Here is a 55,580-nt window from a genome sequence, read left to right as displayed (position 1 = left end):
CGCCTCGTACCTGGCGCTGGGCGAGGACGTCCCCGGCGCGGTCGGCAAGGCCAAGGAGTACGTCACGGGCGCCATCGCCGCCGGCTTCCCCCTCGGGACCGGAATCGGCCCCGTCGACCACGGCTGGCGCACCCGTACCTGATCCGGAACGCGAAAGTCGGCTCACCGGAATCCGGTGAGCCGACCGAGGCTGTCGCGCCGGGAGCGTCCCGCGCGGTCCGGCCGTGCGGTCAGACCGTCGGCTTGACGACCTTGCCGGCCTTGATGCACGAGGTGCAGGCGTTGATCCGCTTGGTGCTGCCGTTCACGACGGCGCGCACGCGCTGGATGTTGGGGTTCCAGCGGCGCGGGGTGCGGCGGTGCGAGTGGGAGACGCGCATGCCGAAACCGGGTCCCTTGCCGCAGACGTCGCAGACGGAAGCCACGGGAAACTCCAAGTGGGTGTCGGTGCTGTGAAGCGTTCGATGAAGCGGAGCGACCCGCGATGCCGTGCCGGGCACTTTGGGGGCGCTCAGAAAGCGCCCCGGACGAGGCGCACGAATCAGATTAGCCCACGGCCGGCCCCCTAGGCGAATCGGCCCGGCCGCGCAAGCCTCGTTCCGGGACCGGACGCGAGCACCGGATTCCGCCGGATTCCCACGGGAACGGTCCGCACGATATGAGGTATCCGTGGCGGTCGGCCACGATCGAGGGAAGCAGAGGAGCGAGGGTGGGCGAGGTCCTCGACGGGGCGGCGGTACGGCGATGGAGCGGGCTGGCGGCCGAGGCGCTGGGCCGCACCCGGGGGGAGATCGACGCGCTCAACGTGTTCCCCGTACCGGACGGGGACACCGGGACGAACCTGCACCTCACCATGCTGGCGGCGGCGGACGCGGTGGCCGCCCTGCCCGCCGGGACCGGCACGGGGGAGGCGTGGCAGGCGCTGACCAGGGGCGCGCTGCTGGGCGCGCGCGGCAACTCCGGGGTGATCCTCAGCCAGGTGCTCCGCGGGCTGGCGGAGATCGTCGGGCGGCCGGAGACGGCCGCGGACGGCGCGGCGCTGGCCGAGGCGCTCGGGTACGCGTCGGTGCTGGCCCGTGGCGCGGTCGAGCATCCGGTCGAGGGGACGATCCTCAGCGTCCTGGAGGCGGCCGCGTCCGCGGGCCTGGACGAGCCGGGGCCGGGCCTGGCCGGGGTCGCGCGGGCGGCGGTGACCGGCGCCCGGCAGGCGCTGCGCCGCACCACCGGGCAGCTGGACGTGCTGGAGCGCAGCGGCGTGGTGGACGCGGGCGGCGCGGGCCTGTGCGTGGTCCTGGAGGCCCTGGCCGCCGTGATCACCGAGGAGTATCCGGAGCGGTACGAGGTGCCCGGCCGCGTCCCCGGCGAGGGACCCGCGCGGGACGGCCGCGCCGGGCGCGCCGAGCCCGCCGGCCCCGGCTACGAGGTCATGTACCTGCTGGACGCCGCCGACGACCGGGTCCCGCGGCTGCGCGCCGTCCTCGACGCGCTCGGCGACTCCCTCGTCGTGGTCGGCGGCGACGGGCTGTGGAACGTCCACGTGCACGTCGACGACGCCGGCGCGGCGATCGAGGCGGGCCTGTCGGCGGGCCGCCCGCACCGCGTCCGGGTGACGTACCTGCACGCCGAGGACCGGTCCCAGGCGCCCTGCACGGGCCGCGCGGTCGTCGCGGTGACCGCCGCCGACGGGCTCGCCGCCCTGTTCGAGAGCACCGGTGCCCATGTGGTGCGCCGCGAGCCGGGCGCGCTGCCGCCGCTGGCGCTGCTGGCCGAGGCGATCCTGGCGGCCGGCGACGAGGTGGCGGTGCTGCCGAACGAGCCCGAGGTGGCGGCGCTCGCCGAGGCCGCCGCCGAGCGCGCCCGGGAGAGCGGCGCGCGGATCGCGGTCGTCCCGACCAAGGCGTCCGTCCAGGGGCTGGCCGCGCTGGCCGTCCACGACCCGCTCCGCCGGTTCGCCGACGACGTGATCGCGATGACCCGGGCGGCCGGCGCGACCCGCTTCGGCAACCTGGAGGTCGCCGCGGAGGAGGCGTTCACCAGCGTGGGCCTGTGCCAGCCGGGCGACGTCCTCGGGCTGATCGAGGGCGATGTGGCCATGATCGGTGAGGATCTCGCCGCGGTGGCCCGGCACGTCCTGGACCGGCTGCTGTCGGGCGGCGGCGAGTTGGTCACGCTGATTTCGGGCACGTACGCGCCGGAGGGGCTGACCGGCCTGCTGGAGGCGCACCTGCGCGACCGGCATCCCGACGTGGAGGTCGGCGTCTACGACGGCGGGCAGGTGCTCTACCCCCTCCTGATCGGCGTCGAGTGACCCGGCGCGTGCCGGGAGCCGGCGCGAGTGACGGACCGGCGCGGTAGAAAGGGCGACGTGGCGAAACTCGACGAGCCGTTGCGCAAGGTGCTGGGGGACAAGACCGCCAGGGTGCTGGCCAAGGGGCTCGACCTGCACACGGTCGGCGACCTGCTGCACCACTACCCGCGCCGGTACGCGCACCGCGGCGAGCTGACCCCGCTGAACGAGCTGGCCGACGGCGAGCACGTCACCGTGATGGCCGAGGTGGTGAAGGTCCAGGGCCGGACGCTGTCCCGCAGCCCCGGCTACGTGCTGGAGATCACCGTCACCGACGGCACCGGCGAGCTGAAGCTGAGCTTCTTCGGCCGCAAGGGCTCGTACAAGCCCGAGAAGGAGCTGTCGCCGGGCACCCGCGGGCTGTTCGCCGGCAAGATCAGCACGTACCGGCCGCGCTCCGGCCGCGCCCAGCGCCAGCTCGCCCACCCGCAGTACAAGGTGGTCGCCGAGCGCGCCGGCCACGAGGCGGCGCAGGAGTGGGCGGACGAGATCATCCCGATCTACCCGTCCACCAAGGGCCTGGACATCGAGACGATCTCGATCTCGGTCGGCACCGTGCTGGACAACCTGGACCTCGGCCCCGACCCGATGCCCGAGCTGACCCTCAAGCGGCACCACTACATCGGGCTGCGGGAGGCGTACGAGGGCATCCACCGGCCCAAGGACTGGCAGGAGCTGGGCCGCGCGCGGCACCGGCTGAAGTGGGACGAGGCGTTCGTCCTCCAGATCGCCCTGGCGCGGCGCCGGCTGGCGGCCGCCGCGCTCCCGGCCAAGTCGCGTCCCGCGATCGAGGGCGGCCTGCTGGACGCGTTCGACGCGCGCCTGCCGTTCGCGCTGACCGAGGGGCAGCGCGAGGTCGGCCGCGAGATCGCCGAGGACCTCTCGCTGGAGCACCCCATGCACCGCCTCCTCCAGGGCGATGTGGGCGCCGGCAAGACCGTGGTCGCGCTGCGGGCGATGCTCCAGGTGGTGGACGGCGGCGGGCAGGCGGTGCTGCTGGCGCCCACCGAGGTGCTGGCGCAGCAGCACTTCCGGTCGATCAGCGGGATGCTGGGCGAGCTGGGGCAGGCCGGGCAGATCGGCGGCGCCGACGTCGCCACGCGGGTGGTGCTGCTCACCGGGTCGCAGGGCGCCAAGGCGCGCAAGGCGACGCTGCTGGACGCGGCGTCGGGCGCGGCCGGGATCGTCGTCGGGACGCACGCGCTGCTGGAGGAGCACGTCCAGTTCGCCGACCTGGGGCTGGTCGTGGTGGACGAGCAGCACCGGTTCGGCGTCGAGCAGCGGGACGCGCTGCGCGAGAAGGTGGCGGGCGGGCGGCCGCACGTGCTGGTCATGACGGCCACGCCGATCCCGCGGACGGTGGCGATGACGGTGTTCGGCGACCTGGAGACCTCGGTGCTGGGGCAGCTCCCGGCCGGGCGTTCCGAGATCAGGACGCACGTGGTGCCGCCGGAGAAGCCGGCGTTCCTGGCGCGCACCTGGGAGCGGATCCGGGAGGAGGCGTCCGGCGGGCGGCAGATCTACATCGTGTGCCCGCGGATCGGCGAGCGGGAGGGCGACGAGGGCGACGCGCCGCCGCCCCCGGACGAGGGCGAGCGCCGCTCCCCGCTGGGGATCATGGAGCTGCTGCCGCGCCTGGAGGAGCTGCTGGCCGGGCTGCGGATCGGCGTGCTGCACGGCAAGCTGCACCCGGACGAGAAGGATGCGGTGATGCGCCGCTTCACGGCCGGCGAGCTGGACGTGCTGCTGGCCACCACGGTGATCGAGGTCGGGGTGGACGTGCCCAACGCCACCGCGATGATCATCATGGACGCCGACCGGTTCGGGGTGTCGCAGCTGCACCAGCTGCGCGGCCGGGTCGGCCGCGGCACGCTGCCGGGCCTGTGCCTGCTGGTCACCGACGCCGAGCCGGGCAGCAAGGCCCGGGAGCGGCTGGACGCGGTCGCGTCCACGACCGACGGGTTCGCGCTGTCGCGGCTCGACCTGGAGCAGCGCCGCGAGGGCGACGTGCTGGGCGCCGCGCAGGCCGGCCGCGCCTCCAGCCTGCGGCTGCTCACGCTGCAGAAGGACGAGGACGTGATCCGCAAGGCGCGGGACGAGGCCACGCTGCTGGTCGAGGCCGATCCCGACCTGTCCGAGCACCCCGGCCTGGCCGCCGAGCTGGCGGTGCTGCTGGACGAGGACCGCACCGACTACCTGGAGAAGGCGTAGCCGTCGGCGGGGACGTATATTCCCATTAAGCCGATTGACTTTGCATGAAATTCTCCCCAGCATGGAGAGCGTGAATCCGAGCGAGGACCTCACCGTGCGGCATCACGTCGACCTGCGGCGGCAAGCGAGCATGCTCTGTCCGCGTCGCTGATGCCCGTTCACCGGATCCGACGCTTCCTGGAGGCACATCCATGCCCATCACCCATGACCCCGTTCACGACGGCGACCTGATAGCGCGCGCCGGCGACCTCTACACCCAGGGCCTGAACGACGGCGAGCCCCAGATACGGCTCCAGGCCGTCATCGGCCTCATCGCCCTGGAGGCCGTCACCGAGGTCGCCGAGGCCGCCGACGACCCCGCCCGGGAGGTCCGGGTCGCGGTGGCCGGCGGCCTGGCCCGGCTGGCCGATCCCGCCGGCCTGCCCGCCCTGGAGGACCTGCTCGCCGACCACGACCCGGTCGTCCGGATGGCGGCCCTCGACGCCGCCGCCGAACTCGGCGTCCCCGAACCGCTCGCCGGCCGCGTCGTGACCGGCGTCGTCCACGCCGGCTGGCAGGTCCGGCGGCGGGCCGTGCTCGCGCTCGCCGAGGCCGCCCCCGAGGTCGCCGTGCGGCCGCTGGTCCGCGCGCTCCGGGACGAGATCGTCGACGTGCGGCGCGCCGCCGTCCAGTCCCTGGAGCGGTGGGCCGCGGACCGTCCCGAGGTCGTCACCGCCCTCACCGAGGCGCTCTCCGACCCCGACCCCGGCGTCCGCACCCAGGCCCGGTGGGCCCTGGCCTGACGCCGGCCGCCGGAACGCGGGCGGGGCGCTTCGGGGTGGGAGCGCCCCGCCCGCTCCGTTCTCCTCTCTCCTCCGTCACCGAGAACGCACGATCGATCACAGACGTCTAACGACCTACGGGAAGGATGCGCCTCCCGGCCCGGCCCCGGGTAGAGCTTCCGTGGCGGGTCCGCACCTGACGGAGGAGACCGATGACGGCCGTTCGCCCCCTGCTGCCCGAAGACCCGGTGCGGCTGGGCCCCTACGAGGTACGCGGACGCCTCGGCGAAGGCGGCCAGAGCATCGTCTTCCTCGGCCGCGGCGAGAGCGGGCGGGACGTGGCGATCAAGCTGCTGCGCGCCCAGTTGAGCCGGAACCCCGAGTGGCGGGCGCGGTTCCAGCGCGAGATGGAGATGATCGGCCGGGTCGCCGGATTCTGCACCGCCCAGGTCCTGGACGCCGACATCACCGGCGAGCTGCCCTACGTCGTCAGCGAGTACGTGCCCGGCCCGTCCCTCACCGAGGCCGTCACCGGCACCGGCCCGCGGATCGGCACCGACCTGGACCGGCTGGCGATCGGCACGGTCACCGCGCTCGCCGCCATCCACCGGGCCGGGATCCTGCACCGCGACTTCAAGCCGGCGAACGTGCTGATGGGCCCGGACGGCCCGCGCGTGATCGACTTCGGCATCTCCCGGGTGCTGGGCAGCGAGGCCGCCAAGGGGAGCGGCGTGGTCGGCACGCCCTCGTACATGGCCCCAGAGCAGGTCACCGACACCGAGCTGGGCACGCCCGTCGACATGTTCGCGTGGGCGGCGACCATGCTGTTCGCGGCCACCGGGCGGCACCCGTTCGGGAACGACACGATCTCGGCGGTCTTCCACCGGGTCCTCAACTACCAGCCCGACCTGTCGCCGCTGCCCGACTCGCTGCGCGCGACCGTCACCGCGTGCCTGGACAAGGACCCGGCGCGGCGCCCCGAGGCGCAGCAGGTGCTGCTCGACCTCCTGGGACGCGACACCGTGACCAGCGACCCCGAGGGCGCCCTGACGACCGGCACCTCCTTCGCGGGCGGCGCCGTACCGCCGGCGGCCCCGGTGCCGCCGCCGCAGCCCCCGCACCCCCCGCAGCCCGCCACCCACCCGCCCGCCGCCACCGGCCCGCAACCGCTCCGGCGCGGCCGCCGGCGTGCCGCCGCCATCGCCGCGGCGGCCGTGCTGCTGCTCGCCGGCGGCACCGCGTGGGCGCTGATGGCGAACGGCGAGGACCCGCCGCCGCCCCGCGCCGCCGCGGCGGCGGCCGACACTCCCGTGCCGCCCGCGGAGGCGGCGGGCGCCGCCCGCGTCGCGGCCGAGTCGGTCAAGGCGGTCCTCAGCTTCGACTACCGGCGGATCGAGCAGGACGTCGCGGGGGCGCACGCCCGCTCCACCGAGCGCTACCGGGCCGAGTACGACCGGCAGCTGGCCGCCGAGAACTGGCGCGTCCGGCTCCGCGACAACCGCAGCACGATCGTCACCGACGTCCCGGAGTCCGCCGTCGTGGCGGCCGCGCCGGGCACGGTGACCGTGCTCTCCCAGGTCAAGCGGACCATCGGCTCCGCCAACGCGGAGCCGCGGCTGCGGAACGAGCCGATGCGGGCCACCCTCGTCCGCCGCGGCGGCGGCTGGCTCCTGGACACCCTGTACGTCCTGAACGCCGTCTCCGTCCCGGCCGTGACGTCCGGCGGCACCGGCTGGCCGGGCGCCCGGGCCCGCGCCGTGACCGACGCCGTCCGCGGCGCGAAGGAGGTGGCGGCGGGCACCCTCGTGGAGGCCGCGCTCCGCGCCGGCGACACCCCGCGGAGGACGGCCGCCCTGGTCGCGGTGGCCGAATGCGCCAAGGGCGCCTGCAAGGCCGACGACAAGGTCGCCCTCTACCGCATGGCGGTCGACCCGCAGCCGAACGGCACCTGGAAGGTCACCGAGACCGACCGCCTCTGACGTACGGACGCGAACGGGGCGCTCTCCGCCGGGATTGTCGGAGAGCGCCCCGTTCCGCCGTGCGTGCCGTGCTCAGCCCTCTTCGGCCTCGCGGCGGCGGGTCGCGGCGACGGCCGCGCCGCCGGCCAGGATCGCGGCCAGGCCGAGGGCCGCCATGGGCAGGCTGCCGGCGCCCGTGAACGGCAGGCCGTCCGGCAGGGTGCCCGGCGCCATCGAGGCGGCCGCCGCCTCCGGGCCCGCGCCGGCCTCGGGCAGGTCGGGCAGCAGCGGCGAGGACGGCGGGAGGTCCGGCAGGCCGGGCGACGGGCTCGGCGAGCCGGGCGGCGGGGTGCCCGGAGGCGTCGGCGGCGTCGGGGCGGGCGGGCCGGGCGGGCTCGGCGGGCCGGGCGCGTCCAGGCAGCCCGCGCCCGCGCAGACGTTCAGCGCCCCGGCGGCCGTGACGCCCGCGGGCGTGGCGGTCACCTCGCCGCCGGTGGCGACGCCGAGCCCGGCGTCGCCGAGATGCGCGGCGAGCCCGATGCCGCCCCCGGCCTCCGGGTCGCCGATGGAGATGTCCTCGGCCGACAGCCGGCCGTCGGCCTCCAGCCTGAGGCCCGCCGGACCGAGCAGCGTCCGGAGCCCGGCGTCGACGAGCAGGCTCCCGGCGACGGTCTTCCTCTTCGGATCGAGATCGGGAGAGATCTCGACGCGGAGGTGGCCCGGCGGCTCCTTCTTCTGAGCCTTCTGGGCTTTCTGGGCCTTTCGCGTCTCCGGCGCCTTGCCCGCGCCGGCCTTCGCCTTGGCGCGGGACGTGCCGCCGCTCCCGGACGAGCGGGTGGCGGTCTCCGGCCTGGCGGGGGTACGGGTGGCGGAGGGCTTCTTCCTGGGGGCCGTGCTCTGCTTGGAACCGGTGGCCGGCGAGCCCCCGCCGCCGCTGAGGGCGCCGGTCAGGCCGTCGATCGTTCCGGTCAGGGTGGAGGTGAGGTCGGCCAGCGGGCCGGACCTGGGAGCCGCGGTGTCGGCATGGCCGACGCCGCTCATCGCCGCCAGGCCCAGCACCGTCGCGCCCGCCGTCACCGCCAGTCTTCTGCCGTGGTGCACGAGGTACTCCTGGGGGGTGTCGTGAAGACAACTCGCGTTTACGACTATCCGCGTTCACAGTGGCACGCCGGGTAGCGGTTGTGAACAGTGATCCATGAATTGGGGCGCGGACCTGCGCGGCTCCCGGGGGACGGCGGCTCCCCGGGGACCACCCGCGCGTCCGCGCCCCCGATAATCGACGGATGACAAGGGTCATCGCGGGAAGCGCGGGAGGGCGGCGGCTGGCCGTGCCGGCGGGCCGGGACACCCGCCCCACCAGCGACCGCGCCAGGGAGGGGCTGTTCTCGACGGTGCTGGCGCTGCTCGGCCCGCTCGACGGGCTGCGCGTCGCCGACCTGTACGCCGGATCGGGCGCGGTCGGGCTGGAGGCGCTGTCGCGCGGCGCCGCGCACGCGCTGCTCGTGGAGTCCCACCCCCGGGCGCTGAAGGTCGTCCGGCAGAACGCGGCGGCCCTCGGCCTGCCCGGCGCGGTGCCGCGCGGCGACAAGGTGGAGCGCCTCGTCCAGCGGGAACCGGACGCGCCGTACGACCTGGTCTTCGCCGACCCGCCGTACGCGCTGGCCGACGCCGCCGTGACGGGCGTCCTGGAGGCGCTGCGCGACCACGGCTGGTGCGCCCCCGACGCGCTGGTGGTGGTCGAGCGCGCGGCGCGGGGGGCGGCGCTGCGCTGGCCCGAGGGGTACGAGGCCGAGCGCGACCGCCGCTACGGCGAGGCGGTGTTCTGGTACGGCCGCGCCGCCCGCTGACCCGCGTGCGGCCCGCGCGTGACCCGCCCGCCGGTTCCCGAAACCCGGTGTGAGTTCGTTCTCGTCCGGTTTGGTACGGTCGCGCCGCAGGGCCCCACCTGCACAGGAAGACCCAGACGCAAGGATGGAGCCACCTCGTGCGACGTGTCGTTTGTCCCGGCTCGTTCGACCCCGTCACCAACGGCCACCTCGACATCATCAGCCGGGCCTCCCGCCTCTACGACGAGGTCGTCGTCGCCGTGCTGATCAACAAGACGAAGCAGGGACTCTTCAGCATCGAGGAGCGGATCGAGATGCTGGACGAGGTCACCAAGGAGTACGGCAACGTCAAGATCGACAAGTGGCACGGGCTGCTGGTGGACTTCTGCCGGCAGAACGACATCCCGATGATCGTCAAGGGGCTGCGGGCGGTCAGCGACTACGAGTACGAGCTGCAGATGGCCCAGATGAACCACCGCATGGCCGGGGTCGAGACGATGTTCATGTCGACCAACCCGCTGTACTCGTACCTGTCCTCCAGCCTCATGAAGGAGGTCGTGAAGTACGGCGGGGACGTGTCCGGGCTGATCCCCGACGTCGTCCACGCGCGCCTCACGGAGCGGTTCAAGGAGCTGTAACCTGCCGGGGCCGGGCGCGAGTTGGGGACGCGCCGCCGCGTTGGGTACCCTGGGACACCGGCCTGACCGATGGCCGCAGTTCCCTGTGCCTGAAAACGCAGCCTTATGAAAGCAGGTTTCCGCTGACTCGCCTCGATCCGAACGCGCCGCTCGTGCTCGACACCCGAGCCCTCAGCAGGCAACCCGGGTCGTCGCGCGAGGAGGTGGTGCGCGTTCCGGCGCCGGAGAACTTCGGCGTCGAGATGGTGGGCGTTCCCGAAGGCGAGAGCATCGAACTGGACCTCCGGTTCGAGGCGGTGCTGGAGGGCGTGCTCGTCACGGGCACGGCGCGGGTGCCCCTCAAGGGGGAGTGCGCGCGCTGCCTGGACCCGATCGCCTCGACCTTCGAGGCGGACTTCCAGGAGCTCTTCGTCTATCCTGACACCCGCTCCGGCGGGAACGCGGACGACGACGAGCTCTACCTCGAGGACGATCTGATCGACCTCGAGCCGGTGCTCCGGGACGCGGTGGTGCTCGCGCTGCCGCTGTCCCCGCTCTGCCGGGAGGACTGTCCCGGCCTGTGCGCGGAGTGCGGCGTCCGCCTGGCGGACGCCGAGCCGGGTCACGGCCACGCCGTGGCCGACGCCCGGTGGGCGGCACTGCAGGGCCTGGCCCCCTCCGACGGAGGGGACGGGGAGAACTCTTCCCACCAGGCATTCGACCAACGAGAAGGAAAGCAGGAGGGCTGACGTGGCCGTCCCGAAGCGGAAGAAGTCCCGCAGCAACACGCGGCACCGGCGTGCGCAGTGGAAGGCCAGCGCGCCGACCCTGGTCGAGTGCCCCACGTGCCGCGACAAGAAGCTGCCCCACACCGCGTGCGCGACGTGCGGCACCTACGACCGGCGGCAGGTCATCTCCCCGTCGGCTTGATCCCAGGCGTTCCGGGGGGCGGTACCGCGCGCGGCGCGGCCGCCCTCCGAAGTGCCCGGGCGAACGTGACCACCCCGGCGGGTGACGCCGGCGTGGTGAGCGGCGGAGGGCGGGCGCCCGAGGCCGTGGTGCGTGCCGGGGATGTCGATCGACCGGCCCGCACCTCGTCTTCGTGGAACCTCTCCCGAGCCGTGCGTCCGCGCCGTACCGGGACCGCCGGCCGCGAGGCCGCGCGGTGGCCCTCCGAGCTCCCCTCGGGGGCCGTTCCGGACGTCACGCGCCGCCAGCGGCACCGCCTCAGGCGGTGCGAGGCCTGCGAGGAGGGCCTGTGAGCGGCAAGAAGAGCGAATCCGCGCCCGAGCGCGCGGAACTGACCCGGGCGCTCGGCGTCGAGGTGGGCGACGAGCTGCTGGAACGGGCGCTGACGCACCGTTCGTACGCGTACGAGAACGGCGGCCTGCCGACCAACGAGCGGCTGGAGTTCCTCGGCGACTCGGTGCTGGGCCTGGTCGTCACCGACACCCTGTACCGGGGCCATCCGGACCTGCCCGAGGGGCAGCTGGCCAAGCTGCGCGCGGCGGTCGTCAACATGCGCGCGCTCGCGGGCGTGGCCCGCGCGCTGGGCGTGGGCGCCCACATCAGGCTCGGCCGCGGCGAGGAGGGCACCGGGGGCCGCGACAAGGCGTCGATCCTCGCCGACACCCTGGAGGCGCTGATCGGCGCGGTGTACCTGGACCGCGGCCTGGACGAGGCGTCCGCGCTGGTGCACCGGCTGTTCGACGCGCTGATCACCCGGTCGGCCGGGCTCGGCGCCGGGCTGGACTGGAAGACCTCGCTGCAGGAGCTGACGGCGGTGGAGGAGCTGGGCGTCCCCGAGTACCACGTCGCCGAGAGCGGCCCCGACCACCAGAAGACGTTCCGCGCCGCGGTACGGGTCGGCGGCGACACCTACGGCACGGGCGAGGGCCGCAGCAAGAAGGAGGCCGAGCAGCACGCCGCCGAGGCCGCCTGGAACCGCATCCGCGAGATGGTCGTCAAGCGCGAGAGCGCCGAGCAGGGGACCTGAGCCGTGCCGGAGCTGCCCGAGGTCGAGGTCGTCCGGCGCGGCCTGGACACGTGGGTGACGGGCCGGACGGTCGCCGCCGCCGAGGTGCTGCACCCGCGCGCGGTGCGGCGCCATGCCGAGGGGCCCGCCGACTTCGCCGGGCGGCTGGCCGGCCGCGTGATGGCGGCCCCGGAGCGGCGCGGCAAGTACATGTGGATCCCGCTCGACTCGGGCGAGGCGCTGCTGTCCCACCTGGGCATGAGCGGCCAGCTGCTGGTGGGCGAGCCGGACCGCGAGCGCGAGAAGCACCTGCGGGTGCGGCTGACGTTCGCCGACGCCGCCGAGGGCGGGTTCGACCTGCGGTTCGTCGACCAGCGCACGTTCGGGCACCTGATGGTGACCGAGATGACCGAGGCGTCCGGGAAGCCGGTGCCGGAGCCGATCGCGCACATCGCCGCCGACCCGCTCGAAGAGGCGTTCGACGACGAGGCGTTCTCCAGGGCGCTGCGCCGCCGCCGCACGGGGGTGAAGCGGGCGCTGCTGGACCAGTCGCTCATCAGCGGCGTGGGCAACATCTACGCCGACGAGGCTCTCTGGCGCGCCAGGCTGCACTACGCGCGCCCCACGGAGACGCTGACGCGCGCGGAGGTCGCGAGGGTCCTCCAGGGCGTCCGGGAGGTCATGGAGGCCGCTCTGGCCGTCGGAGGGACGTCGTTCGACAGCCTCTACGTGAACGTCGACGGCGAGAGCGGCTACTTCGACCGTTCCCTGGACGCCTACGGCCGCCGGGACGAGCCGTGCCGGCGCTGCGGGACGCCCATCCGCCGCGACGTCTTCATGAACCGGTCGTCGTTCAGCTGCCCCACCTGCCAGCCGAAACCCCGAAGGGCGCGATACTGAGCACCATGGCCGAAACCGATGCGACCGAGGAGACGGTGCGGCTGACGGCGTGGGCCCGCGGGCGGGTCCAGGGCGTCGGCTTCCGCTGGTGGGTGCGGTCGCGGTCGCTGGAGCTCGGGCTGGCCGGCAGCGCGACCAACCTGCGCGACGGCCGGGTCGAGATCGTCGCCGAGGGGCCGCGGGCGTCCTGCGAGCGGCTGCTGGAACTGCTGCGCGGCGGCGGCACCCCGGGCCGGGTCACCGGAGTCGCCGAGCGCTGGGGCGAGCCGCGCGGCGAAGGGCCCGGTTTCCACGAACGCTAGCCCGGGTAGGGCTTTCCGGTTCGTACCTGCTAAACTAGGTGCCGACAGGTTGTTACCGGCCTGTGATGTGCGTCTTGACCAGGAGACAGGCCGGTGCGACTCTAGACGATACGCGCACTCTCTGGATTCGAATCGTGCGCGATCCCTGCTGGTTACTCAGCGTGGAGGACCCTTAGTCATGGCGAAGGCTCTACTCGGCCACGTCGGCGGTCCCGACCCCCGGATGGTCGCGGAGATGCGGCGCCTTCAGCAGCGCGTACGTGATCTGGAAGCCGAGCTCGTACGGCTTCAGGCGGAGAACGACGCGCTCGCGACGGCGGCGGACGACGACGTAATGTCGCTCGGAGTGAAGGACCGCGAACCGGCGCTGACCTGATCGGCGCCTTTATACCGGGGAGAACCCGGGATCCCGGGGAAAGATAGGGCTCCGGAGAAACACACAGGGACGTCGATCGCGGCGTCCCTTCGTTTTGCCCTCTCGCGGTGATCGCCCTACGGCGTCCCGCGCGCCCGCCCCTATGATCGGGCGGATGGCGGGGCCGCCCCGGCCTCCGGGCTACCCGTTGTTCCGGGCCACTGTTTTGTAGCGCCCCGGCGATTGCGCGGTTCCCGTCAGGTCCGGCCGGTATCGTTCGACGCGTTCCCGGAAGTGGTGCCGGGGCGTCGCGGCACGGCCGTGACCGGGGGAGCCGGGAGGACGGACGCCCCCGCGCGATCTCCGGAGGAGGACAGCGAGCGCGTGTACCTGAAGAGCCTGACGCTCCGCGGCTTCAAGTCCTTCGCGTCCTCCACCACACTGAAGTTCGAGCCCGGCATCACCTGCGTCGTCGGCCCCAACGGGTCCGGCAAGTCCAACGTCGTGGACGCGCTGTCCTGGGTGATGGGCGAGCAGGGCGCCAAGTCGCTGCGCGGCGGCAAGATGGAGGACGTCATCTTCGCCGGCACCGCCAACCGGCCGCCGCTGGGCCGCGCCGAGGTCGTGCTCACCATCGACAACGCCGACGGCGCCCTGCCGATCGACTACACCGAGGTGACGATCAGCCGGCTGATGTTCCGGTCCGGGCAGAGCGAGTACGCCATCAACGGCGACAACTGCCGGCTGCTGGACATCCAGGAGCTGCTGTCGGACTCGGGCATCGGCCGCGAGATGCACGTCATCATCGGGCAGGGCCAGCTCGACCGGGTGCTGCACTCCGGTCCCGAGGGCCGCCGGGCGGTGATCGAGGAGGCGGCCGGCGTCCTCAAGCACCGCAAGCGCAAGGAGAAGGCGCTGCGCAAGCTGGACGCGATGCAGGCCAACCTCACCCGCGTCCAGGACCTCACCGGCGAGCTGCGCCGCCAGCTCAAGCCGCTCGGCCGGCAGGCCGAGATCGCCCGCCGCGCCGCCGTCATCCAGGCCGACCTGCGCGACGCCCGGCTGCGGCTGCTGGCCGACGACCTGGTCACCCTGCGGACCAGGCTCGACCAGGAGGCCGCCGACGAGGCCGCCGTGCGGGAGCGCCGGGCCGAGACCGAGCGCGCCCTGGCCGAGGCGCAGGAGCGCGAGGCCGCCCTGGAGGCGGAGGAGGCCGAGCAGGCCCCCCGGCTGGCGCAGGTGCAGGACACCTGGTTCCGGTTGTCGGCGCTCAAGGAGCGCCTGCGCGGCGTCGCCGACCTCGCCGCCGAGCGGCACCGCAACGCGGCCGAGGCGCGCGACGAGGAGCGGCGCGGCCGCGATCCCGAGGACATGGAGCGCGAGGCCGCCGAGGTCCGCGAGCAGGAGGAGATGCTCCGCGCCGCGCTGGAGGAGGCCCAGGACGGCCTGTCGGGCGCGGTCGACGAGCGGTCCGCGGCCGAGGAGGCGCTCGCCGCCGAGGAGCGCCGCCTCCAGGCCGCCGCCCGCGCCGCCGCCGACCGCCGCGAGGAACTGGCGCGGCTGCGCGGCCGGGTCGAGGCGCTGCGCAGCAAGGCGCAGGCGGGCCGCTCGGAGATCGGCCGGCTCGGCGAGGCCCGTACCGAGGCCGAGCAGCGGGTCCAGACGGCGCGCGCCGAGTACGAGGCGTTCGAGTCCGAGGTCGTCGAGGACCCGGAGCTGGCCGCCGAGCACGAGCTGGCCCAGGAGACGCTCGCCACCGCCAAGGAGGCCGTCGAGGCCGCCCGCGCCGCCGTGGACGGCCCCCGGCAGGCGCTCAAGGACGCGCGCGCGGCGGTGGGCGCGGCCCGTTCCGCCGACCAGGCCGCGCAGAAGCAGGTCGCCGCGCTCCAGGCCCGGATCGAGGCCCTCGACCTGGCGCTGGCCAGCGCCGCCGAGGGCGGGGAGGCGCTGCTGGCGGCGAGCGAGGACGGCTCCCTGGAGGGCGTGCTCGGCACGGTCGCCTCGCTGCTGACCGTACGGCCCGGTTACGAGACGGCGGTCGCGGCGGCGCTCGCGAGCGCCGCCGAGGCGATCGCGGTGGGTTCGCTGGACACGGCCGAGGCCGCCCTGGAGCTCCTGCGCGCGCGTGACGCGGGCCGCGCGGGCATGCTGGTCGGCTCCGCCGGCGCGCCCCCCTCGCAGCAGGACAGGCTTCCCGGTGTCGACTACGCCGTCGACGCCGTGACCGTTCCCGACGCCCTGCGCCCCGCGATGAGCGCGCTGCTGGACGGCGTGGCCGTCGTCGCCGACGTGCCGGCCGCCGCCGCCCTCGTCCGGCGCGAGCCCCGCCTGCGGGCCGTGACCCGCGACGGCGACCTGGTGGGGGCCCACTGGGCCCAGGGCGGCGGCGCCGGCGGCGCGCAGAGCCTCCTCCAGATGCGCGCCACCCTCGACCAGGCCACCGCCGACCTCGCCGCCGCCGAGACCGAGGCCGAGCGCTGCGCCGCCGCCCTGGAGGCGGCCACCGAGGCCGAGCAGTCCGCGCAGTCCGCGCTCGACGCCGCCCAGGCCGCCGTCAACCAGGCGCAGGGCGGCGTCAACCAGGCGCAGACCGACCTCGACCGGGTCCGGGCGCGGCTCCGCGAGCACGACGCCCAGGCCGCCAAGGAGGCCCAGCGCGCCGCCCGCCTGGAGGCCGGCGTCCGGGCCGCGCGCGGCGAGGTCGAGCGGCTCACCAAGGCCCTCGACGCCGCCACCGAGTCCCTCGAACGCGACACCCAGGCCGCCGAGGAGCTGGCCGAGCGGCTCGCCGAGTCCGAGGAGGCCGCCGAGGTCGCCGACGACGCCGGGCACGACACCGAGGCCCGCGACGAGCTGGCCGCCCGCTGCCAGGAGCTGCGCGCGGCCGAGATGGAGGCGCGGCTGACCGTCCGCACCGCCGAGGAGCGCGTCCAGGCGATCTCCGGCCGCGCCGACGCGCTGGAGCGCGGCGCCCGCCGGGAGCGCGAGGAGCGCGCCCGCGCCGCGCACCGCCGCGCCCGCCGCGAGCAGCAGGCCAGGGTCGCCGACGCCGTCCACAAGGGCGCGCGGACGGCGCTGCGGCACATCGAGGCGTCCCTGTCGACGGCCGTCGAGCAGCGCGAGGAGGCCGAGCGCGCCCGCGCCGCCCGCGAGGCCGAGCTGAAGGTCGTCCGGACGCAGGTGCGCGAGCTGTCGGGCACCCTGGAGCGGCTGGTCAACGTCGTGCACGGCAGCGAGGTCGCGCGCGCCGAGCAGCGGCTGCGCCTGGAGCAGTACGAGCAGCGCGCCATGGACGAGTTCGGCCTGGAGGTCGAGGCGCTCGTCTCCGAGTACGGCCCCGACCAGGCCATCCCGCCCGGCCCGGAGGCGGGGGAGGACGCGCGGCCCGTCCCGTACGACCGCAGGGAGCAGGAGAAGCGCGCCAAGGCCGCCGAACGGCAGCTCAACCAGCTCGGCAAGGTCAACCCCCTCGCCCTGGAGGAGTTCGCGGCGCTGGAGGAGCGGCACGCGTTCCTGAACTCCCAGCTGGAGGACCTCAAGAAGACCCGCCGCGACCTGCTCACCGTCGTCAAGGAGGTCGACGACCGGGTGCAGCAGGTGTTCGGCTCGGCGTACGAGGACACCGCCCGCGAGTTCGAGCGCGTCTTCGCCCGGCTGTTCCCCGGCGGCGAGGGCAGCCTGTCGCTCACCGAGCCCGACGACATGCTCACCACCGGCGTCGAGGTCGCGGCCCGCCCGCCCGGCAAGAAGGTCAAGCGGCTGTCGCTGCTGTCGGGCGGCGAGCGCTCGCTGGTCGCGATCGCGTTCCTGGTCGCGGTCTTCAAGGCCCGCCCGTCGCCGTTCTACGTGCTGGACGAGGTCGAGGCGGCCCTGGACGACACCAACACCCAGCGCCTGCTGCGGGTGTTCGAGGAGTTGCGCGAGTCGTCCCAGCTGATCATCATCACCCACCAGAAGCGCACGATGGAGGGCGCCGACGCCCTCTACGGCGTCAGCATGCGCGGCGACGGCGTCACCCAGGTCGTGAGCCAGCGCCTGGAGCGCGAGCCGGCCTAGCCGTTCACGTCAGTCGCCGATGATGCCGTCGCGGCGGGCCTCGCGGTAGAGGTCGACGCGCGTGGGGGCTTCACGGCCGGCCCTGGCGTACTTCTCCCTGGCCCGGCCCAGGTACTGCTTGACGGTGTGCTCGCTGATGCCGAGCTGCCGCGCCACCCCGGCGCGGGTCAGGCCGCCCAGCCACAGCCGCATCGTGCGCAGCTCCTGCTCGGAGAACCGCGGCCGGCGCTCGCCCGTGGCCGCCAGCATCGCGCCCGCCTGCGACGGCGTCGTGTACGTCTCCCCGCCCGCGACCGTCAGCACCGCCTCGATGAGGTGCCGCCGCCCCTCGCCGGTCTCCTTGGAGATGTACGCCAGCGCGCCCGCCTGCTCGGCCCGGTGCACGATCTCCGGCTCGGCGTGCTGGGAGAACACCACGATCCGGCGGCCCGCCGCGGCCAGCTCCGCGATCCGGTCGAACACCAGCTCCCCGGCGATGCGCAGGTCCACGACCAGCACGTCGGCGCGCGCCGCGGGCCCCTCGCGGACGCCGTCCAGGTCGGCGGCCGTGTGGACGATCTCCACCCGGCGGTCCGGATCCTCGGCGACCCAGGTCCGCACGCCGGACAGGACGACGTCCTGGTCGTCGATGACGGCGATGGTCACGGGCTCGTCCATCGGGCCTCCACCCACAGCATGTCCCCGTCCCGGTCGGCCGTCACGGTAACGCCGTCGCGCCCGGACCGCCCGGCGAACGTCGCGGCGGCCTCCCCGCCGGCCAGCACCGACACGCTGACCTGGCCCGGCCCGGTCGAGACCACGGTCACCCGGGCGCGGGTCCGGGTGGCCGCCAGCACCGCCAGCGGGACGTCCGCCAGCGCCAGCCCGGCCTCCTCCGGCATCACCGGGATCCCGCCCACCGGCGCGACCTCGACGATCGCGCCGCGCCGTACCGCCTCGTCGATGCCCGGCTGGAGCGCCCGCAGCAGCGGATGCGGGACGTCCTCGCGCTCGGCCAGCAGCCGCCGCAGCATCGCCTCGGCGGCCGCGCAGCGGTTCTGCACGGCCGGGTCGGCGGGGTCGACGGTGCCGTCCGCGAGCCCGCGCAGGATCGGCGCGACCAGCGTGCGGGCCTCCCGGTAGCGCGCCTGCCGCGCCGCCGTCACCTCGGCGATCACGGCCTCGCGGGCGGCGATCTCGTACTGCTCGGCCGCGGCGCCGGCGGCGAGCCCGCCGCTGTACCGGAACACCCGGGCCGCCGTCATCATCGCCAGCTGGATGCTCGCCGAGGCGTACAGCAGCGTGACGAGGCCCGCGGCCCGGTGCCGGTCGATCCCGCCGGCGAGGAGCAGCGCGGCCAGCACGATCCCCGCGTTCACCAGCAGCAGCGCGATCAGCTCGCGCATCCGCCGGTGCAGCAGGAGCAGCACGCCGATCAGCCCGGACGTCGCCCAGGCCCAGTTGATCATCAGCTGCTCGCCGCCGGGGCAGTTGGCCGCCATCGCGGCCCCGGCGGCGAGATCGGCCGCCACCAGGCCCCAGGTCGCGGCGGCGCTGGTGACGCCGCGCAGCAGCAGGACCGAGCCGGCCACGATGATCAGCAGCTGGACGGCCCAGACCAGCACCGCGACCGCGGGCACGTGGTAGCGGCCGAGGTAGACCAGCAGCGCCGCCCCCGCCGCGGCCACCTGCCACCCGGCGACCGTGATGACCGTCGCCACGTCGAACGCCCGGGTGAACCGCGCCGCGAACAGCCCGGCTCCGGGCGCCGTGTCGGGGGACGCGTCCGAGGGCGCGGCCGAGGGTGCGTGCGGAGCGTCAGCCACCGGGCCACCGCAGGACGATCCGCGTCCCCTCGCCGGGGCGGGAGCGTACCGTGACGCCGCCGCCGGCCGCCGCCATCCGCTGCCTGATCGAACGGTCGATGCCGTGCCGCCCCGCCGGGACCCGGCCGGGGTCGAACCCGCGCCCGGTGTCGGCGATCTCGACGGTCACGGTCCCGTCCCGGGCCGCCGTCCGCAGCTCCGCGCGGCCGGTGCCGGCGTGGCGGGCCACGTTGCGCAGCGCCTCGCCGGCCGCGCCCGCGAGCGCCTGCGCGACCGGCTCGGGGACCATGACCGGGGTACGGTCCGGCCCGGACACCGTGACCGCGACGTCCGCGCCGGGCTCGGCGGCCAGCGTGCGCAGCCGGGCGGCGACGTCCACCGGCGGGCCGTCGCCCGACGCGGGGGCGGCGAACTCCTCCAGGACCTCCAGCGCCTGCCGGGCGCCGCGTTCGAGCCCCGGCGAGCCGGGCCGCAGCGCGCCCGAGGCCACCATCGTCAGCGTCGCCAGCACCGAGTCGTGCATCTGCGCCCGGTGGTGCCGCTCGTCGGCGCGGCGGGCGGCCTCCACCCGGGCCCGGCGGCGGTCGCGGTCGCGGTCGGCCACGATCGCGTCGGCGCGGCGGCCGCCGCGCCGCAGCAGCTCCATGATCGCGGCGACCGCGACCGTCTGCACGATCAGCACCCGGACCTGGCTGGTCACGGCCGGGGCGCCCGCGACGTACGCGGCGATCACCAGCGCCACCGGGAGCAGCGCGGCGGGCGGCCGCAGGGCGAGCAGCGCCACGTACACGGCGGTGCTCGCCAGCATGATCGCCCACGTGGTCTCGTCCACGGCCGCGGCCACCGGGATGTACCGGTCCTGGGCCAGCAGCACCAGCGCGACCACGGCCGAGTCGCCCGCGACCAGCGGGAACGACAGCCCCCGCCGGAGGGCCACCGCGGTGAAGAGGCCCGACCAGGCCGCCAGGACGACGAGCACGGCCAGCTGCCAGGTCCGGGAGATCCCCGCACCGCCGCCGACGGCCGCCGCGATGGACGCCGCCACGACGCCGCCGCAGCGCAGCGCGATCGTGAACCGCCGGACCGTACGGGCGAGGGCGTGATCGGAAGGACCCCGTTCGAGGCGTGCGCGAGCCTCGCTCCTCGCCCGGCGCGCCCGGGGCGAGCGCTGCGCGGCTTCGCGATCGGCCAAGATCCCGCCTCCGGTCCTGATCTTGTCTGGCCTTCCCGCGCGGGCGCAACGGGCGCCGTTCCGATAGTCCGAATCGGCCGGATCCGGCCGTGCGGGGCCCGCCGGTCGCCGTCCATGACCCCCGAACGGCCGTCATGACACGAGCTGACCGCTCGCCTCAGACTGGGGGACCACTCCTCGATCACGGCCCCGCGGTCCGGCCTGCTGAAACGGAGGCTCGATGTCCGAGACGGAGCGGTACCGGATCATGGTCGTGGCGGGCGACCCGGTCCTGCGGGCGGGGCTCGTGCTCCTCCTGGCGGACCGCCCCGACCTGGAGGTGGTCGCCGAGACCGGGGACGGCCGGCGGGCCGTGGAGACCGCCTGGGAGCTCGTCCCCGACGTGGTGCTGCTGGACGGCGGGCCGCGCGGCGCCACCGGGGTCGGCGAGCTCAGCCGGCTCAGCCGCGTGATCATGCTCGCGCCGCGCGCCGACCCCGGCCTGGTGCTGGCGGCCATCCGCGACGGCGCCGTCGGCTACCTCCTGCACGGCACCCTCACCGGCGAGGAACTGGCCGCCGCCATCCGCGACACCATGCGCAACAACGCCCATCCGCTCGCGCCGGCCGCGACCGCCGCCCTCGTGGCCGCCGCCCGGGGCACCGGGCCCGCGCCGATCCCGGAATGCGCCCGGGCGGGATTCGGCCTCTCCGCCCGCGAGACCGACGTCATGCGCCTCATCGCGCAGGGCCGCACCAATTCCGATATCGCCGCGGAACTCGTGCTCGCCGAGAAAAGCGTCAAGAACTACATCAACCGCATCTACGCCAAACTCGGGGCCCGCAACCGCGCCACCGCCATCATCATCTGGCTCGGCGCCGGGCCGCCCGTGGCGCCGCCCGCCGTGCCGCCGCCGCGGGCCGCGTCCCCGGCCCGCCGCCCGGCCGCCCGCTGACCCGCGGGACCCCGGACGGCTCGCCCGCCACGGGACGGGGTTCGGCGCATCGGCGCCGGTCTGGAAAACTGGTTGCGCTATGGACTATCTGATCCTCATCGCAGGGCTCGCCGTGGTGGCGCTGGTCATCGGCGGCGCGCTGCTGCTGCGCCCCGGCCGCCGCAGGCCCAAGCCGCCCGTGGAGCCCGCGGAGCGGCCCGCCGACCTCGCGCCGGGCGGTGCGACCACCGTCGAGGAGCTGGAACGGGAGGCGCCGCCGGCCGAGCGGGCGCCCCCGGCCGAGAAGGTCCCGCCCAAGCCCGAGATCGAGATGCCGCCGCCGTCCGCGGGACGGCTGGTACGGCTGCGGGCCCGGCTGGCCCGGTCGCAGAACGCCTTCGGCACCACCCTGCTGGGGCTGCTGTCCCGCGAGACCCTCGACGACGACGCGTGGGAGGAGATCGAGGACACCCTGATCGGCGCCGACATCGGCGTCGCGGTGGCCCGGCAGATCACCGAGGACCTGCGCACCCGCGTCCAGGTGCTGGGCACCCGCACCGCCGAGGAGGTGCGGGCGCTGCTGAAGGAGGAGCTGGTCAAGCAGATCGGCGCCGACCTCGACCGGTCGCTGCACACCGAGCCGCACGGCACCCGGCCCGCCGTCATGATGGTCGTGGGCGTCAACGGCACCGGCAAGACCACCACCTGCGGCAAGCTCGGCCGCGTCCTGGTCGGCGACGGCCGCACCGTGCTGCTCGGCGCCGCCGACACCTTCCGCGCCGCCGCCGCCGACCAGCTGGAGACCTGGGGCGCCCGGGTGGGCGCGCAGGTCGTCCGCAAGGACGAGGGGACCGACCCGGCCAGCGTCGCGTTCGACGCGGTCAAGCAGGGCATCGACTCGGGCGTCGACACCGTGATCATCGACACCGCGGGCCGGCTGCACACCAAGGTCGGGCTGATGGACGAGCTCGGCAAGGTCAAGCGGGTGGTCGAGAAGCAGGCCACGGTCGACGAGGTGCTGCTGGTGCTGGACGCCACCACCGGCCAGAACGGCATGCAGCAGGCCCGCGTCTTCGCCGAGGTCGTCAACATCACCGGTATCGCGCTGACCAAGCTGGACGGCACCGCCAAGGGCGGCATCGTCGTCCAGGTGCAGCGCGAGCTGGGCGTCCCGGTCAAGCTGGTCGGGCTCGGGGAGGGGCCCGACGACCTGGCCCCGTTCGAGCCCGAGGCGTTCGTGGACGCGATCCTCGGCGACTGATCCCCGGCGGCCGGTCCTCGCGGCCGGACCGCCCCGTCCTTCACGGCTCTCCCACGGGCCCCTCGCGTATCAATGGATGCGCGAGGGGCCCGCTGCATTTCTCGTCCGGGACGTTCCGGCGGAAGCGAAATGGCCGCGAGGAACGCCGCGCCGCCCCAAAGGAACGGGCTGTGAGGTTTCGGAAACACTGCCGAAACAAGTCGGAATGGGGTTTCACACTCTAGAAACACAAGGGCATCCCAGGTGAAACGGCCGCGCCAGAGTCTCTGAGCAGTCCGAGTTCCCTGTCGAGGAGGGGCTTTCCCTGAGATGAACGTCGATAGCGGTAGTACCGCATGGATGCTGACGAGCACCGCGCTCGTCCTGCTCATGACACCGGGCCTGGCCTTCTTCTACGGAGGGATGAGCCGGGCGAAGAGCGTGCTCAACATGATGATGATGAGTTTCGTCAGCATCGCCGTGGTGGGCATGGTCTGGGTCGTCTACGGCTACTCCCTCGCCTTCACCGAGGCCGGCGGGCTGAGCTCGTTCATCGGCGGGCTCGGCGACTGGGGACTCGTCGGGCTGGAGACGGCCGCCACGGCCGACGACGGCTCCGGCATCCCGCAGCTGGTGTTCGTGGCGTTCCAGGCCACCTTCGCGATCATCACGGTGGCGCTCATCAGCGGCGCCGTGGCGGACCGTGCCAAGTTCGGGGCCTGGGTGCTGTTCACCCTGGTCTGGGTGACGCTGGTCTACCTGCCGATCGCGCACTGGGTGTGGTGGTCCGACGGCGAGGAGAACGGCAAGGCCGGCTGGATCTTCGAGCTGGGCGCGCTGGACTTCGCCGGCGGCACGGTCGTGCACATCAACGCGGGCGTCGCGGCGCTGGCGCTCGCCCTGGTCCTCGGCCGGCGCAAGGGCTGGCCGAAGGACCCGATGCGCCCGCACAACCTGCCGTTCGTGCTGCTCGGCGCCGCGCTGCTGTGGTTCGGCTGGTTCGGCTTCAACGCCGGCTCGGCCCTGGCGGCCGGCGAGACCGCGGCCGTCGCGTTCGTCAACACGCTGGTCGCCACCTGCGCCGCGGCGTTCGCCTGGATCGTGGTGGAGAAGCTGCGCGACGGCAGCTCCACGACGCTCGGCATCGCCTCCGGCATCGTGGCCGGCCTGGTCGCGATCACCCCGGCGGCGGCGTTCGTCACCCCGCTCGGCGCCATCGCCCTCGGCCTGGTCGCCGGCGCGGTCTGCGCCTTCGCGGTCAGCCTCAAGTACAAGCTCGGGTACGACGACTCGCTCGACGTCGTCGGCGTCCACATGGTCGGCGGCATCGTCGGCGCGCTGCTGATCGGCATCCTGGCCACCACCGCGGTGAACGACGCGGGCGCCGACGGGCTGCTGGCGGGCGGCGGGCTCGGGCTGCTCGGCAAGCAGGCGGTCGCGGTCCTGGCGACGCTGGTCTACTCGTTCGTGGTGACGTGGGTCATCGCCAAGGTCATCGACCTGGTGATGGGCTTCCGGATCAGCGAGGAGGACGAGGTCTCCGGCATCGACAGCAGCGCCCACGCCGAGACGGCGTACGACTTCGGCAGCGTGCACGCCGGCGTCGGCGCGTCCCTGCCCTCGTCCTCCAGCGTCAGCGGCGGTACCCAGAAGAAGGTCGAGGCGGACGCATGAAGCTGATCACCGCGGTCATCAAGCCGTTCAAGCTGGACGAGGTCAAGGCCGCCCTGGAGGCGTTCGGGGTCAAGGGCCTGACCGTGAGCGAGGCCAGCGGGTACGGCCGCCAGAAGGGCCACACCGAGGTCTACCGGGGCGCCGAGTACAAGGTCGACCTGGTGCCCAAGCTGCGGGTGGAGGTCCTGGTCGAGGACGAGGACGCCGACGACATCATCGACGTGATCGTCAAGGCCGCCCGCACCGACAAGATCGGCGACGGGAAGGTCTGGGCCGTCCCGGTCGAGACCGTCATCCGGGTCCGTACCGGCGAGACCGGTGCGGAGGCCCTGTAGGGACGGCGCCAGGTGACGACGGCGCACGGCCACGTCCCCGGCCGCGACCAGGCCCGCGGCACGGCCGGGGACGGGACCGGCGCGGCCCGCACCGCCCTCGCGGCGGCGCGGGCCGCGCGCACCGCGGACCTCGACCGCTGGCTCGCCTCCCTCCTCGGCGGCCGCCCGGCGCCCGGCCCGTCCGCGCCGCCTGGGCCGCTCCCGCCGCCCGGGCCGCCCGTACCGGACGGGGTCGCGCTGGTCGCGGTCGGCAGCCACGCGCGGCGCGAGCTGACGCCCGGCGGGGACCTGGACCTGGTGCTGCTGCACCGCGGCCGGGCGGACGTGGCGGAGGTCGCCGACCGGGTCTGGTACCCGGTCTGGGACTCCGGCGTCCGGCTCGACCACTCCGTCCGCACCGTGGCCGAGGCCCGCGAGGTGGCCCGCGCCGACATGAAGGCGGCGCTCGGGCTGCTCTCGGCCCGCCGCGTCGCCGGGGAGCACGCCCTGGTGGACGAGCTGCGCGCCGCCGTCCTCGCCGACTGGCGCGCCGGCGCCCGCCGCCGGCTCGCCGAGCTGGGCGAGATGTGCCGGGCGCGCTGGGAGTCCAAGGGCGAGCTGGCGTTCCTCCTGGAGCCCGACCTCAAGGAGGCCCGCGGCGGGCTGCGGGACGTCGACGTGATGCGGGCCGTCGCCGCGTCCTGGGTGGCCTCCGCGCCGGACGCGCGCGTCCAGGCCGCCCACGGCCTCCTCCTGGACGTGCGGCACGCCCTGCACGAGGCGACGGGACGGTCCGCCGACCGCCTCGTCCTCCAGGAGCAGGAGGCCGTCGCGGCGGCGCTGGGGATGCTGGACGGCAACGTGCTCCTGCGCACGATCGCCGAGGCGGCCCGTACCGTCACCTACGCGAGCGACCACCTGTGGCGGCGCGTCGAGCGGTTCTGCGCGCCGCGCCGTACCGGCCCCGCCTCACCGGCCCGGCGCGCCGCGGGCGCCCGGGGCGTGGAACGTCATCCGGTCGGCGACGGCGCCGTGGAGCAGGAGGGCGAGGTCGTCCTCGCCCGCGACGCGGACCTGAAGGACCCGGCACTGGTGCTGCGCGTGGCCGCCGCCGCCGCGCAGGCGGGCCTCCCGCTGGCGCCCGCGACGGTCGCCCGGCTGGCCGAGGACGCGGTGCTGCCGCCCGTTCCGTGGCCCGCCGGGGCCAGGGACGCGCTGGTGTCCCTCCTGGGAGCCGGCCCGGCCGCCATCGGCGTGTGGGAGGCGCTCGACCAGGCGGGCCTGGTCGTCCGGCTGCTGCCCGACTGGGAGCGCGTCCGCAACCGCCCGCAGCGCAACCCCGTGCACCGCTACACCGTGGACCGTCACCTGGTGGAGGCCGCCGCCGGCGCCGCCGCCCTCACCAGGGAGGTGTCGCGTCCCGACCTGCTGCTCGTGGGCGCGCTGCTGCACGACATCGGCAAGGGGTGGCCGGGGGACCACTCCGTCGGCGGCGCCGTCGTCGCCCGCGACATGGGCGCCGCGCTGGGCTTCGCCGACGAGGACGTCCGGGTACTGGAGACCCTCGTACGGCACCACCTGCTGCTGCCCGAGACGGCGACCAGGCGCGACATCGACGACCCCCGGACCGTGCAGGCCGTCACGTCCGCCGTGTCCGCCGTCCCCGGCCGCGAACGCGAGCTGATCGACCTGCTGGCCGCGCTCGCGATCGCCGACGGCCAGGCCACCGGCCCGGCCGCGTGGGGCGCGTGGAAGGCCGGGCTGATCGCCGAGCTCGCCCGCCGCGCCGCCGCGGCGCTGGCCGGCGGCACCCCGCCCCCGCCGCCCGCCCTGAACGGCGCCGGCCTCGCCCTCGCCCGCCACGACGGCGGCGCGGTACGGGTCGCCGGGGCCCAGATCACCGTCGCCGCTCCCGACCGTCCCGGGCTGCTGTGGAAGGCCGCGGGCGTCCTGGCCCTGCACCGGCTGCTGGTCCGGAGGGCCCGCACGTCCTCCCCGGCGGTCGCGGGGAACGGCCGTCCCGGGACGGCGGTGCTGGAGTTCACGGCCGTGCCCGAATACGGCGACCCGCCCGACCCGGCCGCGCTGGAGGCCGACCTGCGCCGCATGCTCGCCGACCGCCTCGACGTCGCCGGCCGGCTGGAGCGCCGCGCCCGGAGCGCCCGCGCGCGGCCCGCCATCGGCGTCCCGCCGCCGCGGGTGACGATCGTGGACGACGCGTCCAGCACGGCCACCGTCGTGGAGGTGCGCGCCCACGACCGGCCGGGGCTGCTGTGGCGCATCGGCCAGGCGCTGGGGGAGTGCGGGCTCCAGGTCCGCGCGGCCCAGGTGGACACGCTGGGCGCCGACGCCGTCGACGTCTTCTACGTCGTGGACGCCCGGGGGAAGCCGCTGACGGACTCCGAGCGGCTCGACGAGGTGCGCCACCACGTCCTGGCCGCGCTGGTCGATTCCCGGCCCGCCGCGGCCACCTAGCGAGGGCCCTACCCGGGCGGGGCCTCCGGCCTCCGCCGGGCGGCGTCCCGGTCGCCGGTCCCGCCGGTCTCCGGTGACCTGGCGGCCTCACCGGTCCTGCTCGTCCCGCCGGTGCCGCCGGACGGGGCGGCCGCGTGCGGGCGGGTCTGGCTCCCGGTCCGCGGAGTGCTCCCGGAACCGCCGTTGCCGGGGTTCGAGGTGCCGTTCTCGCCCTCGGGCCTGCCGGTCTTCGTGGGCTTTCCGGGGTTCTCAGGCTTCCCGTTCGGCGGGTCGGGCCTGGCGGGGTTCGGACTGCCGTTGCCGTTGTTGTTCCCCGGACCCGTGGGCCGCGGCTTCCCGGTCGCGGGCTCCTCGGAGGGCGCCTCGCTCTCGCCGGGCCGGGGCGACTGCCGCCCCTGCGAAGGCGGCCGCAGGCCGGCGCAGTAGGACGGGACCCGCTCCGTGCCGCCCGCCGCCCGGACGAGGGCGCTCAGCGCGGGCTTGCCCAGCTCGGCGGCGCGGTCGGCGGGCTCGACGGCCTCGTACGAACGGCACAGGCCCGCCATGGCCTCCAGGGACGGGGACACGGCGGGATTCCCCGGAACGCCCTGCGGCAGGCCCGGTACCTGGGAGGTGTGCGAGCGCTCCGGCGTGATCGTCGGGTTGGGGCCCGGGGCCAGCGGGCCCAGCGGCAGCTTGCCGAGATGCGCCGCGTAGGTCAGCCCGCCGGCCGCCGTGGCGCCGACCAGCGCGAGTGCCGCGATCTTCACCGGCAGCAGCCGGGTGAGGGGGAACCAGGCCCTCCCGGCGACCCGAGGTGACGAGGTCTCCGGTGAGAGCGCGGCGGCGTGGAAGGCGGCCACGGCGGCCTCCTCACCGGCCAGCTCGGCCTCCGTGCCACGGGCGGAGGCGGCGGCGAGCAGGCCCGCGAGGGGCTGGGGGACGGCCCGTGGATCGCCCGGGGCGCCGGCGAGCAGGCGCTCGGCGGCGTCATGGTCCAATCCCTGGCTGTCGGTGTTCATCTCACCCTCTTCAGCGCTGAGGCCCGCGTACGTGTCACACTCGCCCGCGCCGCCCGTCCCTCTCCTGCCCGACCCCTTGCCGGGACTCGCGTCCGGGCTCATCGGGCGGCGTCCGGCGGCGGGGCGCCGTGCGCCCCCGACGGCTGCCGTTCGATCGCCGCGGCGGCCTCGCCGGCCTCGCGAGCCTCCCCGGGCCGCGCCGCCTGCCCGGGCTGCCCGGACTGTTGGGATTGCTCGGGATGCTCGGGTTGCTCGGCGAGGCGTTCGGCCAGGCGGCGCAGGCCCCGGTACGCGGCGGTGCGCACCGCGCCCGAGCGCTTGCCCAGCACCCGTCCCGCCTCCTTGGCGTCCAGGCCGACGACCACGCGCAACAGCACGGCCTCCGCCTGGTCGCGGGGCAGCCCGCAGATCAGGGCGACGGCCGCGCCGGTCGACAGCCGCTCCAGCGCGTCCCGCTCGGTGTCGTCACCGCCCGTCAGATCGGTCACGTCGTCGATGTGCACGCTGGCGTCCGGACGCCGGCCGAGGCGGCGCAGGTGGTCCAGCGCGCGGTGCCGCGCGATGGTGGTGGCCCAGCCGCGGAACCGGTCGTAGTCGCCCTCGAACGAGCCGAGATCCCGGGCGATCTGCAGCCACGCGTCGGCGGCGACGTCCTCCGCCTCGCCGCCCACCAGCGCGCGCAGGTAGCGGAGCAGGCGGGGCTGCAGGTCCCGGTAGAGCGTCCGGAAGGCCGCCTCGTCCCCGGCCTGCGCGCCGCGCAGGGCCGCCTCGAGGTCCCGGTCGGGAGCGGCGCGTTCCTTCATGTGCCCCTGTCGTACGGCCGGTGGTTCACGTATCGGTCCTGTTGGTCCTCGGTGGGGTGGGGGGTCGGACGCGGTCGCAGGGCCATGGCGCACCGCCGCAGAGAGCCCCTGGAGCGTTCAGCGTACGTTCAGTATCGGGTGTCACACGTTGAAACGGCGTAACCGCTCACCGCCTCTCCGGGCGGGAACCGCCCGGTGACCCGATACGCTGGGGCTGATCCCAGAAGCTTCCAAGGACGGGTCCAGACACGTGTTCGAGACGCTCTCCGACCGGTTGACGACGGTCTTCTCGTCGCTGCGCAGCAAGGGCCGGCTCTCCGAGGCCGACATCAACGCGACGGCCCGCGAGATCCGTGTCGCGCTGCTCGAGGCCGACGTGGCGCTGCCCGTGGTCAAGGACTTCATCGCGCAGGTCAAGGAGCGCGCCCGCGGCTCGGAGGTCTCCCAGGCGCTCAACCCGGCCCAGCAGGTCGTGAAGATCGTCAACGAGGAGCTCATCAACATCCTCGGCGGCGAGACGCGCCGGATCCGGTTCGCCAAGAATCCGCCCACGGTGATCATGCTGGCGGGTCTCCAGGGCGCGGGCAAGACCACCCTGGCGGGCAAGCTCGCCCGCTGGCTCAAGGCCGACGGCCACGCGCCCCTGCTGGTGGCCGCCGACCTCCAGCGGCCCAACGCCGTGCAGCAGCTCCAGGTGGTCGGCGAGCGCGCCGGCGTGCCCGTCTTCGCCCCCGAGCCCGGCAGCGGCGTCGGCGACCCGGTCGACGTGGCCCGCCGGTCCATCGACCAGGCCAGGCACGCCCAGCACGACATCGTCGTCATCGACACCGCCGGCCGCCTCGGCGTCGACGCGGAGATGATGCAGCAGGCCGCCGACATCCGCGACGCCGTCCGGCCGGACGAGATCCTCTTCGTGGTCGACGCGATGATCGGCCAGGACGCGGTCACCACCGCCCAGGCGTTCCTGGACGGCGTGGGCTTCGACGGCGTCGTCCTGACCAAGCTCGACGGCGACGCCCGCGGCGGCGCCGCGCTGTCGGTCCGGCACATCACCGGCCGGCCGATCATGTTCGCCTCCGACGGCGAGAAGCTCGAGGACTTCAACGTCTTCCACCCGGACCGGATGGCCGGCCGGATCCTCGACATGGGCGACATCCTCACCCTGATCGAGCAGGCCGAGCGGGCGTTCGACACCGAGCAGGCCGAGCGGATGACCACGAAGTTCGCGTCGGGTGAGGACTTCACCCTCGAGGACTTCCTCGAGCAGATGATGATGATCCGCAAGCTCGGCCCGATCGGCAACCTGCTCGGCATGATGCCGGGCATGGGGCAGGTCCGCGACCAGGTCAGCCAGATCGACGACAAGGACCTGGACCGGGTCGCCGCGATCATCCGCTCGATGACCCCGGCCGAGCGCGCCGACCCCAAGATGATCAACGGCTCCCGGCGGGCCCGCATCGCCAAGGGCTCCGGCGTCACCGTCGGCGAGGTCAACAGCCTGGTCACCCGCTTCTTCGACGCCCAGAAGATGGTCCGCCAGATGGCCGGCGGCATGGGCCTGCCCGGCTCGCCCGGACGCCGCAAGGCCAAGGCGGCGGCCAAGGCGAACAAGAAGAAGGGCAAGCAGCGCAGCGGCGACCCGCGCAAGCGCAACCTCCAGCGCACCGGCGGCCAGCAGGAGCAGCCCGCCGCCGAGAACGGCGCCCCCCAGGGCCTGCCGCCCGGCCTCGGTGGCCAGCTTCCCCCCGGCCTGGGCGGCCAGCTGCCCCCCGGCTTCCAGATGCCCGACCTCGGCAAGCTCCAGGGCCGCAAGAAGAAGTAGCCCCGCCCGCCCCGGCTCCCGGCGCCCCCGTCCGCGTTCCATCGGACGGGGGCGCCGCGCGTTCAGGGCCCTGGGAGTCGGTCGTACGGCGTTCCGGGCGGACGGCGCTCAGAAGGCGGGCGGACGGCGTCCGGATGGCATGAAGTGCAATGGATGTGGCGTTGACGCCACAGCGCGCCCCTGACCAGCATGGAGGCATGCGGCGCGTCGTCATCGTGATCTTCGAGGGGTTCCAGCTCCTCGACCTGGCCGGACCGGCCGACGTGTTCGCGACCGCGGGCCTGATCGCCGGCGAGCGCGGCTACACCGTCGAGACCGCCGCCGTCGCGGCCGGCCCCGTACCCGCCCACAACGGCGTCGCCGCCGTCGCGGGCGCCCGGCTCGCCGACGTGGCCGGGCCGATCGACACCCTCCTGGTCGCGGGCGGCCCGCCGGCGTCCCGGCTCACCGCCGACCGCGCCCTCGTGGACGGCGTCGCGCGGCTCGCCGGACGCGCCCGCCGTACCGCCTCGGTCTGCACCGGCGCGTACCTCCTCGCCGAGGCCGGGCTGCTGGACGGGCGGCGCGCCACCACCCACTGGCTGCGGGCGGGGAGGCTCGCCGAGCGGTACCCGTCCGTCCGGGTGGACGCCGACCCGATCTACGTCCGGGACGGCCCGGTGTGGACCTCGGCCGGGGTCACCGCCGGGATCGACCTCGCCCTCGCCCTGGTGGCCGACGACCTCGGGCACGACGTGGCGCGGCAGGTCGCCCGGGGGCTGGTGGTCTACCTGCACCGGCCCGGCGGCCAGAGCCAGTTCAGCGCCCCCATGCGCGCCGCCGCGCCCCGCAGCGAGCCGCTCCGCGAGTTGCAGGCCCACATCGACGCCAACCCCGCCGGCGACCTGAGCGTCCCCGCCCTCGCCCGCCGCGCCGGGATGAGCGAGCGGCACTTCTCCCGCGTCTTCACCGAGCAGACCGGCGTGCCGCCGGGCCGCTACGTGGAACGCAGCCGCGCCGACGCCGCCCGCCGCCTCCTGGAGTCCACCGGCCACCCGCTGGACCGGGTCGCGCGCGAGAGCGGCCTCGGCGCCCCGGAGACCCTCTACCGCGTGTTCCGCCGGCACTGGCGGATCTCGCCCGGCGACTACCGCCGCCGCTTCCGTTCGCAGGACTGACGGCTCACAGCACTTCCGGTACCGACAGCTCGGAGGAGAACCGACATGCACGTCGCCATCCCGCTCTACCCCCGCTTCACCGCCCTGGACGCGGTCGGCCCGTACACCGTCCTGGCCTTCGCCCCCGGCTGGACGGTCACGTTCGTCGCCGCCGGCCGCGGCCCCGTCCAGGACGACCAGGGCTCGCTCAACCTCACCGCCACCGCCGCCTACGCCGAGGTGCCGCGCCCGGACGTGATCGTCGTCCCCGGCGGCCCCGGCACCCTTGAGGCCCTCTCCGACCAGGCCCTGCTCTCCTGGCTCGCCGAGGCCCACGAGCACACGCGCTGGACGACCTCCGTATGCAGCGGGTCGTACCTGCTCGGGGCCGCCGGCCTCCTGCGGGGCCTGAAGGCCACCACCCACTGGGGCGTCCTGGACGGGCTCACCAGCTTCGAGGCCGAGCCGGTCTCCGAGCGCGTGGTCGAGCAGGGCCGCGTCATCACCGCCGCCGGGGTCTCCGCGGGCATCGACATGGCCCTGACCCTCCTCGCCAAGGCCACCGACGCGGGGACGGCGCGGTCCGTCCAGCTGGCGATCGAGTACGACCCGCGCCCTCCGTTCGACGCCGGCTCCGCGAGCACGGCCTCGCCCGAGCTGCGGGCCGCGGCCATGAACCTGATCCACTGAGGCGGTCCGCGGGCCGGAGCGACCTGACCGTGCAGCATTCGCCGGTAATGTTGCTGTTGATGCCGCCTGTCAAGGCGGCCGCGGCCCGCGTGTCCTCGGGTGATTGCGCTTTTCCCGGGATCGTCTGGCAGAATGGCTGGCTGGAAACCCCGGAACCTGCCAGGCGCCCTCTCTCGTCCTGCGCGGCCGGAGTCCATCGAGCGGCCGGTCACCGGTGTCCCCACCTGGTAAGGCCCGCTCACCTGTAATCAGTCTGGAGAACACCACACCCGTGGCAGTCAAGATCAAGCTCAAGCGTCTGGGGAAGATCCGGAACCCGCAGTACCGGATCGTCGTCGCCGATGCCCGCACCAAGCGTGACGGCCGGGCCATCGAGGAGATCGGGCTCTACCACCCCAAGGAGGAGCCCTCGCGCATCGAGATCGACTCTGAGCGCGCGCAGCACTGGCTGAGCGTCGGCGCGCAGCCGACCGACCCGGTGCTGAACCTCCTCAAGATCACCGGCGACTGGCAGAAGTTCAAGGGCGAGCCCGGTGCCGAGGGCACCCTCAAGGTGGCCGAGCCCAAGGCCGACAAGAAGGCCGTGTTCGAGTCCGCGGTGAAGGAGTCCATGGGCGACGCCGACACCCCCGCGACGGCGACCAAGGCGAAGAAGAAGGCCGAGCCGAAGAAGGCCAAGGGCGAGGACGAAGGCGCCAAGGCCGACGAGAACACCGAAGCTAAGAGCGAGGGCTGACCGTGCTCGAAGAAGCGCTCGAGCATCTGGTGCGCGGGATCGTCGAGCACCCGGACGACGTCCGGGTGCGCGCCCGCCGCATCAGGGGCGGCCGGGTCCTGGAGGTGCGCGTGCACCCCGAGGACCTCGGCAAGGTCATCGGCCGCAGCGGGCGTACCGCCAAGGCCCTGCGCACGGTCATCAGCGCCCTCTCCGGGGGCCGGTACGTGCGCGTCGACCTGCTCGACGTCAACGAGGTCCGCTGACCATGCGGCCCCGCGGGCCGGGTGATCGGCTCGTGGTCGGCCGGATCGGCCGGCCGCACGGCGTCCGCGGCGAGCTCACCATCGACGTCCGCACCGACGACCCGGAACTCCGGTTCGCCGCGGGCGCCGAGCTCGCCACCGAACCCGAGGCGGCCGGTCCGCTGACGGTCGAGCGGACCCGCATGCACTCGGGCCGCCTGCTCGTGCGCTTCACCGGGGTCGGCGACCGCGACGCCGCGGAGGAACTCCGCGGCACCTGGCTGGTCGTCGACCCCGAGGACATCCCCGCCTCCGACGATCCCGACGAGTTCCACGACCAGGAGCTGGTCGGGCTCACCGTCGTCACCGTCGGCGGCGACGAGATCGGCGCGGTCGCCGAGATCCGGCACACCGGCCAGGACCTGCTCGTGATCCGCCGCACCGCCGGCGGCGAGGCGCTGGTGCCGTTCGTCGCCGCGCTGGTCCCCGAGGTGGACGTGGCCGGCGGGCGGCTGGTGATCGACCCCCCGCCCGGACTCGATCTGTGAGATCCGGCCGGTCCCGCGACGACGGAACGCCATGAGACTCGACATCGTCACGATCTTCCCCGACTACTTCGCCCCGCTGGACGTCTCGCTGCTGGGCAAGGCCCGCCGTACCGGCCTGCTCGACGTGCACGTGCACGACCTGCGGGAATGGACCCACGACCGGCACCGCACGGTCGACGACACCCCCTACGGCGGGGGGCCCGGCATGGTGATGAAACCCGAGCCGTGGGGTGAGGTCCTCGACACCGTCGTGCCGGCCGCCGGCCCGGCGCCGCGGCTGATCGTCCCCACCCCGAGCGGGCGCCCGTTCACCCAGGCCATGGCCGCCGAGCTGGCGGCCGAGGAATGGCTGGTGTTCGCCTGCGGCCGGTACGAGGGGATCGACTCCCGCGTCGCCGAGGAGGCGCGCACCCGGATGCCGGTGGACGAAGTCAGCCTCGGCGACTTCGTGCTCGCCGGCGGCGAGGTCGCCGTCCTGGTGATGGTGGAGGCCGTCGGGCGGCTGCTGCCCGGCGTGCTCGGCAACGCCGACTCCGTGGCCGACGACTCGTTCGCGCCGGGGGCGATGGAGTCCCTGCTCGAAGGGCCCGTCTACACCAAGCCCCCGGTCTGGCGGGAACGGGCCGTGCCGGACGTCCTGCTGTCCGGCAACCACGGGGCGATCGCCCGCTGGCGCCGGGACGAGGCACTCCGCCGTACCGCCGGGAACCGTCCCGAACTCCTCGCCCGGCTGGACCCGGGCACGCTCGACGAGCGTGATCGCGAGGTGCTGCGGGAGGCCGGTTTTCCGGTTGACGGCGAACATATGGCACACTAGAGCGTCACCGTGTGCGCAGACGCACGGTGCCCAGACTTCGAAGATCCATCTCGCGCGGCGCGACGCCCCCCTGCACGGTCTGTCCGGGGCCTCTCGATGCCCGCGTCTCACCTGCGAGGAACCGCTCTCATGCACACCCTGATCCAGGAGATCGAGAAGGCCGCGATGCGCGCCGACGTCCCGGACTTCCGTCCGGGCGACACGCTCAAGGTGCACGTCCGTGTCACCGAGGGCAACCGCAGCCGTATCCAGGTCTTCCAGGGCGTGGTGATCCGGCGGCAGGGCGGCGGCGCCCGCGAGACGTTCACCGTCCGCAAGGTCAGCTACAGCGTCGGCGTCGAGCGGACCTTCCCGCTCAACAGCCCCTCGATCGAGAAGATCGAGGTCGTCACCCGCGGTGACGTCCGCCGCGCCAAGCTGTACTACCTGCGCAACCTGCGCGGCAAGGCGGCGCGCATCAAGGAGAAGCGCGACTTCTGAGCCCCGCCCGTCCGGACCGCCGCGCGGTCCGGTGCGCGACGTCCGACGCCCCGGGAACCGACACGGTGACCGGGGCGTTGCCCGTTCCGGGATGGTTCGTCATGGTGGGGAGTGGCCCGCCTTCGGGCGACACGGCCCGGTACGCGGTGCCGTGGCCCCGGCGCCGATAGGCTTTCGCCTTGATGGACGACGAGGACGATCGGAGAAACGTGCGTTCCGAAGCCGAGGGCGCGGTGCCCGAAGAAGAGAAGGCCGTGTCCCCGGAACCGGAAACCTCCGACGGAGACAAGCGCAAGAAGCAGGGTTCCTTCTGGAAGGAACTCCCGATCCTCATCGGGGTCGCGCTGGTCCTCGCCCTGGTGATCAAGGCGTTCGCCGTCCAGGCGTTCTACATCCCGTCGGGCTCGATGGAGAACACCCTCCAGATCGGCGACCGCGTCCTGGTCAACAAGATCGTTTACCACACGCGGGACGTGAAGCGCGGCGACATCATCGTCTTCAACGGCCTCGACTCCTGGGACCCCGAGGTCCAGGTGCAGGAGCCCGGCAACCCCGTCTCCAAGGTGCTGCGCGCCATCGGCGGCGCCTTCGGCGTGGCGCCCAACGAGAAGGACTACATCAAGCGGGTCATCGGCGTCCCCGGCGACAAGGTGAAGTGCTGCGACGCCAAGGGCCGCGTCACCGTCAACGGGACCCCGCTGGACGAGAACTCGTACCTGTTCACCGACCCCCTCACCGGCGAGCGGAACAAGCCGTCCAACGACCCCTTCGAGGTCACCGTCAAGCAGGGCCAGCTCTGGGTGATGGGCGACCACCGCGAACTCTCGTACGACTCGCGCTCGCACCGCGGCGACCCGGGCGGCGGCACCATCCCCGTCAGCCGCGTGATCGGCCGCGCCTTCGTCATCGTCTGGCCGCTCGACCGGATCGGTACCCTCCCGATCCCCAAGACCTTCGAGCAGCCGGCCCTGGCGGCCGCGTCGGCCCTCCTTCCCGCGACCCCCATGGCCTTGGGCCTGGTCGGCGCCGTCCCGATCACGTACCTGACCCGCCGTCTCCGCCACCGCTGACGGAGTCAGAACGGGGTTAACGGGGGAATCGCGGCGCCTTGACCGGGTCGGGCGACGTACGCTGCGGAGAATGAGGAGTCGTCCACTTCGGTTCACACCGCGGCGCGACGCGGGGCTGCACGCCTACGAGCGCGTGCTGGAGCACGCCGGGTTCACACCGGTCGCGGGCGTCGACGAGGCGGGGCGGGGCGCGTGCGCCGGGCCGCTGGTGATCGGCGCGGTGATCCTGCCGGACGGGCGGCGCGGGCGGATCGCCGGGCTCGCGGACTCCAAGCTGCTGACCCCGGCCCGGCGGGAGGACCTGTACGCGGAGATCGTCGAGCGGGCGGAGGCGTGGAGCGCGATCGTGGTGCCGTGCCATGACATCGACCGGATCGGCGTGCACCGCTGCAACGTCACGGGCATGCGGCGGGCGCTGGCGGCGCTGGAGCGGCGGCCGGAGTACGTCCTGAGCGACGGCTTCGCGGTGCCGGGCCTGGGGGTGCCGGCACTGAACGTGATCAAGGGCGACCAGGTCGCGGCGTGCGTGGCGGCGGCGTCGATCGTGGCCAAGGTGACCCGAGACCGGATCATGGTCGAGCTGCACGAGCGGTACCCCGAGTACGGCTTCGACGTCCACAAGGGTTACGTGACCCGCGAGCACTCCGCGGCGCTGGCCGAGCACGGTCCGTGTTCCGAGCATCGCTTCTCCTTCGTCAACGTCGGGCGGGCCTTGCGCAAGAATGGGGAGGTGGCCTTGGGGGATGAGGCCGGGGACGATCTCGCGATCCCCGGCGACGGCCGGACGGAAGGGGCATCCGCGTGAGCGCCGAGGATCTCGAGAAGTACGAGACCGAGATGGAGTTGCAGCTCTATCGCGAGTACCGGGACGTCGTCGGGCTGTTCACCTACGTGGTCGAGACCGAGCGGAGGTTCTACCTCACCAACTCGGTCGACCTGCAGGTGCGCGGCACCGACAACGGCGAGGTCTTCTTCGAGGTCACGATGCAGGACGCATGGGTCTGGGACATGTACAGACCCGCCAGATTCGTCAAGAACGTTCGCGTAGTCACCTTCAAAGACGTAAACGTCGAAGAACTGGCCAAGAGCGACTTCGAACTCCCCGACCAGTAACCCCACCCACCACCGCCCGCGTCCCCCTTCAGTAGTTGCGTGATCGTGCCTCGCGGGTGAGGCGCCAGCCGGCCGTGTCGCGTTCGACGAAGCCCGCGGCGGACAGCAGGCCGAGCTTGCCGTTGACGGTGGGGAGGTCGGTGCCCGCGGCGGCGGCCAGCTGGGCGGGGCCCGCGGTGCCGCGGGCCGGGAACGCCTCCAGGACGGCGAGGGTCGCGGGATCCAGGCGGTCGCGGGGCAGGACGGGCGCGGCGACGCGGGGAGCCAGATCGGTCCCGATGTGCCCCACCATCTCGATCACCTCCTCGGTGCGGGTGACCAGGGTCGCGGTGGGATCCTCGCGCAGCAGCCGCAGGCAGCCCGCCGAGGAGCGGGAGTCGACCGGGCCGGGCACCGCCATCAGCGCGCGGCCGAGCCGGCGGGCCCACGCGGCGGTGTTGAGCGCCCCGCTGCGCAGCTCCGCCTCGACGATCAGCGTGCCGCGGGACAGGGCCGCGATGACCCGGTTCCGTACGAGGAAGCGGCGCCGCTGCGGATGCGTGCCCGGCGGGGACTCGCTCACCAGCACCGCGCACCGTGCCATCTCGGCGAAGAGCCCGTCGTTGGCGGCGGGGTAGGGGACGTCCACCCCGTTCGCGAACACGGCCACGGTCGGGCCGCCTGCGGCCAGGGCGCCGCGGTGGGCGGCGGCGTCGATGCCCAGCGCGCCGCCCGAGATCACCGTCCAGCCGCGCTCGGCCAGCTCGGCGGCGAGGTCCGCGGCCACCCGCAGGCCGTACGGCGAGGCGGCGCGGGAGCCGACCACCGCCACCGAGCGCAGGCAGCAGTTGCGGAGGTCGGCCGGGCCGCGCAGCCAGAGCGCGTACGGCCGGGACGGGCCGAGATCGTCGAGCGTGGTCGGCCATTCGGGCTCGCCGGGGCACACCAGCCGGATGCCGAGCCGCTCGGAGACGGCCAGGTCCTCCTCCGGCGATGCCGAACGCAGCCGGACCCGCCAGCGCTCCAGGCGCCGCCGCTCGCCCTCGGTGACGTCCAGGCCGGCGGGCGGGCGGCCGTCGCGGATCGCGGTGAGGGCGGCCGGGGCGCCGGCCTCGTCGATGACGCGGTTGAGGAAGGTGTCGCCCGGCTCGGCGACGGCGCACAGCGCCGCCCGGGCGGCGTGCTCGGCGGTGGTCATGATCTCCTCCCGGTCCAGAGGGCGAGGGCGCCGCCCACGTCGTCCTCGGCGGGACGGTCGCGGCCGGCGAGGTCGGCGATCGTCCAGGCGACCCGCAGGATGCGGTCGAAGCCGCGGGCGCTGAGCGAGCCGTTCTGCAGGGCGTCGTCGGCGGCCCGCATCGCCTCGGGCGGCGGCGTGAACCGGCGGCGCAGGTCGGGCCCCGGGATCTCGGAGTTGCACCGCCAGGGCGTGCCGGCGAGGCGCTTGAGCGTGCGGTCGCGGGCCTCCAGCACCCGCTCGGCGACGACCTCGCTCTTCTCGGCGAACTCCAGGTCGTAGCGGAGCTCCGCGCGGCTGGCGGGGGAGAGTTCCAGCTTGAGGTCGACGCGGTCGAGCAGCGGGCCGGAGATCTTGCTGAGGTACCTGCGCCGGATGTTCGGCGCGCAGGAGCAGTTGATCTGCTTGGCCGCCGCGCACGGGCACGGGTTGGCGGCCAGCACGAGCGTGAACCGGGCCGGGAAGCGGGTGTTCCCCTCCGACCGGGAGATCCGTACCTCGCCCTCTTCCAGCGGCTGCCGCAGGGCGTCCAGGACGCCCGCCTGGAACTCGGGGGCCTCGTCCAGGAACAGGATGCCGCGGTGGGCGAGCGAGACCGCCCCGGGCCGGATCACGCGTCCCGACCCGCCGCCGACCATCGCGGCCCGGGACGCGGTGTGGTGGGGCGCGAAGAACGGCGCCCGCGTGATGAGCGGCTGCCCGTGCGGGAGCGTCCCGGCCACCGAGTGGATCGCGGTGACCTCCAGCGCGGCGTCCGGCTCCAGGGGCGGCAGGAGGGTGGGGAGCCGTTCGGCGAGCATCGTCTTCCCGCAGCCCGGCGGCCCCGAGTAGAACAGGTGGTGGCCCCCGGCGGCGCTGATCTCCAGGGCCCGCCGGGCCTCGGCCTGGCCGCGCACGTCGGCCAGATCGAGCTCGGCGCCCTGGTGCTGGCCGCGGAGCGTCAGCCCATCGGTCGCGCGCGGCGCGGCGGGCGGGTCGGCGGCGGGCTCCTCCAGCGGCGGCGGCTCATCCCGCAGCAGGCACAGCAGCCCCCGCAGCGTCCCGGCCGTGATCACCTCCATGCCGGGGACGAGCTCCGCCTCCGCGCTGTTGGCCCGGGGGACGACGACCGTGCGGCAGCCCGCGTTCGCCGCCGAGAGCACGGCGGGCAGCACGCCGGGGACGGCCCGGATCCGCCCGTCCAGCCCCAGTTCGCCGATCAGCACCAGCCCCGAGCAGGACGCCGGGGGCACGGCCTCGGCGGCGGCCATCAAGGCCACGGCTATGGCGACGTCGAAGATCGAGCCGCGCTTGGGCATGCTGGCCGGGAAGAGCGACACCGTGACGTGCCTGTTGGGCCAATCCTCACCCGAGTTGTAGACCGCCGCCCGCACCCGGTCGCGGGCCTCGCTCAGCGCGGCGTCGGGCAGGCCGACGAGATGCAGGCCCGGCACCCCGCTGGTGATCGCGGCCTCCACGTCGACGACGTTCCCCTCCACCCCGATCAGCGAGACCGATCGCGTTCTGGCGAGCGCCACTCAGCACACCTCCCTCAGATGCTCGATCGTGAAGCCGTCCCGGTCGGTGACCAGGCCCAGGACGTCGACGCCGACGTTCGCGCCCGGCACCCCGCGCTCGCTCGCCCAGCGCCAGGCCAGCCGCCGTAACCGCGCCGCCTTGGCGGGCGTGATCGCCTCCAGCGGATCGCCGTAGTCGGTGGAGCTGCGCGTCTTGACCTCGCAGACCACGTGCCGCAGCCCGTCATGAGCGACGATGTCGAGCTCGCCCTCCCGGCAGCGCCAGTTGCGTTCGAGGACGGTCCACCCCAGCTCGGCGAGATAGGCGGCCGCGGCTCGCTCCCCGCGTTCCCCGAGCCTCTTGTTGCTGTTCAAGCGCCTCACCTCCACCCCCGACGCTCCCGGACCCCCACCCGCCACGTCCGTAGAACCCCGTTCTGTGGATAACTCGGAGTGAATGAGAAGGTGCACACGGTCGCGTTGGCGGTGAGCGGCGCGAGGACGTCGGTGGTCTTGATGAGGCGGCGCCGGGATCCTGGTGGCCAAGGTCTCGGTCGTGGCAGGGAGGTCGGCGATCTGGTGACGGAACGAGGCGTCGCCGGTGGTCTTGGCGAGATCGCCTTCGGTATCGGTGGCCGGTGGTGAGGGTGTGAAGTGTGTGATGAGGGTGTCGGTCGTGGGGAGGTCGGTGGAATGGCGGTAGAGCCGGGTGAGGCTGGCTCTGGCGGGCCTGGGGTCGGTGCGGGTGCCGGCCAGGTTGGGGAGGCGGCTGGATGCGGTGGGGGACTGGCGGAGGCTTTGCTGGGGTTTGAGAGGTATCTGCGGGGAGAGCGGGATCTTTCTGCTCATACGCTGCGGGCTTATATCGGGGATCTGCGGGATTTGTGCCGGTACTCGGAGGAGGTCGGGATCGGCTCGGTCGCGGGGCTTGACGTGGGGGTCCTGCGGGGGTGGCTGGCACGGCAGCACGCCAGTGGGCGGGCTCGGGCGACGCTGGCGCGGCGGACGGCGGCGGCGCGGGCGTTCACGGCCTACCTGTGCCGGTGCGGGCTGCTGGAGCGCGATCCGGGGCCGCTGCTGGGGACGCCCAAACGGCACCGGGAGCTGCCGGCGGTACTCGATCAGGACGCGGCGGGGCGCCTTCTCGGCGGGATGGACGCCGGCGGGCCGGTCGGGCTGCGCGATCTCGCGGTGCTGGAGGTCCTGTACGCGACGGGCGTGCGCGTCAGCGAGCTGTGCGGCCTGGACGTCGATGACCTGGACGGCGCCCGCGGGACCGTACGGGTCCTCGGCAAGGGGAACAGGGAACGCGTCGTTCCCATCGGCGAGCCGGCGGTCCGGGCGGTGGGGGACTGGCTGCGGGCGGGCCGGCCGCGGCTCGTGAACGAGCACAGCGGCCCGGCGCTGTTCCTGGGGGCGCGGGGCGGGCGGCTGCACCCCACGAGCGCGCGCAGGATCGTCCACGCGCGGATCGCCGAGGTCGGGGACATGCCGGACCTCGGCCCGCACGGGCTGCGGCACAGCGCCGCCACGCATCTTCTGGAGGGGGGAGCGGACCTGCGGAGCGTGCAGGAGATCCTCGGGCACGCGTCCTTGCAGAGCACGCAGATCTACACGCACGTGTCTCCGGAACGTCTGAGGCAGGTCCACCGCCAGGCCCACCCGCGCGGGGCGGAGTGAGCCCGGCGGCCTCTAGCGGGCCCGGCGCAGGCGGCGTTCCCTGGCCAGGTCGACCACCCCGGGCGGGGGCGGCCGCCGGGAACGGCCGAAGCGCCAGAGGGACGCCAGCGTGAACGCGAGCAGCATCCCCGCCGCCGCGCCCCCGGTGGCCGTCGTGGCGTCCCGGAGGCTGATCTGCGGAGCGGACGGGGCGGGCGGGGACGGCTTCGGGTTCCAGTGGGGGAGCAGGCGTACGCGGGGACGTACCAGGCTGAGCGGATCCAGGTACGTACGCCCCTTCAGCAGGCCCCAGTGCAGGCACGGGGCGGGGCAATGGGCGGACGCCTCGACCGTGCCTATGCGGGAGCCCGCGCTCACGTCGTGGCCCTTCCGGACGGCGGGACGCACGGGAAGGTACGTCGTGCGCAGCGCGCCATGGGTGATGGCGATGATCCCGCGCCCGGCCACCCGGCCCGCGTACGAGACGCGGCCGGCGGCGGTGGCGTACACGGGGAGCCCCGGCGCGGCGGCCAGGTCGACGCCGCGGTGACCCGGCCCCCAGGGCGTCGCGGGCGGGCTGAACGGCCGGACGACCTCGGGGGCGGGCGGCCCTAACGGCCAGCGCCACGTTCCGGGGCCGGCCGCGGGGGCGACGGAGACGGTGCAGGCCAGGAGCAGTGTGAGCAGCGTCATAGCGGCAGTCTGCGGGACGGGCGGGCGGCGGCCCAGGGGTTCCGGGGACTGTGGATAACCGCCGGATCCGCCGTTTCCCGGGTGCTGCCGTGCCCTGATAACCTAAGCGGGTGCCCGAATGGACACCGGTCAGGGCTTGGCCGTCGATCAACCGGCCGGCTCGGCCGGGCGATCGAGAAGCCGCTCCCATGCCGAGCGGACAGGCCCCAGGTCCGGGGAACGGTCCCGGGCCGGCGGTCGCGTCCGTCGCGACCGAATTCATGCGTCCGCGAGCCACTTGCTTCGCACGGTGGGGCGCAACCCCTCGGTCCGTCATACCGATGACGGCGGGGTTGTGTCCGGGCGCAGGCAGACAACCAAACGTGGCCCTTTAAGGGCCGGAGAAGGAGAACACGGGCAATGGCACCCGTCGTCACCATGCGGCAGCTGCTCGAGAGCGGCGTTCACTTCGGCCACCAGACCCGCCGGTGGAACCCGAAGATGAAGCGCTTCATCTTCACCGAGCGCAACGGCATCTACATCATCGACCTGCAGCAGTCGCTGTCCTACATCGACCGCGCGTACGAGTTCGTCAAGGCGACCGTCGCCCACGGCGGCACGATCCTGTTCGTCGGCACCAAGAAGCAGGCCCAGGAGGCCATCTCCGAGCAGGCCACCCGGGTCGGCATGCCGTACGTCAACCAGCGCTGGCTGGGCGGCATGCTCACCAACTTCTCCACGGTGCACAAGCGCCTCACCCGGCTCAAGGAGCTGGAGGAGATCAACTACGACGACGTCGCCGGCTCCGGGATGACCAAGAAGGAGCTGCTCGGGCTGCGCCGCGAGAAGGACAAGCTGGAGCGCACCCTCGGCGGTATCCGCGACATGGCCAAGGTGCCCAGCGCCGTCTGGATCGTGGACACCAAGAAGGAGCACATCGCCGTCAACGAGGCGAAGAAGCTCGGCATCCCGGTCGTGGCGATCCTCGACACCAACTGCGACCCGGACGAGGTCGACTACCCGATCCCGGGCAACGACGACGCGATCCGCAGCGTCAGCCTGCTGACCCGCGTGGTCGCCGACTCGGTCGCCGACGGCCTCATCGCCCGCGCGGGCGCGGCCTCCGGCGGGGACGAGAAGCCGGCCGAGGGCGGCGCGTCCGCGGCCGAGCCGCTGGCCGAGTGGGAGCGCGAGCTGCTGGAGAACAAGGAGCAGGCCGGCGGCGAGGCCGCCAAGGCCGAGGGCGAGCAGCCGGCCGCGGAGGCCCCTGCCGCCGCTGAGGCCCCCGCCGAGGCCGCCGAGGCCGCCGAGGCCCCCGCCGCCGAGGCTCCCGCGGCCGAGTCCGCCGAGGCTCCGGCGGAGGCCCCCGCCGAGGCCAAGGAAGACCAGAACGCCTCGCAGAGCTGACGACGCCGGTGCCCCGGGGCCGCCGCCGCGCGGTCCCGGGGCCCTGCTCGTCCCTCCTTTTCCTCCATCAGACGTCCCACCACCACAGAGACGAAGAGAACGATGGCGAACTTCACCGCCGCTGACGTCAAGCGGCTTCGCGAGCTGACCGGCTCCGGCATGATGGCCTGCAAGAACGCGCTGACCGAGGCCGAGGGCGACTTCGACAAGGCGGTCGAACTGCTGCGCCTCAAGGGCGCCAAGGACGTGGGCAAGCGCGCCGAGCGCACCGCCGCCAACGGCCTGGTCGTCGAGCGCTTCAACGGCCAGAGCGAGGGCGCGCTCCTCGAACTCAACTGCGAGACCGACTTCGTCGCCAAGAACGCGCAGTTCATCGAGCTGGCCGACCGGCTGGTCGAGTTCGCGCTGGGCAGCGGCGCCGCCGACGCGCCCGCGCTGCTGGGCGCCGAGATCGAGCCGGGCAAGACCGTCCAGGCCCTGATCGAGGAGAACAGCGCCAAGATCGGCGAGAAGCTGGAGCTGCGCCGCTTCGCCCACTTCAAGGGCGAGTACGTGGCCAGCTACCTGCACAAGTCCGACCCGTCCCTGCCGCCGACCAACGGCGTGCTGGTCGAGCTGGACACCGTGAACCCCGAGGTCGCCAAGGACATCGCGCAGCAGATCGCCGCGATGGCCCCCAAGTACCTCACCCGCGACGAGATTCCCGCCGAGGCGATCGAGAAGGAGCGGGCGCTCGCCGAGCAGCTCACCCGCGACGAGGGCAAGCCCGAGCAGGCCATCCCGAAGATCGTCGAGGGCCGGGTGAACGCCTACTTCCGCGACTTCGTGCTGCTGGAGCAGGCGTTCGTCAAGGACAACAAGAAGACCATCGCCAAGGTCCTCGACGAGGCCGGGGTGAAGGTCGTCCGCTTCGCCCGCTTCAAGGTCGGGCAGGCTTAGTCCGCGCCCGCCTTCCCAGGCCCCCGCGGCCCGCGTCGTCCGTACGGACGGAACGGCCCCGTTCCCACGAACGGGGCCGTTTTCGGGAGGCTTCGGGCCACGTCCACGATTCCCGCGTGGCATGGCCGGAGCAGGGCGTAGGGTCGGACGCGCCCGCCTGGGGCATCCTGGAAAGACAGGGATCCGACGATTTCACCAGACGCCGAACGAGGAGGCCGCCGACGTGCCGGAGCCAAAGACCAGTGATCCGACGGCGGCCGCGTCGCCGGCGCGGCACGCGCCCCGTACGGGCTGGAAGCGGGTGCTGCTGAAGCTCTCGGGCGAAGCCTTCGCCGGCCGCGATCCGCTGGGCATCGACCCGGAGATCGTCCAGCATGTCGCCGAGGGGATCGCCGAGGCCGTCCGGGACGGCGTGCAGGTCGCGGTCGTGTGCGGCGGCGGCAACATGTTCCGCGGCGCGGCCCTGGCCGAGCGCGGCATGGACCGCGGCCGCGGCGACTACATGGGCATGATCGGAACTGTGATCAACTGCCTGGCGCTGCAGGACTTCCTGGAGAAGCTTGGTCTCGACACCCGCGTGCAGACCGCGATCACCATGAGCCAGGTCGCCGAGCCGTACATCCCGCGCCGCGCCATGCGGCACCTGGAGAAGGGCCGCGTGGTGATCTTCGGCGCGGGCCTGGGCCAGCCGTTCTTCTCCACCGACACCACCGCGGCGCAGCGCGCGCTGGAGATCGGCGCGGAGGCCGTCCTGAAGGCGACTCAGGTGGACGGCGTGTACGACGCCGATCCGCGCAAGAATCCTGACGCGGTGAAGTTCGACCGTTTGGATTACGGTGAAGTCCTACAGCGGGGCCTGAAGGTCATGGACGCCACGGCCATCAGCCTCTGCATGGACAACGCGCTTCCCATCGTGGTCTTCGACCTCATGGGACAGGGCAACATCGTCCGGGCCGTCCGGGGTGAGAAGATCGGCACCCTGGTCAACCCGGCGGACGGCTGATCCCCCTTCGCGGTCCGGATCAGCAGGGACGAGGGCCGCACCGATGACATGGGAGTCGAAGTGATCGACGAGACCCTCCTCGAGGCCGAGGAGAAGATGGAGAAGGCGGTCGCGGTCGCCAAGGAGGACTTCCAGGCCATCCGCACGGGCCGGGTCACCCCCGCAATGTTCAACAAGATCACCGCGGAGTACTACGGGACGCCGACGCCGATCAACCAGCTGGCGTCGTTCACGCTGCCCGAGCCGCGGATGGTCATCGTGCAGGTCTTCGACAAGTCGTCCATGCAGGCGGTCGAGAAGGCCATCCGCGACAGCGACCTCGGCGTGAACCCGACCAACGACGGCAACGTCATCCGGGTCGTGTTCCCCGAACTGTCGGAGGAGCGCCGCAAGGAGTTCATCAAGGTCGCGGGCGGCAAGGCGGAGGACAGCAAGATCTCCATCCGCAACATCCGGCGGCGGGCCAAGGAGACCCTCGACAAGATGGCCAAGGACGGCGAGGCCGGCGAGGACGAGGTCCGGCGTGCCGAGAAAGAGCTCGACGACGTCACGCACCGCTACACGGCGCAGATCGACGAGCTTCTCGAGCACAAGAAGGCCGAACTCCTCGAAGTTTGATGAGAGTCGACATGACCGGGGAGCCCGAGGGCTCCCCGGGTGAGCCGCAGGCTTCCGGCCCCGTCCCCGGCGGGGCCGCCGAGCCCGGCCCGCCCCCCATCGACCCTGGGCCCGCGTCCCCGGACCCCGTCGAGCCCGCGGAGCCCGGCGCGTCCGGGGAGTCCGGGGAGTCGGCCTCCGTGCCGCCGTCCGTGGCGGCCGAGGCGGCGGGCATGAAGCGCGGCGGCCGCAACCTGCCCATCGCGGTCGGCGTCGGCGTCGGCCTGGGCACGCTGACGCTGGTCTCCCTGTACACCCGCAAGGAGATCTTCCTCGCGGTCATGGTGGTCTTCCTGTTCCTCGGCCTGCGCGAGCTGGCCGGGGCGTTCGGGACGCGGGAGATCCGCGTCCCGCTGATCCCGCTCGGGGCCGGCATGATCGCCGCCCCCGTCGCCGCGTACGTGTGGGGCCCGGAGGCCCTGGTCGCGGCGCTGTCGCTGATCGTGCTGACCGTGCTGGTCTGGCGGATGGCCGACGGACCCGCCGAGGGGTACGTCCGGGACGTCGCGGCCTCCGTGTTCGCGGCGGGCTACCTGATCCTCATGGGCGGGATCGTGGCGCTGCTGATGGCGCCCGGCGACGGCGACCACCGGATCGTCATCTTCATCGCGGTCACGGTGGCCAGCGACATCGGCGGCTACTTCGCCGGAACGTTCCTCGGCAGGCACAAGCTGGCGCCGTCGATCAGCCCGAAGAAGACCTGGGAGGGCGTCACCGGGTCCGCGCTGACCTGCATGCTCGTCGGTGCCGGGCTGATGTGGTGGCTGCTGGAGGACGGCCAGGTGTGGCACGGGGTCGTGATCGGCGCCGCCGCCGTGGTCACCGCCACCGTCGGCGACCTGATCGAGTCGATGCTCAAGCGCGACCTCGGCATCAAGGACATGGGGACCCTGCTCCCCGAGCACGGCGGCGTCATGGACCGCCTGGACTCGCTGGTCGCGACCGCTCCGGTCGTGTGGCTCCTGCTGGAGGTCTTCGTCCCGTCCGCCTGAGGGGCCGAGAGCACGTTCTGCGCCTCCTCAGGAGACGACCCACGAGCGGTTCTGCTGGGCGAGGCGCCGGACGAGCGCGTCCGAGCCCTCGTTCTTTGCGTACCGGTGCTCCTCGTCCGTGATGGGCACCAGCCACAGCCAGCGCACCGGGTCGCCCTCGGTGGACAGCCCGGCCAGGCCGGGGACGACCGGCCCGTCGAGGCGGCTGGGGTCGTCCAGGAGCAGGACGCCCTCCCAGGACGTCTCTCCCGTGTTGAGCGGGAACGTGTGGGCGTCGTGGTACCACTTGACGACGTCGCCCGCCGCGAACCACGTCACGACCCGCCACGGGTACTGCGCCAGCCAGGGGAAGATGCTCCCGGCGCGCTGGCTCGGCAGCGTCGTGGCCACCGCCAGCTCGATCCTGCTGTAGGGGGCGACATCGTCCTCGTACAGCTCGACCGTGGGCATCCTCTGGCGGCTCATGCCGACCGTGCTCAGAACGGTGAACTCGCGGTCCCCGCGTGCGGGACGCTCAGTGACCCCTACGACGGGCGATGCCGCGCCGTTGCCTCCAGGCAGCTGCCGCCCGACGTCGTGCCAGTAGTGGCCGCCGGGGCCCAGCCGCTGCAGCAGGTGGCCCAGTACGGACTGCTGGAAGTCGGCCCAGGACCCGTCCGCGTCGCAGACCTTCCAGTGGTCGCGGGCCCGGTCGATGCGCGGGCCGAACTCCTCGACCTCGTCGTCCAGCGGGAACGCGAACGGGCTCTGGTCCGTGGCGTCCCTGCTGTAGCCGGGGATCCCGCGGCCGATGTCGGACCAGCCGGGGATGACGCACAGCGGCTCGCCCTCTTCCAGGACGGCCACCCCGTCCCCTTCCTCGAACCACACGACCTCCAGGGCGTCCCCGTCGAGAGCGGGACGGCCTTCCGGATGCCGCACGTGCGAGGCGGGCAGCAGCGGCGACCGGCCGCCGTCCAGCCGCCCCTGGTCGGGCCCGGCCGGGGCGGGCCGGTGGTTGGCGAGCCAGCAGGCCCCGACGACGCGGTCGCGGGAGTCCAGCAGGTACGCCGCGCTGGCGGCGCCGTCGGTCTCGATCACGAGCCGGCGGCTCCCGTAGGGGCTCGCCTCGGTACGGATCACCGCGGCGCCCGCGCCCGTGGCCGCCGGGCCCGCGCCCTTGCCCGGGCCGCCCGGCCCCCTGCCCGCGGCGGACCCCCTGCGCAAAACCGACATGATCGGAACTGTACAGCGAGAAGGGCCACCTGCACGGGGCGTTCCAGGGGCTCGTTCCAGCCGCTCCTTCCGGCCGGCCGGTCCAGGCATCGCCGCACGTTTGCCACACTGGAAGCACCATGTCTGCTACCGCCGAACCGTCCGCCGCGAAGACCCCGCCGAAGCTGGTCTTCGCCGCTCCGCGCCGTGCCAAGCCGCCGCGCCATCTCGCCGACCTCAGCGCGGCCGAGCGCCGGGAGGCGGTGGCCGAGCTCGGCGAGAAGCCGTTCCGGGCCGACCAGCTCTCCCGCCACTACTTCTCCCGCCTGGCCGACGACCCGGCGCAGATGACCGACCTGCCGGCCGCGCTGCGCGAGCGGCTCGCCGCCGAGCTGCTGCCGTCCCTGATCACGCCGGTCCGCGAGCTGGACTGCGACGGCGGCAAAACGCTGAAGACGGTCTGGAAGGCGTTCGACGGCGTCCTGTTCGAGTCGGTCCTGATGCGCTACCCCGACCGGGCCACGATGTGCGTGTCGTCCCAGGCCGGCTGCGGGATGAACTGCCCGTTCTGCGCCACCGGCCAGGCCGGGCTGACCCGCAACCTGTCCACGGCCGAGATCGTCGAGCAGGTCGCCGCCGGTGCCCGCGCGATGGCGCGCGGCCGGATCCCGGGCGGCCCGGGCCGGGTCTCCAACATCGTCTTCATGGGCATGGGCGAGCCGCTGGCCAACTACAAGGCCGTGCTCGGCGCCGTCCGACGGATCACCGACCCGGCCCCGGCCGGGCTGGGCATCTCGCAGCGGTCGGTCACCGTCTCCACCGTCGGCCTGGTCCCGGCGATCGAGAAGCTGGCCGCCGAGGACATGTCCGTGCGCCTCGCGGTCTCCCTGCACGCGCCCGACGACGAGCTGCGCGACGAGCTGGTGCCGATCAACAACCGGTGGAAGGTGAGCGAGGTCCTGGACGCGGCCTGGGCCTACGCCGAGCGCAGCGGCCGCCGCGTCTCGATCGAGTACGCCCTGATCAAGGACGTCAACGACCAGGCATGGCGGGCCGATCTTCTCGGCCGGCTCTTGCGCGGCCACCTCGTACACGTCAATCTGATCCCGTTGAATCCCACGCCGGGGTCCAAGTGGACGGCGTCCCGGCCCGAGGACGAGCGCGAGTTCGTCCGGCGGCTGGAGTCCCACGGGGTGCCGGTCACCGTCCGCGACACCCGGGGGAGGGAGATCGACGGCGCCTGCGGCCAGCTGGCCGCCGCCACCGAGGAGTCCTAAGGGGAGGGCCGGTGAAGACGGAGACGCGTCTGCCGGTGGCACTGCGCGGTTACGACCGCGCCCAGGTCGACGCGTTACTCGAACGCGTCGAGGCGACGCTGCGCCACGGCCGGTGGGGCCTGACCGCCGACGAGCTGCGCGGGATCCGCTTCGACGTGGTCCTGCGCGGCTACGAGCAGCGCGCCGTCGACGAGCTGCTCCAGGAGACGATCCGGGAGCTCCAGGCAGCCGCCCCGATCGGGCGCCGCCCCGGCCGCCCCCGCGTGCACGCCGGCTGGCTGGCCGGCTGGATCCAGAACGCGCGCTTCGCCAGCGCCGGCATCCGCACCGGCTACGACGTCCGCGACGTCGACCTCTTCCTCGACCGGGTGGTCGCGGGCCTGCGCGGCCTGGCGCCGCCGGTGACCCCCCGTGACGTCCGTGAATGCCGTTTCCGGTCGGTGCGAATCGGTCCCGGATACGACGAGGGCGAGGTCGACCGCTTCCTCGTCCAGCTCGCCGCCGCGCTCGAACGCCGCTAGTTATCCACAGATCTTGAATGGGGTCTGGCAGGCGGGGCCCGGCCAGGGAACGCTGAGTGACATGGATCACTTCGACGCGCAGCCCCGGCGGCTGCGTTCCCTGTTCGGCGTGTTCTTCGCTCCCGAGGTCACCGGAGCGCTGCTCCCGCTGGCCCGTCCCGCGCTCCGGCTCACCGCCGGCGGCGCGGGCGCGGTCCGGCTCGGCGGTGCCCCGCTCCTCCCACCCGGCGAGCCCTGGCCGTCCTGGCAGGGCCGTCCCCTCGACCACCTGGGCTCGGTCGACTTCGGCCTGGTCCCCGAGGTCCCGGGCCTGCCCCGCAAGGGAACGGCCGCCTTCTACTACGCGGCGGGCCCGCCCCGTCTCTGGGGCGACGCGGCCGCGCACCGCGGGGCCTGGCGCGTCTTCCACGGCGATCTCCAGAAGACCGACCGCGAACCCGGCCCGGAGGTGCTCCTGGACGCCGAGACGTTCCTGTCCCTGCCCTCCCCTCAGGAGCCGCTCCTGCGGCGCGTCGAGGAGCGCTTCGGCGGCACCCTGCCCGTGTACGAGCAGCTCCACGCGGCGTGGCGGCAGCACGTCTGGCCCGACGCCACCCCCGTCCACCAGCTCGGCGGCTGGCCGGCCCTGATCCAGCGCCCCGTGGGGCCCGACTGCCACCGCGCCTCGTCCGGCCTGCCGCCCGACGCCCCGCTCACCCCCGAGGAGAGCCGGTCCGCCGGCGAGGAATGGCGCCTCCTGCTCCAGCTCGACTCCGACGACCGCCTCGAATGGCACTGGGGCGACCCCGGCCGCCTCTTCTTCTGCACCCGGGAAGAAGCTCCACTGGAGGACGCCTGGATGACCCTCCAGGCCACCTGAAGCACCCGCGGAGGCCCCGCGCGTGGAGGAGACGGCGGGTCCGGGGGCGGGACTCAGGTGCGGGTGCGGCGGAGGGTGAGGTAGGCGGCGGCCAGGGCGGCCGTCCACAGGGTCAGGTGGAGGGCGACGCCGGGGAAGGCGGCGGCGAGTTCGGCGGGGCCGTCGTGGGCGGCGCGCAGCCAGCCGACCATCGGGACGGCGATCCAGCGGAGCGGGCTCATGCTGAGCAGGAGGGCGGCGGCGATGCCGGTGATGAGCGTGATCAGCGAGATGCCCGGGTCCGGGATGAGCGCGCGGGTGGTCAGGGCGCCGAGGACGGTGGCGGCCGGCGCGACCAGGAGGAGGAGGCCGATGCCGGCCGCGAGCGCGGGCGCGGGCACGCCGGTCGCGAGCGCCTGGCCGACGGGGACGGCCGCGCCGAGGGCGCCGAGGCCGAGGTTGACCGCGTACGCCGCCAGGAGGCCGGCGGCGGCGTGGCGGCGGGTGGACAGGGCCGACAGGGCGCGCTGGTCGTCCGGCTGGGTGTCGAGCAGGGCGCGGGCCGTCCAGGCCCAGACGGCGAACAGGAACGCGGGGACGTCGCCGAGGGCCCCGGCGGCCAGGCCGGCGCTGTCGGGGCCCTGGAGGAGCACCAGGGAGACGAGGAGGAGCACCACGATCAGCGGTTGCAGGACGCGGAAGGAGCGCAGGTATCCCGCGATCTGGAAGCGGACCAGCGCGCTCATGCGGGGTCCCGCACGTCGTAGCCCTCGGCGCGCAGCTTCCCGGCCACGCGATCCGCCTCGGCGGCGCGCACGACCACTTCCAGCACCGTCCATTCCCCGTCCCCGTCCCCGTGCCTTGCGGGCGGGTGGTCGGGCGGGGGGAGCAGGGTGGCGCTCCTGTCCGTGATGTGGACCCTGGTCAGGGCGGGCAGGGGCTCCAGGCAGCGCTGGTGGTCGCTGACGACGACCGTGGTGCCCTGGGCGGTGAGTTCGGTGATCAGGGTGGGCAGGGAGTCGCGGGTGGCGGCGTCCAGGCCGGAGAACGGTTCGTCCAGGACCAGCAGGTCGGGGCCGGAGAGGAGGGCCTGGGCCAGGCCGACCTTCTGGGCGCTGCCCTTGGAGAGCTCGGGGAGGCGGGTGTCCATCAGATGGTCGAACGCGAGCCGTTCCGCCCAGGACGCGATGCCCGCGCTGGGCGCCCTCCGCATGGCGGCCATGTGGCCGAGGTACGCGCGGACGGTGAACGGCTGGTCCGCCGGGAAGCGTTCGGGGGCGTAGCCGACGTTGGCCGGCCGGCCGGTGATCCGGCCGTGGCGCGGGGCGCGCAGGCCCGCGAGGAGCCGCAGGAACGTGGATTTGCCGGCGCCGTTGCGGCCGGTCACCTCGGTCACCTGGCCGGCGGGAACGGAGAGGGTGACGTCCCTCAGCACCCACGGCGCACGGTGGTGGTAGCGGAAGGAGACGCGTTCCAAGTGCACGAGAACGGGAGGTTAGCCGGAACGGTGTAAGGGCCCCGTTAGACGGGCGAAGCGGTTGGGCGGATGGGACGGGCGGCCCGGTGGGACAATGCCGCGTATGAGCGACTCCAAGGGGTGCGTCTTCTGCGAGATCATCAAGGGTGAGCGGCCCGCTCACCTGGTGCTCGACGCCCCCGACGCGATGGCCTTCCTGGACACCAGGCCGCTGTTCAAGGGGCACGCGCTGCTGGTGCCGCGGGCGCATCTCGAGACGCTGAACGACCTCCCCGAGGAGATGCTCGGGCCGTTCTTCGCGCACGCGCGGCGGCTGGCGGGCGCGATGGAGACGGTGCTCGGCGCCGCGGGCTCGTTCGTGGCGATGAACAACCGGATCAGCCAGAGCGTGCCGCACCTGCACGTCCATGTGGTCCCGCGCAACCGCAAGGACGGGCTTCGCGGGTTCTTCTGGCCGCGCCACAAGTACGCCTCCGAAGAGGAGGCGGCGGAGTACGCGGAACGTCTGGGACGGGCCCTCGTCAGCCCAGGGCGGTGACGAGGGCCACGTAGGGTTCGACGGATTCGCCCGCCTCCCGGGGCCGGGTGGCGGCGTGCCCGTACAGGTCCCGTTCGGCCCGGTCGAGGGCGGCCGACAGCACGTACTGCGAGACCGTCCAGCCCACGAGTTCGGCTGCCTTGCGGATGGCGAGATGCTGTTCCCCAGAGGTCCAGAGTTCCAGATGTTCCCCGGAGAGATCAGTGGGAAGGTCCTGCATGGCCGCTCCTTCCGTACCGCCATCAAAGTACGCCGGAAACGGGGGGAGGGCATCCTCTTAAATGAGGAAAAGGGCTCCTGCCGCGATGAAACGGGGGCCGGAGCAGGGCGCGGGTCGGGCGGGAGTTCGGCGCGCGGCCGTTGCCGGACGCCAGTGCATTATTACCTGGTGTGTCAGGCTCCGTTGAGGTACGGCGGGTGCGAATTCCACGGTTCAGCGGGTTCTCCAGGCGTACGTCTGCTTGCGGACTTTGAGATAGACGAAGCTTTCGGTGGAGACGACGCCCGGGACGTCGCGGATGCGGCCGATCAGTTCCAGCAGCCGTTCGTCGCTCTCGCAGACCACTTCCAGGAGGATGTCGAACGAGCCCGCGGTGATGACGACGTAGTCGATCTCCGGCACGGCGGCGAGCGCGTCGGCGGCGCGCTCCAGGTCGCCCTCGCACTTGACGCCCACCATGAGCTGCCGGTCGAAGCCGAGCATGATCGGGTCGGAGACGCCGACGATCTGCATGACGCCGGCGTCCAGCAGTTTCTGGACGCGCTGCCGGACGGCGGCCTCGGAGAGGCCGACGGCCTTGCCGATGGCGGCGTAGGAGCGCCGGCCGTCCTCCTGCAGCTGCTCGATGATCTGCTTGGCCGTCTCGTCGAGCTGGACGCTGGTGCGCCGCGTCATCTCACTCCTACCTATGGGGGGCAACCGATTCAGTTGTCTGGATTGCTTTCAACGACGGAATCGCGCGTTCGACGCGGTTCGCCGTCGCGCCACTTTATCGCCCTGGGGTCCGGTTTGGCGGGGGGCGGGGGGACCCGCGACCATGGTCACCCCCGGCATCCGACCCCCGACCGCCGATCCCGCGACAGTTGAGGAACCGCCCATGGCCGAGAGCGAGCAGACCCCGGCGATCGAGCTGCGCGGCGTGGCCAAGGACTTCCGGGGCGTCCCGGCGGTGCGGGGCATCGACGTGGCGATCGCCCCGGGGGAGTTCTTCTCGCTGCTCGGGCCGTCGGGCTGCGGGAAGACGACCACGCTGCGGATGATCGGCGGGTTCGAGGAGCCGTCGGCGGGCGAGGTGCTGCTGCGCGGCCGGCGCGTCAACGGTGTCCCCGCCAACCGGCGGGAGGTCAACACGGTGTTCCAGTCGTACGCCCTGTTCCCGCACATGAACGTGTACGACAACGTGGCGTTCGGGCTGCGCCGCAGGCGGCTGCCGAAGAAGGAGATCGCGGACCGCGTCGGGCGGATGCTGGAGACCGTCGACCTGGCCGGGCTCGGCCGGCGGCGCCCGGCGGCGCTGTCGGGCGGGCAGCAGCAGCGGGTCGCGCTGGCCCGGGCGCTGGTCAACGAGCCGCGCGCGCTGCTGCTGGACGAGCCGCTCGGCGCCCTGGACCTCAAGCTGCGGCAGGCGATGCAGGTCGAGCTGAAGCGGATCCAGCGCGAGGTCGGTATCACGTTCGTGTACGTGACGCACGACCAGGGCGAGGCGCTGACGATGTCGGACCGGCTCGCGGTGATGAACGCGGGCCGGATCGAGCAGGCCGGGCCGCCGCGGGAGGTGTACGAGCGCCCGGCGACCCGGTTCGCGGCGGGCTTCATCGGCACGTCCAACCTGCTCGCGGGCGAGGTGGCCGAGGTCCGCGGCGGGCGGGCGGTGATCTCGTACGGGCCGGCCGGCCGGGTGCTGGCCCCGCTGCGCCCCGGGCTGCCGGCCGGCCCGGCGGAACGGCTGGAGCTGACCGTGCGTCCGGAGAAGATAGAGATCGGCCGGGACCGCCCGGACGACGCGCTCTGCGCCCTTCGTGGCACCGTGTCCGAAGTGGTGTATCTCGGTACGTCCACCACCTACACCATCAGCACCGCCGCCGGGCCCGACATGGTGGTGTTCGTCCAGAACGCCGCGTCCGCCGACGACGTCGCCGCACGGGGGGACACCGTGTGGCTGTCGTGGGACCCGCGGCACTCGTACGCCATTGGAGCAAGCACGTGACCCGGACCGACCCCCCGCTCCTGCGCGGCCTGACCCGCCCCCGCCTCAGCACCCCGGGCCTCAGCGCCCCGTGCCTCAGGGGCTCCGGCCTCGGCGCTCTCGGCCGCGGCCCCCTCGGCCAGGGCG

At 73.8% G+C, this 55,580-nt stretch carries 58 protein-coding genes (2 of these 58 cut by a window edge); 42 read left to right on the top strand and 16 right to left on the bottom strand.

Annotation, left to right across the window (positions count from 1 at the left end; genetic code table 11):
- Positions 1 to 142, top strand: the final stretch of a protein-coding gene (thiD, locus tag ACA361_RS22195) for a bifunctional hydroxymethylpyrimidine kinase/phosphomethylpyrimidine kinase (protein WP_375014541.1). Its footprint begins 680 nt before the window's first position; only the last 142 of its 822 coding nucleotides appear in the window; its start codon lies beyond the left edge, outside the window; the stop codon is at positions 140 to 142.
- 88 nt (positions 143 to 230) lie between these two features.
- Here thiD and rpmB read toward each other — a convergent pair whose 3' ends face one another.
- Positions 231 to 425 (bottom strand): 50S ribosomal protein L28, encoded by a 195-nt coding sequence (gene rpmB, locus ACA361_RS22190; RefSeq protein WP_030164391.1) that lies wholly within the window; start codon positions 423 to 425, stop codon positions 231 to 233.
- Positions 426 to 709: 284 nt separating this feature from the next.
- Between rpmB and ACA361_RS22185 the strand changes: the two genes are divergently transcribed.
- The 4 genes from ACA361_RS22185 (at position 710) to ACA361_RS22170 (ending at position 7,298) form a co-directional block, all read left to right on the top strand.
- On the top strand, positions 710 to 2,308 hold the full coding sequence (locus ACA361_RS22185) for a DAK2 domain-containing protein (RefSeq protein ID WP_375014538.1): 1,599 nt from the start codon (positions 710 to 712) through the stop codon (positions 2,306 to 2,308).
- Between the two features lie 57 nt (positions 2,309 to 2,365).
- Positions 2,366 to 4,558, top strand: coding sequence for an ATP-dependent DNA helicase RecG (gene recG, locus ACA361_RS22180; protein WP_375014536.1), 2,193 nt, complete (start codon positions 2,366 to 2,368; stop codon positions 4,556 to 4,558).
- Positions 4,559 to 4,749: 191 nt separating this feature from the next.
- Complete coding sequence (locus ACA361_RS22175) at positions 4,750 to 5,340, top strand: HEAT repeat domain-containing protein (RefSeq protein WP_375014534.1); 591 nt, start codon at positions 4,750 to 4,752, stop codon at positions 5,338 to 5,340.
- A gap of 191 nt (positions 5,341 to 5,531) precedes the next feature.
- Positions 5,532 to 7,298, top strand: coding sequence for a serine/threonine-protein kinase (locus ACA361_RS22170; RefSeq protein ID WP_375014532.1), 1,767 nt, complete (start codon positions 5,532 to 5,534; stop codon positions 7,296 to 7,298).
- 72 nt (positions 7,299 to 7,370) lie between these two features.
- On the opposite strand, the gene ACA361_RS22165 is transcribed toward ACA361_RS22170, so the two are convergent.
- A complete protein-coding gene (locus tag ACA361_RS22165) occupies positions 7,371 to 8,378 on the bottom strand; it encodes a hypothetical protein (protein WP_375014530.1) in 1,008 nt (335 codons plus the stop codon).
- Positions 8,379 to 8,560: 182 nt separating this feature from the next.
- Here ACA361_RS22165 and rsmD point away from each other — a divergent pair, with 182 nt between their 5' ends.
- The 9 genes from rsmD to smc all read left to right on the top strand — a co-directional run bounded on the left by rsmD (position 8,561) and on the right by smc (position 17,308).
- Positions 8,561 to 9,124, top strand: coding sequence for a 16S rRNA (guanine(966)-N(2))-methyltransferase RsmD (gene rsmD / locus ACA361_RS22160; RefSeq protein ID WP_375014528.1), 564 nt, complete (start codon positions 8,561 to 8,563; stop codon positions 9,122 to 9,124).
- 137 nt (positions 9,125 to 9,261) lie between these two features.
- The gene (coaD, locus tag ACA361_RS22155) at positions 9,262 to 9,741 is read left to right on the top strand and encodes a pantetheine-phosphate adenylyltransferase (protein WP_375014526.1); all 480 of its coding nucleotides are present in this window, start codon (positions 9,262 to 9,264) and stop codon (positions 9,739 to 9,741) included.
- Between the two features lie 152 nt (positions 9,742 to 9,893).
- Positions 9,894 to 10,469 carry a DUF177 domain-containing protein gene (locus ACA361_RS22150; protein ID WP_375014524.1) on the top strand — a complete coding sequence of 192 codons (576 nt, stop codon included), beginning with the start codon at positions 9,894 to 9,896 and terminating at the stop codon, positions 10,467 to 10,469.
- 1 nt (position 10,470) lies between these two features.
- The gene (rpmF, locus tag ACA361_RS22145) at positions 10,471 to 10,650 is read left to right on the top strand and encodes a 50S ribosomal protein L32 (RefSeq protein ID WP_375014522.1); all 180 of its coding nucleotides are present in this window, start codon (positions 10,471 to 10,473) and stop codon (positions 10,648 to 10,650) included.
- A 370-nt stretch (positions 10,651 to 11,020) separates the two neighbouring features.
- Positions 11,021 to 11,716, top strand: a complete 696-nt coding sequence (rnc, locus tag ACA361_RS22140; protein ID WP_375014890.1) for a ribonuclease III — start codon at positions 11,021 to 11,023, stop codon at positions 11,714 to 11,716.
- 3 nt (positions 11,717 to 11,719) lie between these two features.
- Positions 11,720 to 12,595, top strand: coding sequence for a bifunctional DNA-formamidopyrimidine glycosylase/DNA-(apurinic or apyrimidinic site) lyase (gene mutM, locus ACA361_RS22135; RefSeq protein WP_375014520.1), 876 nt, complete (start codon positions 11,720 to 11,722; stop codon positions 12,593 to 12,595).
- 5 nt (positions 12,596 to 12,600) lie between these two features.
- Positions 12,601 to 12,897, top strand: coding sequence for an acylphosphatase (locus ACA361_RS22130; protein ID WP_375014518.1), 297 nt, complete (start codon positions 12,601 to 12,603; stop codon positions 12,895 to 12,897).
- 178 nt (positions 12,898 to 13,075) lie between these two features.
- Positions 13,076 to 13,273, top strand: coding sequence for a hypothetical protein (locus ACA361_RS22125; protein WP_197010571.1), 198 nt, complete (start codon positions 13,076 to 13,078; stop codon positions 13,271 to 13,273).
- A 363-nt stretch (positions 13,274 to 13,636) separates the two neighbouring features.
- Complete coding sequence (gene smc / locus ACA361_RS22120) at positions 13,637 to 17,308, top strand: chromosome segregation protein SMC (protein ID WP_375014516.1); 3,672 nt, start codon at positions 13,637 to 13,639, stop codon at positions 17,306 to 17,308.
- A 9-nt stretch (positions 17,309 to 17,317) separates the two neighbouring features.
- Here the strand turns inward: smc and ACA361_RS22115 are convergent, their stop codons facing one another.
- From ACA361_RS22115 to ACA361_RS22105, 3 genes are read right to left on the bottom strand one after another with little or no spacing between them, the layout of a single operon-like run.
- Positions 17,318 to 17,965, bottom strand: a complete 648-nt coding sequence (locus ACA361_RS22115) for a response regulator (RefSeq protein WP_375014514.1) — start codon at positions 17,963 to 17,965, stop codon at positions 17,318 to 17,320.
- The gene (locus tag ACA361_RS22110) at positions 17,950 to 19,113 is read right to left on the bottom strand and encodes a hypothetical protein (protein ID WP_375014512.1); all 1,164 of its coding nucleotides are present in this window, start codon (positions 19,111 to 19,113) and stop codon (positions 17,950 to 17,952) included. The genes ACA361_RS22115 and ACA361_RS22110 overlap by 16 nt, the downstream gene beginning before the upstream one ends.
- Entirely contained in the window at positions 19,106 to 20,305 is a 1,200-nt protein-coding gene (locus ACA361_RS22105; RefSeq protein ID WP_375014510.1) for a sensor histidine kinase, read from the bottom strand. Before ACA361_RS22105 ends, ACA361_RS22110 begins: the two co-directional genes overlap by 8 nt.
- Before the next feature lie 220 nt (positions 20,306 to 20,525).
- Here ACA361_RS22105 and ACA361_RS22100 point away from each other — a divergent pair, with 220 nt between their 5' ends.
- The 5 genes from ACA361_RS22100 (at position 20,526) to ACA361_RS22080 (ending at position 26,921) form a co-directional block, all read left to right on the top strand.
- Positions 20,526 to 21,239: a LuxR C-terminal-related transcriptional regulator gene (locus tag ACA361_RS22100; protein WP_375014508.1), complete on the top strand. Its 714-nt coding sequence runs from the start codon at positions 20,526 to 20,528 to the stop codon at positions 21,237 to 21,239.
- Between the two features lie 79 nt (positions 21,240 to 21,318).
- Positions 21,319 to 22,479: a signal recognition particle-docking protein FtsY gene (ftsY, locus tag ACA361_RS22095; protein ID WP_375014506.1), complete on the top strand. Its 1,161-nt coding sequence runs from the start codon at positions 21,319 to 21,321 to the stop codon at positions 22,477 to 22,479.
- Between the two features lie 309 nt (positions 22,480 to 22,788).
- Positions 22,789 to 24,132 (top strand): ammonium transporter, encoded by a 1,344-nt coding sequence (locus ACA361_RS22090; protein WP_375014504.1) that lies wholly within the window; start codon positions 22,789 to 22,791, stop codon positions 24,130 to 24,132.
- Complete coding sequence (locus ACA361_RS22085) at positions 24,129 to 24,467, top strand: P-II family nitrogen regulator (RefSeq protein ID WP_366621095.1); 339 nt, start codon at positions 24,129 to 24,131, stop codon at positions 24,465 to 24,467. The genes ACA361_RS22090 and ACA361_RS22085 overlap by 4 nt, the downstream gene beginning before the upstream one ends.
- A gap of 12 nt (positions 24,468 to 24,479) precedes the next feature.
- Entirely contained in the window at positions 24,480 to 26,921 is a 2,442-nt protein-coding gene (locus ACA361_RS22080; protein ID WP_375014502.1) for a [protein-PII] uridylyltransferase, read from the top strand.
- Positions 26,922 to 26,929: 8 nt separating this feature from the next.
- Here ACA361_RS22080 and ACA361_RS22075 read toward each other — a convergent pair whose 3' ends face one another.
- Complete coding sequence (locus ACA361_RS22075; protein WP_375014500.1) at positions 26,930 to 27,922, bottom strand: hypothetical protein; 993 nt, start codon at positions 27,920 to 27,922, stop codon at positions 26,930 to 26,932.
- 98 nt (positions 27,923 to 28,020) lie between these two features.
- A complete protein-coding gene (locus ACA361_RS22070; protein ID WP_375014498.1) occupies positions 28,021 to 28,725 on the bottom strand; it encodes an RNA polymerase sigma factor in 705 nt (234 codons plus the stop codon).
- A 250-nt stretch (positions 28,726 to 28,975) separates the two neighbouring features.
- On the opposite strand from ACA361_RS22070, the gene ffh reads away from it, so the two are divergent.
- From ffh to ACA361_RS22015, 11 genes are all read left to right on the top strand, one after another.
- A complete protein-coding gene (ffh, locus tag ACA361_RS22065; RefSeq protein WP_375014496.1) occupies positions 28,976 to 30,547 on the top strand; it encodes a signal recognition particle protein in 1,572 nt (523 codons plus the stop codon).
- Positions 30,548 to 30,744: 197 nt separating this feature from the next.
- A complete protein-coding gene (locus tag ACA361_RS22060) occupies positions 30,745 to 31,704 on the top strand; it encodes a GlxA family transcriptional regulator (protein WP_375014494.1) in 960 nt (319 codons plus the stop codon).
- 45 nt (positions 31,705 to 31,749) lie between these two features.
- On the top strand, positions 31,750 to 32,373 hold the full coding sequence (locus tag ACA361_RS22055; protein WP_375014492.1) for a DJ-1/PfpI family protein: 624 nt from the start codon (positions 31,750 to 31,752) through the stop codon (positions 32,371 to 32,373).
- Positions 32,374 to 32,644: 271 nt separating this feature from the next.
- Positions 32,645 to 33,109: a 30S ribosomal protein S16 gene (gene rpsP, locus ACA361_RS22050; RefSeq protein ID WP_366623064.1), complete on the top strand. Its 465-nt coding sequence runs from the start codon at positions 32,645 to 32,647 to the stop codon at positions 33,107 to 33,109.
- Between the two features lie 2 nt (positions 33,110 to 33,111).
- Positions 33,112 to 33,354 carry an RNA-binding protein gene (locus tag ACA361_RS22045; RefSeq protein WP_151568089.1) on the top strand — a complete coding sequence of 81 codons (243 nt, stop codon included), beginning with the start codon at positions 33,112 to 33,114 and terminating at the stop codon, positions 33,352 to 33,354.
- Positions 33,355 to 33,356: 2 nt separating this feature from the next.
- On the top strand, positions 33,357 to 33,881 hold the full coding sequence (gene rimM / locus ACA361_RS22040) for a ribosome maturation factor RimM (protein ID WP_375014489.1): 525 nt from the start codon (positions 33,357 to 33,359) through the stop codon (positions 33,879 to 33,881).
- Between the two features lie 31 nt (positions 33,882 to 33,912).
- Positions 33,913 to 34,698, top strand: a complete 786-nt coding sequence (gene trmD, locus ACA361_RS22035; protein ID WP_375014487.1) for a tRNA (guanosine(37)-N1)-methyltransferase TrmD — start codon at positions 33,913 to 33,915, stop codon at positions 34,696 to 34,698.
- Between the two features lie 129 nt (positions 34,699 to 34,827).
- The gene (rplS, locus tag ACA361_RS22030) at positions 34,828 to 35,178 is read left to right on the top strand and encodes a 50S ribosomal protein L19 (RefSeq protein WP_030164333.1); all 351 of its coding nucleotides are present in this window, start codon (positions 34,828 to 34,830) and stop codon (positions 35,176 to 35,178) included.
- A 209-nt stretch (positions 35,179 to 35,387) separates the two neighbouring features.
- Entirely contained in the window at positions 35,388 to 36,248 is an 861-nt protein-coding gene (gene lepB, locus ACA361_RS22025) for a signal peptidase I (protein ID WP_375014485.1), read from the top strand.
- Positions 36,249 to 36,318: 70 nt separating this feature from the next.
- On the top strand, positions 36,319 to 37,053 hold the full coding sequence (locus ACA361_RS22020) for a ribonuclease HII (protein WP_375014483.1): 735 nt from the start codon (positions 36,319 to 36,321) through the stop codon (positions 37,051 to 37,053).
- Positions 37,050 to 37,361 (top strand): DUF2469 domain-containing protein, encoded by a 312-nt coding sequence (locus ACA361_RS22015; protein ID WP_366623054.1) that lies wholly within the window; start codon positions 37,050 to 37,052, stop codon positions 37,359 to 37,361. Before ACA361_RS22020 ends, ACA361_RS22015 begins: the two co-directional genes overlap by 4 nt.
- Positions 37,362 to 37,389: 28 nt before the next feature.
- On the opposite strand, the gene dprA is transcribed toward ACA361_RS22015, so the two are convergent.
- Genes dprA through ACA361_RS22000 form a run of 3 tightly spaced genes read right to left on the bottom strand, consistent with a single transcriptional unit; the run spans position 37,390 to position 40,448 of the window.
- On the bottom strand, positions 37,390 to 38,538 hold the full coding sequence (gene dprA / locus ACA361_RS22010) for a DNA-processing protein DprA (protein WP_375014481.1): 1,149 nt from the start codon (positions 38,536 to 38,538) through the stop codon (positions 37,390 to 37,392).
- The gene (locus ACA361_RS22005) at positions 38,535 to 40,094 is read right to left on the bottom strand and encodes a YifB family Mg chelatase-like AAA ATPase (protein ID WP_375014479.1); all 1,560 of its coding nucleotides are present in this window, start codon (positions 40,092 to 40,094) and stop codon (positions 38,535 to 38,537) included. The genes dprA and ACA361_RS22005 overlap by 4 nt, the downstream gene beginning before the upstream one ends.
- The gene (locus tag ACA361_RS22000; RefSeq protein ID WP_375014477.1) at positions 40,095 to 40,448 is read right to left on the bottom strand and encodes a YraN family protein; all 354 of its coding nucleotides are present in this window, start codon (positions 40,446 to 40,448) and stop codon (positions 40,095 to 40,097) included.
- A 423-nt stretch (positions 40,449 to 40,871) separates the two neighbouring features.
- On the opposite strand from ACA361_RS22000, the gene ACA361_RS21995 reads away from it, so the two are divergent.
- The gene (locus ACA361_RS21995) at positions 40,872 to 41,753 is read left to right on the top strand and encodes a tyrosine recombinase XerC (protein WP_375014475.1); all 882 of its coding nucleotides are present in this window, start codon (positions 40,872 to 40,874) and stop codon (positions 41,751 to 41,753) included.
- A gap of 12 nt (positions 41,754 to 41,765) precedes the next feature.
- On the opposite strand, the gene ACA361_RS21990 is transcribed toward ACA361_RS21995, so the two are convergent.
- Entirely contained in the window at positions 41,766 to 42,425 is a 660-nt protein-coding gene (locus tag ACA361_RS21990) for a M23 family metallopeptidase (protein WP_375014473.1), read from the bottom strand.
- 399 nt (positions 42,426 to 42,824) lie between these two features.
- On the opposite strand from ACA361_RS21990, the gene rpsB reads away from it, so the two are divergent.
- From rpsB to ACA361_RS21965, 5 genes are all read left to right on the top strand, one after another.
- Positions 42,825 to 43,811, top strand: coding sequence for a 30S ribosomal protein S2 (gene rpsB, locus ACA361_RS21985; RefSeq protein WP_375014471.1), 987 nt, complete (start codon positions 42,825 to 42,827; stop codon positions 43,809 to 43,811).
- 102 nt (positions 43,812 to 43,913) lie between these two features.
- Positions 43,914 to 44,750, top strand: a complete 837-nt coding sequence (tsf, locus tag ACA361_RS21980) for a translation elongation factor Ts (RefSeq protein ID WP_375014469.1) — start codon at positions 43,914 to 43,916, stop codon at positions 44,748 to 44,750.
- A gap of 223 nt (positions 44,751 to 44,973) precedes the next feature.
- Positions 44,974 to 45,753 (top strand): UMP kinase, encoded by a 780-nt coding sequence (gene pyrH, locus ACA361_RS21975; RefSeq protein WP_375014467.1) that lies wholly within the window; start codon positions 44,974 to 44,976, stop codon positions 45,751 to 45,753.
- A gap of 60 nt (positions 45,754 to 45,813) precedes the next feature.
- Positions 45,814 to 46,371: a ribosome recycling factor gene (gene frr, locus ACA361_RS21970; RefSeq protein WP_366623071.1), complete on the top strand. Its 558-nt coding sequence runs from the start codon at positions 45,814 to 45,816 to the stop codon at positions 46,369 to 46,371.
- An 11-nt stretch (positions 46,372 to 46,382) separates the two neighbouring features.
- Complete coding sequence (locus ACA361_RS21965; protein ID WP_375014464.1) at positions 46,383 to 47,402, top strand: phosphatidate cytidylyltransferase; 1,020 nt, start codon at positions 46,383 to 46,385, stop codon at positions 47,400 to 47,402.
- A 27-nt stretch (positions 47,403 to 47,429) separates the two neighbouring features.
- On the opposite strand, the gene ACA361_RS21960 is transcribed toward ACA361_RS21965, so the two are convergent.
- A complete protein-coding gene (locus ACA361_RS21960; protein WP_375014463.1) occupies positions 47,430 to 48,617 on the bottom strand; it encodes a suppressor of fused domain protein in 1,188 nt (395 codons plus the stop codon).
- A 119-nt stretch (positions 48,618 to 48,736) separates the two neighbouring features.
- On the opposite strand from ACA361_RS21960, the gene rlmN reads away from it, so the two are divergent.
- The 3 genes from rlmN (at position 48,737) to ACA361_RS21945 (ending at position 51,253) form a co-directional block, all read left to right on the top strand.
- Positions 48,737 to 49,873 carry a 23S rRNA (adenine(2503)-C(2))-methyltransferase RlmN gene (gene rlmN / locus ACA361_RS21955; protein WP_375014461.1) on the top strand — a complete coding sequence of 379 codons (1,137 nt, stop codon included), beginning with the start codon at positions 48,737 to 48,739 and terminating at the stop codon, positions 49,871 to 49,873.
- 11 nt (positions 49,874 to 49,884) lie between these two features.
- Complete coding sequence (locus tag ACA361_RS21950; protein WP_375014460.1) at positions 49,885 to 50,394, top strand: DivIVA domain-containing protein; 510 nt, start codon at positions 49,885 to 49,887, stop codon at positions 50,392 to 50,394.
- Between the two features lie 61 nt (positions 50,395 to 50,455).
- Positions 50,456 to 51,253, top strand: a complete 798-nt coding sequence (locus tag ACA361_RS21945; protein WP_375014458.1) for a DUF1963 domain-containing protein — start codon at positions 50,456 to 50,458, stop codon at positions 51,251 to 51,253.
- A 53-nt stretch (positions 51,254 to 51,306) separates the two neighbouring features.
- On the opposite strand, the gene ACA361_RS21940 is transcribed toward ACA361_RS21945, so the two are convergent.
- Positions 51,307 to 51,978 (bottom strand): hypothetical protein, encoded by a 672-nt coding sequence (locus tag ACA361_RS21940; protein WP_375014457.1) that lies wholly within the window; start codon positions 51,976 to 51,978, stop codon positions 51,307 to 51,309.
- On the bottom strand, positions 51,975 to 52,715 hold the full coding sequence (locus ACA361_RS21935; RefSeq protein WP_375014455.1) for an ATP-binding cassette domain-containing protein: 741 nt from the start codon (positions 52,713 to 52,715) through the stop codon (positions 51,975 to 51,977). Before ACA361_RS21935 ends, ACA361_RS21940 begins: the two co-directional genes overlap by 4 nt.
- Before the next feature lie 97 nt (positions 52,716 to 52,812).
- On the opposite strand from ACA361_RS21935, the gene ACA361_RS21930 reads away from it, so the two are divergent.
- Positions 52,813 to 53,247: an HIT family protein gene (locus ACA361_RS21930; RefSeq protein ID WP_375014453.1), complete on the top strand. Its 435-nt coding sequence runs from the start codon at positions 52,813 to 52,815 to the stop codon at positions 53,245 to 53,247.
- Here ACA361_RS21930 and ACA361_RS21925 read toward each other — a convergent pair.
- Positions 53,231 to 53,467, bottom strand: a complete 237-nt coding sequence (locus ACA361_RS21925) for a DUF1778 domain-containing protein (protein ID WP_375014452.1) — start codon at positions 53,465 to 53,467, stop codon at positions 53,231 to 53,233. The two genes, ACA361_RS21930 and ACA361_RS21925, sit on opposite strands and share 17 nt — an antisense overlap.
- Before the next feature lie 213 nt (positions 53,468 to 53,680).
- Positions 53,681 to 54,142, bottom strand: a complete 462-nt coding sequence (locus ACA361_RS21920) for an Lrp/AsnC family transcriptional regulator (protein ID WP_375014450.1) — start codon at positions 54,140 to 54,142, stop codon at positions 53,681 to 53,683.
- 202 nt (positions 54,143 to 54,344) lie between these two features.
- Here ACA361_RS21920 and ACA361_RS21915 point away from each other — a divergent pair, with 202 nt between their 5' ends.
- On the top strand, positions 54,345 to 55,454 hold the full coding sequence (locus ACA361_RS21915; RefSeq protein WP_375014448.1) for an ABC transporter ATP-binding protein: 1,110 nt from the start codon (positions 54,345 to 54,347) through the stop codon (positions 55,452 to 55,454).
- A protein-coding gene (locus ACA361_RS21910) for a spermidine/putrescine ABC transporter substrate-binding protein (RefSeq protein WP_375014446.1) crosses the window boundary here: on the top strand, positions 55,451 to 55,580 show its beginning. Its footprint extends 1,199 nt past the window's final position; 130 of the gene's 1,329 nt are visible here — the first part of the coding sequence; its start codon is at positions 55,451 to 55,453; its stop codon lies off the right edge, out of view. Before ACA361_RS21915 ends, ACA361_RS21910 begins: the two co-directional genes overlap by 4 nt.

Source organism: Actinomadura sp. 21ATH, from assembly GCF_041951345.1.
GTDB lineage: Bacteria > Actinomycetota > Actinomycetes > Streptosporangiales > Streptosporangiaceae > Spirillospora.
The sequence above is the reverse complement of the archived record's forward strand: the minus strand, read 5'-3'. Positions and strand labels throughout refer to the sequence as shown.

Bases quoted from the DNA above. Each gene is read 5' to 3' on its own strand.
- ACA361_RS22175 (WP_375014534.1), top strand. From the start codon at position 4,750: ATGCCCATCACCCATGACCCCGTTCACGACGGCGACCTGATAGCGCGC.
- ACA361_RS22170 (WP_375014532.1), top strand. From the start codon at position 5,532: ATGACGGCCGTTCGCCCCCTGCTGCCCGAAGACCCGGTGCGGCTGGGC.
- rsmD (WP_375014528.1), top strand. From the start codon at position 8,561: ATGACAAGGGTCATCGCGGGAAGCGCGGGAGGGCGGCGGCTGGCCGTG.
- ACA361_RS22130 (WP_375014518.1), top strand. From the start codon at position 12,601: ATGGCCGAAACCGATGCGACCGAGGAGACGGTGCGGCTGACGGCGTGG.
- ACA361_RS22125 (WP_197010571.1), top strand. From the start codon at position 13,076: ATGGCGAAGGCTCTACTCGGCCACGTCGGCGGTCCCGACCCCCGGATG.
- ACA361_RS22115 (WP_375014514.1), bottom strand. From the start codon at position 17,965: ATGGACGAGCCCGTGACCATCGCCGTCATCGACGACCAGGACGTCGTC.
- ACA361_RS22100 (WP_375014508.1), top strand. From the start codon at position 20,526: ATGTCCGAGACGGAGCGGTACCGGATCATGGTCGTGGCGGGCGACCCG.
- ftsY (WP_375014506.1), top strand. From the start codon at position 21,319: ATGGACTATCTGATCCTCATCGCAGGGCTCGCCGTGGTGGCGCTGGTC.
- ACA361_RS22090 (WP_375014504.1), top strand. From the start codon at position 22,789: ATGAACGTCGATAGCGGTAGTACCGCATGGATGCTGACGAGCACCGCG.
- ACA361_RS22085 (WP_366621095.1), top strand. From the start codon at position 24,129: ATGAAGCTGATCACCGCGGTCATCAAGCCGTTCAAGCTGGACGAGGTC.
- ACA361_RS22075 (WP_375014500.1), bottom strand. From the start codon at position 27,922: ATGAACACCGACAGCCAGGGATTGGACCATGACGCCGCCGAGCGCCTG.
- ACA361_RS22070 (WP_375014498.1), bottom strand. From the start codon at position 28,725: ATGAAGGAACGCGCCGCTCCCGACCGGGACCTCGAGGCGGCCCTGCGC.
- ACA361_RS22060 (WP_375014494.1), top strand. From the start codon at position 30,745: ATGCGGCGCGTCGTCATCGTGATCTTCGAGGGGTTCCAGCTCCTCGAC.
- ACA361_RS22055 (WP_375014492.1), top strand. From the start codon at position 31,750: ATGCACGTCGCCATCCCGCTCTACCCCCGCTTCACCGCCCTGGACGCG.
- rimM (WP_375014489.1), top strand. From the start codon at position 33,357: ATGCGGCCCCGCGGGCCGGGTGATCGGCTCGTGGTCGGCCGGATCGGC.
- trmD (WP_375014487.1), top strand. From the start codon at position 33,913: ATGAGACTCGACATCGTCACGATCTTCCCCGACTACTTCGCCCCGCTG.
- rplS (WP_030164333.1), top strand. From the start codon at position 34,828: ATGCACACCCTGATCCAGGAGATCGAGAAGGCCGCGATGCGCGCCGAC.
- ACA361_RS22020 (WP_375014483.1), top strand. From the start codon at position 36,319: ATGAGGAGTCGTCCACTTCGGTTCACACCGCGGCGCGACGCGGGGCTG.
- dprA (WP_375014481.1), bottom strand. From the start codon at position 38,538: ATGACCACCGCCGAGCACGCCGCCCGGGCGGCGCTGTGCGCCGTCGCC.
- ACA361_RS21990 (WP_375014473.1), bottom strand. From the start codon at position 42,425: ATGACGCTGCTCACACTGCTCCTGGCCTGCACCGTCTCCGTCGCCCCC.
- rpsB (WP_375014471.1), top strand. From the start codon at position 42,825: ATGGCACCCGTCGTCACCATGCGGCAGCTGCTCGAGAGCGGCGTTCAC.
- tsf (WP_375014469.1), top strand. From the start codon at position 43,914: ATGGCGAACTTCACCGCCGCTGACGTCAAGCGGCTTCGCGAGCTGACC.
- ACA361_RS21965 (WP_375014464.1), top strand. From the start codon at position 46,383: ATGACCGGGGAGCCCGAGGGCTCCCCGGGTGAGCCGCAGGCTTCCGGC.
- ACA361_RS21960 (WP_375014463.1), bottom strand. From the start codon at position 48,617: ATGTCGGTTTTGCGCAGGGGGTCCGCCGCGGGCAGGGGGCCGGGCGGC.
- rlmN (WP_375014461.1), top strand. From the start codon at position 48,737: ATGTCTGCTACCGCCGAACCGTCCGCCGCGAAGACCCCGCCGAAGCTG.
- ACA361_RS21945 (WP_375014458.1), top strand. From the start codon at position 50,456: ATGGATCACTTCGACGCGCAGCCCCGGCGGCTGCGTTCCCTGTTCGGC.
- ACA361_RS21940 (WP_375014457.1), bottom strand. From the start codon at position 51,978: ATGAGCGCGCTGGTCCGCTTCCAGATCGCGGGATACCTGCGCTCCTTC.
- ACA361_RS21930 (WP_375014453.1), top strand. From the start codon at position 52,813: ATGAGCGACTCCAAGGGGTGCGTCTTCTGCGAGATCATCAAGGGTGAG.
- ACA361_RS21925 (WP_375014452.1), bottom strand. From the start codon at position 53,467: ATGCAGGACCTTCCCACTGATCTCTCCGGGGAACATCTGGAACTCTGG.
- ACA361_RS21920 (WP_375014450.1), bottom strand. From the start codon at position 54,142: ATGACGCGGCGCACCAGCGTCCAGCTCGACGAGACGGCCAAGCAGATC.
- ACA361_RS21915 (WP_375014448.1), top strand. From the start codon at position 54,345: ATGGCCGAGAGCGAGCAGACCCCGGCGATCGAGCTGCGCGGCGTGGCC.